This window comes from Halorubrum sp. GN11_10-6_MGM (assembly GCF_005435165.1).
GTDB lineage: Archaea > Halobacteriota > Halobacteria > Halobacteriales > Haloferacaceae > Halorubrum.
This window is the reverse complement of record NZ_SGUC01000008.1, coordinates 1-57671: the sequence shown is the minus strand read 5'-3', so window position 1 is coordinate 57671 and position 57671 is coordinate 1. Positions and strand designations below refer to the sequence as shown.

53 protein-coding genes and 2 pseudogenes (1 of these 55 running past the window's edge) are annotated in these 57671 nt (G+C 53.7%); 23 read left to right on the top strand and 32 right to left on the bottom strand.

Annotation, left to right across the window (positions count from 1 at the left end; genetic code table 11):
* Window positions 1–364 carry the 3' portion of a TetR/AcrR family transcriptional regulator gene (locus tag EXE46_RS06160; protein ID WP_137687580.1) on the top strand. 329 nt of this gene lie to the left of the window's left edge, so only the last 364 of its 693 coding nucleotides appear in the window; the start codon falls outside the window, past its left edge; its stop codon occupies window positions 362–364.
* A gap of 169 nt (window positions 365–533) precedes the next feature.
* Here the strand turns inward: EXE46_RS06160 and EXE46_RS06155 are convergent, their stop codons facing one another.
* From EXE46_RS06155 to EXE46_RS06145, 3 genes are read right to left on the bottom strand one after another with little or no spacing between them, the layout of a single operon-like run.
* Window positions 534–1331, bottom strand: a complete 798-nt coding sequence (locus EXE46_RS06155; protein ID WP_137687579.1) for a polyprenyl synthetase — start codon at window positions 1329–1331, stop codon at window positions 534–536.
* Window positions 1332–1336: 5 nt separating this feature from the next.
* On the bottom strand, window positions 1337–2836 hold the full coding sequence (locus EXE46_RS06150) for an MATE family efflux transporter (RefSeq protein ID WP_089309360.1): 1500 nt from the start codon (window positions 2834–2836) through the stop codon (window positions 1337–1339).
* The gene (locus EXE46_RS06145) at window positions 2836–3435 is read right to left on the bottom strand and encodes a TetR/AcrR family transcriptional regulator (protein ID WP_089309361.1); all 600 of its coding nucleotides are present in this window, start codon (window positions 3433–3435) and stop codon (window positions 2836–2838) included. Before EXE46_RS06145 ends, EXE46_RS06150 begins: the two co-directional genes overlap by 1 nt.
* Window positions 3436–3607: 172 nt before the next feature.
* Here EXE46_RS06145 and EXE46_RS06140 point away from each other — a divergent pair, with 172 nt between their 5' ends.
* On the top strand, window positions 3608–4225 hold the full coding sequence (locus EXE46_RS06140; protein ID WP_008368216.1) for a TetR/AcrR family transcriptional regulator: 618 nt from the start codon (window positions 3608–3610) through the stop codon (window positions 4223–4225).
* A gap of 28 nt (window positions 4226–4253) precedes the next feature.
* Here the strand turns inward: EXE46_RS06140 and EXE46_RS06135 are convergent, their stop codons facing one another.
* The 4 genes from EXE46_RS06135 to EXE46_RS06120 form a co-directional block, all read right to left on the bottom strand.
* The gene (locus EXE46_RS06135; protein WP_089309362.1) at window positions 4254–5495 is read right to left on the bottom strand and encodes an RNA-guided endonuclease TnpB family protein; all 1242 of its coding nucleotides are present in this window, start codon (window positions 5493–5495) and stop codon (window positions 4254–4256) included.
* Between the two features lie 6 nt (window positions 5496–5501).
* Window positions 5502–5906, bottom strand: coding sequence for an IS200/IS605 family transposase (tnpA, locus tag EXE46_RS06130; RefSeq protein WP_008368212.1), 405 nt, complete (start codon window positions 5904–5906; stop codon window positions 5502–5504).
* A 1240-nt stretch (window positions 5907–7146) separates the two neighbouring features.
* Window positions 7147–8199 carry a phytoene/squalene synthase family protein gene (locus EXE46_RS06125; protein WP_089309364.1) on the bottom strand — a complete coding sequence of 351 codons (1053 nt, stop codon included), beginning with the start codon at window positions 8197–8199 and terminating at the stop codon, window positions 7147–7149.
* Between the two features lie 9 nt (window positions 8200–8208).
* The gene (locus tag EXE46_RS06120; RefSeq protein ID WP_159369607.1) at window positions 8209–8457 is read right to left on the bottom strand and encodes a hypothetical protein; all 249 of its coding nucleotides are present in this window, start codon (window positions 8455–8457) and stop codon (window positions 8209–8211) included.
* 155 nt (window positions 8458–8612) lie between these two features.
* Here EXE46_RS06120 and EXE46_RS06115 point away from each other — a divergent pair, with 155 nt between their 5' ends.
* A complete protein-coding gene (locus EXE46_RS06115) occupies window positions 8613–9749 on the top strand; it encodes a mechanosensitive ion channel family protein (RefSeq protein ID WP_089309365.1) in 1137 nt (378 codons plus the stop codon).
* 107 nt (window positions 9750–9856) lie between these two features.
* Here EXE46_RS06115 and EXE46_RS06110 read toward each other — a convergent pair whose 3' ends face one another.
* Entirely contained in the window at window positions 9857–10465 is a 609-nt protein-coding gene (locus tag EXE46_RS06110; RefSeq protein ID WP_089309366.1) for a TetR/AcrR family transcriptional regulator, read from the bottom strand.
* A 2-nt stretch (window positions 10466–10467) separates the two neighbouring features.
* Window positions 10468–10917 carry a zinc ribbon domain-containing protein gene (locus EXE46_RS06105; protein ID WP_089309367.1) on the bottom strand — a complete coding sequence of 150 codons (450 nt, stop codon included), beginning with the start codon at window positions 10915–10917 and terminating at the stop codon, window positions 10468–10470.
* A 254-nt stretch (window positions 10918–11171) separates the two neighbouring features.
* On the opposite strand from EXE46_RS06105, the gene EXE46_RS06100 reads away from it, so the two are divergent.
* The 5 genes from EXE46_RS06100 to EXE46_RS06070 all read left to right on the top strand — a co-directional run bounded on the left by EXE46_RS06100 (window position 11172) and on the right by EXE46_RS06070 (window position 15062).
* Window positions 11172–11498, top strand: a complete 327-nt coding sequence (locus tag EXE46_RS06100; protein ID WP_080505558.1) for a HalOD1 output domain-containing protein — start codon at window positions 11172–11174, stop codon at window positions 11496–11498.
* Between the two features lie 191 nt (window positions 11499–11689).
* Window positions 11690–12571 carry a M48 family metallopeptidase gene (locus EXE46_RS06095; RefSeq protein WP_089309368.1) on the top strand — a complete coding sequence of 294 codons (882 nt, stop codon included), beginning with the start codon at window positions 11690–11692 and terminating at the stop codon, window positions 12569–12571.
* Between the two features lie 717 nt (window positions 12572–13288).
* Window positions 13289–13747, top strand: a complete 459-nt coding sequence (locus EXE46_RS06080; protein WP_089309370.1) for a tyrosine-type recombinase/integrase — start codon at window positions 13289–13291, stop codon at window positions 13745–13747.
* A gap of 6 nt (window positions 13748–13753) precedes the next feature.
* Window positions 13754–14263 (top strand): hypothetical protein, encoded by a 510-nt coding sequence (locus EXE46_RS17040; RefSeq protein WP_199234114.1) that lies wholly within the window; start codon window positions 13754–13756, stop codon window positions 14261–14263.
* A gap of 421 nt (window positions 14264–14684) precedes the next feature.
* Window positions 14685–15062: a hypothetical protein gene (locus tag EXE46_RS06070; RefSeq protein ID WP_241981501.1), complete on the top strand. Its 378-nt coding sequence runs from the start codon at window positions 14685–14687 to the stop codon at window positions 15060–15062.
* 46 nt (window positions 15063–15108) lie between these two features.
* Here the strand turns inward: EXE46_RS06070 and EXE46_RS06065 are convergent, their stop codons facing one another.
* The 5 genes and pseudogenes from EXE46_RS06065 to EXE46_RS06045 all read right to left on the bottom strand — a co-directional run bounded on the left by EXE46_RS06065 (window position 15109) and on the right by EXE46_RS06045 (window position 25786).
* Window positions 15109–15930, bottom strand: a complete 822-nt coding sequence (locus EXE46_RS06065) for a recombinase family protein (RefSeq protein WP_199234113.1) — start codon at window positions 15928–15930, stop codon at window positions 15109–15111.
* Window positions 15931–16315: 385 nt separating this feature from the next.
* A complete protein-coding gene (locus EXE46_RS06060) occupies window positions 16316–20764 on the bottom strand; it encodes a hypothetical protein (protein ID WP_137687578.1) in 4449 nt (1482 codons plus the stop codon).
* 71 nt (window positions 20765–20835) lie between these two features.
* A pseudogene (locus tag EXE46_RS17710) lies at window positions 20836–21087 on the bottom strand (hypothetical protein); the annotation flags it as partial.
* Between the two features lie 31 nt (window positions 21088–21118).
* A complete protein-coding gene (fer, locus tag EXE46_RS06050) occupies window positions 21119–21508 on the bottom strand; it encodes a ferredoxin Fer (protein WP_137687577.1) in 390 nt (129 codons plus the stop codon).
* Window positions 21509–21568: 60 nt separating this feature from the next.
* Window positions 21569–25786 carry an Eco57I restriction-modification methylase domain-containing protein gene (locus EXE46_RS06045; protein WP_137687576.1) on the bottom strand — a complete coding sequence of 1406 codons (4218 nt, stop codon included), beginning with the start codon at window positions 25784–25786 and terminating at the stop codon, window positions 21569–21571.
* Between the two features lie 57 nt (window positions 25787–25843).
* Between EXE46_RS06045 and EXE46_RS16780 the strand changes: the two genes are divergently transcribed.
* Window positions 25844–26032, top strand: coding sequence for a hypothetical protein (locus EXE46_RS16780; RefSeq protein ID WP_158413927.1), 189 nt, complete (start codon window positions 25844–25846; stop codon window positions 26030–26032).
* Window positions 26033–26290: 258 nt separating this feature from the next.
* Here EXE46_RS16780 and EXE46_RS06030 read toward each other — a convergent pair whose 3' ends face one another.
* A complete protein-coding gene (locus tag EXE46_RS06030) occupies window positions 26291–26584 on the bottom strand; it encodes a hypothetical protein (RefSeq protein WP_137687575.1) in 294 nt (97 codons plus the stop codon).
* A 154-nt stretch (window positions 26585–26738) separates the two neighbouring features.
* Entirely contained in the window at window positions 26739–27737 is a 999-nt protein-coding gene (locus EXE46_RS06025; protein WP_137687574.1) for a hypothetical protein, read from the bottom strand.
* Window positions 27738–28275: 538 nt separating this feature from the next.
* Between EXE46_RS06025 and EXE46_RS17705 the strand changes: the two are divergent.
* Window positions 28276–28410, top strand: a pseudogene (locus EXE46_RS17705) (DUF5817 domain-containing protein); the annotation flags it as partial.
* A gap of 180 nt (window positions 28411–28590) precedes the next feature.
* Here EXE46_RS17705 and EXE46_RS17365 read toward each other — a convergent pair.
* Entirely contained in the window at window positions 28591–29121 is a 531-nt protein-coding gene (locus EXE46_RS17365; protein WP_241981500.1) for a hypothetical protein, read from the bottom strand.
* Window positions 29122–29136: 15 nt separating this feature from the next.
* On the opposite strand from EXE46_RS17365, the gene EXE46_RS06015 reads away from it, so the two are divergent.
* The 3 genes from EXE46_RS06015 to EXE46_RS06000 all read left to right on the top strand — a co-directional run bounded on the left by EXE46_RS06015 (window position 29137) and on the right by EXE46_RS06000 (window position 33395).
* Complete coding sequence (locus EXE46_RS06015; protein WP_241981499.1) at window positions 29137–31485, top strand: ArsR family transcriptional regulator; 2349 nt, start codon at window positions 29137–29139, stop codon at window positions 31483–31485.
* 145 nt (window positions 31486–31630) lie between these two features.
* Window positions 31631–32623 carry a hypothetical protein gene (locus EXE46_RS06010; RefSeq protein WP_137687573.1) on the top strand — a complete coding sequence of 331 codons (993 nt, stop codon included), beginning with the start codon at window positions 31631–31633 and terminating at the stop codon, window positions 32621–32623.
* Window positions 32624–32963: 340 nt separating this feature from the next.
* Window positions 32964–33395, top strand: a complete 432-nt coding sequence (locus EXE46_RS06000) for a TRAM domain-containing protein (RefSeq protein WP_137687572.1) — start codon at window positions 32964–32966, stop codon at window positions 33393–33395.
* A gap of 66 nt (window positions 33396–33461) precedes the next feature.
* Here EXE46_RS06000 and EXE46_RS05995 read toward each other — a convergent pair whose 3' ends face one another.
* The 4 genes from EXE46_RS05995 to EXE46_RS05980 all read right to left on the bottom strand — a co-directional run bounded on the left by EXE46_RS05995 (window position 33462) and on the right by EXE46_RS05980 (window position 36822).
* Window positions 33462–33809, bottom strand: a complete 348-nt coding sequence (locus EXE46_RS05995) for a DUF6788 family protein (protein WP_137687571.1) — start codon at window positions 33807–33809, stop codon at window positions 33462–33464.
* Window positions 33810–34337: 528 nt separating this feature from the next.
* Window positions 34338–35358 (bottom strand): IS630 family transposase gene (locus EXE46_RS05990; protein ID WP_089309092.1). Its coding sequence is split into 2 segments (ribosomal slippage): window positions 34338–34856 and window positions 34858–35358, totalling 1020 coding nucleotides; the frame shifts between segments, so codons are not numbered across the junction.
* Window positions 35359–35567: 209 nt separating this feature from the next.
* The gene (locus EXE46_RS05985; protein ID WP_137687570.1) at window positions 35568–36224 is read right to left on the bottom strand and encodes a hypothetical protein; all 657 of its coding nucleotides are present in this window, start codon (window positions 36222–36224) and stop codon (window positions 35568–35570) included.
* Window positions 36217–36822 carry a hypothetical protein gene (locus EXE46_RS05980; RefSeq protein WP_137687569.1) on the bottom strand — a complete coding sequence of 202 codons (606 nt, stop codon included), beginning with the start codon at window positions 36820–36822 and terminating at the stop codon, window positions 36217–36219. Before EXE46_RS05980 ends, EXE46_RS05985 begins: the two co-directional genes overlap by 8 nt.
* 284 nt (window positions 36823–37106) lie before the next feature.
* Between EXE46_RS05980 and EXE46_RS05975 the strand changes: the two genes are divergently transcribed.
* Window positions 37107–37337 (top strand): winged helix-turn-helix domain-containing protein, encoded by a 231-nt coding sequence (locus tag EXE46_RS05975; protein WP_159369402.1) that lies wholly within the window; start codon window positions 37107–37109, stop codon window positions 37335–37337.
* Between the two features lie 58 nt (window positions 37338–37395).
* The gene (locus tag EXE46_RS05970) at window positions 37396–38139 is read left to right on the top strand and encodes a hypothetical protein (RefSeq protein ID WP_137687568.1); all 744 of its coding nucleotides are present in this window, start codon (window positions 37396–37398) and stop codon (window positions 38137–38139) included.
* Between the two features lie 12 nt (window positions 38140–38151).
* Here the strand turns inward: EXE46_RS05970 and EXE46_RS05965 are convergent, their stop codons facing one another.
* The 3 genes from EXE46_RS05965 to EXE46_RS05955 all read right to left on the bottom strand — a co-directional run bounded on the left by EXE46_RS05965 (window position 38152) and on the right by EXE46_RS05955 (window position 41972).
* Window positions 38152–38598, bottom strand: coding sequence for a hypothetical protein (locus EXE46_RS05965; protein WP_137687567.1), 447 nt, complete (start codon window positions 38596–38598; stop codon window positions 38152–38154).
* Window positions 38599–38801: 203 nt separating this feature from the next.
* Window positions 38802–41570, bottom strand: coding sequence for a hypothetical protein (locus EXE46_RS05960; RefSeq protein ID WP_137687566.1), 2769 nt, complete (start codon window positions 41568–41570; stop codon window positions 38802–38804).
* A 210-nt stretch (window positions 41571–41780) separates the two neighbouring features.
* Complete coding sequence (locus EXE46_RS05955; protein WP_137687565.1) at window positions 41781–41972, bottom strand: hypothetical protein; 192 nt, start codon at window positions 41970–41972, stop codon at window positions 41781–41783.
* 316 nt (window positions 41973–42288) lie between these two features.
* Between EXE46_RS05955 and EXE46_RS05950 the strand changes: the two genes are divergently transcribed.
* Both EXE46_RS05950 and EXE46_RS05945 read left to right on the top strand, forming a co-directional pair.
* A complete protein-coding gene (locus EXE46_RS05950) occupies window positions 42289–43218 on the top strand; it encodes a hypothetical protein (protein WP_137687564.1) in 930 nt (309 codons plus the stop codon).
* A gap of 5 nt (window positions 43219–43223) precedes the next feature.
* Complete coding sequence (locus EXE46_RS05945; RefSeq protein WP_137687563.1) at window positions 43224–45326, top strand: homing endonuclease associated repeat-containing protein; 2103 nt, start codon at window positions 43224–43226, stop codon at window positions 45324–45326.
* A 535-nt stretch (window positions 45327–45861) separates the two neighbouring features.
* On the opposite strand, the gene EXE46_RS05940 is transcribed toward EXE46_RS05945, so the two are convergent.
* The 4 genes from EXE46_RS05940 to EXE46_RS05925 form a co-directional block, all read right to left on the bottom strand.
* On the bottom strand, window positions 45862–46080 hold the full coding sequence (locus EXE46_RS05940; protein ID WP_137687562.1) for a hypothetical protein: 219 nt from the start codon (window positions 46078–46080) through the stop codon (window positions 45862–45864).
* A gap of 70 nt (window positions 46081–46150) precedes the next feature.
* Window positions 46151–46972, bottom strand: a complete 822-nt coding sequence (locus tag EXE46_RS05935; protein WP_137687561.1) for an IS5 family transposase — start codon at window positions 46970–46972, stop codon at window positions 46151–46153.
* Between the two features lie 136 nt (window positions 46973–47108).
* Window positions 47109–47420 carry a DUF1499 domain-containing protein gene (locus EXE46_RS05930; RefSeq protein WP_137687560.1) on the bottom strand — a complete coding sequence of 104 codons (312 nt, stop codon included), beginning with the start codon at window positions 47418–47420 and terminating at the stop codon, window positions 47109–47111.
* A gap of 348 nt (window positions 47421–47768) precedes the next feature.
* Entirely contained in the window at window positions 47769–48935 is a 1167-nt protein-coding gene (locus tag EXE46_RS05925) for an ISH3 family transposase (protein ID WP_137687559.1), read from the bottom strand.
* A 272-nt stretch (window positions 48936–49207) separates the two neighbouring features.
* Between EXE46_RS05925 and EXE46_RS05920 the strand changes: the two genes are divergently transcribed.
* Complete coding sequence (locus EXE46_RS05920) at window positions 49208–49765, top strand: hypothetical protein (protein ID WP_137687558.1); 558 nt, start codon at window positions 49208–49210, stop codon at window positions 49763–49765.
* Window positions 49766–50135: 370 nt separating this feature from the next.
* Here the strand turns inward: EXE46_RS05920 and EXE46_RS05915 are convergent, their stop codons facing one another.
* Window positions 50136–50492: a hypothetical protein gene (locus EXE46_RS05915; protein ID WP_137687557.1), complete on the bottom strand. Its 357-nt coding sequence runs from the start codon at window positions 50490–50492 to the stop codon at window positions 50136–50138.
* Window positions 50493–50858: 366 nt separating this feature from the next.
* Between EXE46_RS05915 and EXE46_RS05910 the strand changes: the two genes are divergently transcribed.
* From EXE46_RS05910 to EXE46_RS05900, 3 genes are all read left to right on the top strand, one after another.
* Window positions 50859–51215 (top strand): helix-turn-helix domain-containing protein, encoded by a 357-nt coding sequence (locus tag EXE46_RS05910; protein ID WP_241981498.1) that lies wholly within the window; start codon window positions 50859–50861, stop codon window positions 51213–51215.
* A gap of 159 nt (window positions 51216–51374) precedes the next feature.
* Window positions 51375–52181, top strand: a complete 807-nt coding sequence (locus EXE46_RS05905) for a ParA family protein (protein WP_137687555.1) — start codon at window positions 51375–51377, stop codon at window positions 52179–52181.
* Entirely contained in the window at window positions 52174–52608 is a 435-nt protein-coding gene (locus EXE46_RS05900) for a hypothetical protein (RefSeq protein ID WP_137687554.1), read from the top strand. The genes EXE46_RS05905 and EXE46_RS05900 overlap by 8 nt, the downstream gene beginning before the upstream one ends.
* Window positions 52609–53071: 463 nt before the next feature.
* On the opposite strand, the gene fni is transcribed toward EXE46_RS05900, so the two are convergent.
* Window positions 53072–54154 (bottom strand): type 2 isopentenyl-diphosphate Delta-isomerase, encoded by a 1083-nt coding sequence (gene fni / locus EXE46_RS05895; protein WP_004597834.1) that lies wholly within the window; start codon window positions 54152–54154, stop codon window positions 53072–53074.
* A 172-nt stretch (window positions 54155–54326) separates the two neighbouring features.
* Between fni and EXE46_RS05890 the strand changes: the two genes are divergently transcribed.
* Window positions 54327–54971: a helix-turn-helix domain-containing protein gene (locus EXE46_RS05890; RefSeq protein WP_080509875.1), complete on the top strand. Its 645-nt coding sequence runs from the start codon at window positions 54327–54329 to the stop codon at window positions 54969–54971.
* A 71-nt stretch (window positions 54972–55042) separates the two neighbouring features.
* Window positions 55043–56011, top strand: coding sequence for a hypothetical protein (locus EXE46_RS05885; RefSeq protein ID WP_137687553.1), 969 nt, complete (start codon window positions 55043–55045; stop codon window positions 56009–56011).
* A gap of 463 nt (window positions 56012–56474) precedes the next feature.
* Here the strand turns inward: EXE46_RS05885 and EXE46_RS05880 are convergent, their stop codons facing one another.
* Entirely contained in the window at window positions 56475–57119 is a 645-nt protein-coding gene (locus EXE46_RS05880; RefSeq protein ID WP_137687552.1) for a molybdenum cofactor guanylyltransferase, read from the bottom strand.
* Window positions 57116–57604 (bottom strand): molybdopterin-dependent oxidoreductase, encoded by a 489-nt coding sequence (locus tag EXE46_RS05875; RefSeq protein ID WP_241981506.1) that lies wholly within the window; start codon window positions 57602–57604, stop codon window positions 57116–57118. The genes EXE46_RS05880 and EXE46_RS05875 overlap by 4 nt, the downstream gene beginning before the upstream one ends.
* Window positions 57605–57671: the final 67 nt, after the last annotated feature.

Here is a 57671-nt window from a genome sequence, read left to right as displayed (position 1 = left end):
GGAGGGTGAGATACGGCGGATCGATGAGCAGTTGAATGGAACAAACTATGATGATGCTACCAGTACAGGGGACGACAATAACACGGGCACGATTAGTGAAGGCGATAGCGACAACAAACCCGACACAGGTGCCGAAGCAGATTTCCGCGTGTTACCGCAGCCGGAAGCATGGGTTGCGCGCGATGATGTCCGGATAGACGATCCGGATATCGTACGAGGACTCCTACGGTCGCTGCTGTTCGTCACGCAAGCACAGAACACACCTATCGTCCTGAACGAAACCTATGATGAGGTTGAGGAGGCACTGATCGACACGGTTATCACTGGATTGTTCGCAGATGAATCGATGTCTTCTACTGTCTGATTCGGAAATTCGGGTGAGTGAACGGTGAGGATTCGCCTACCGCTCTCAGCGGTTATAAAGGAAGCTCACGCTGAATGCCACGCATTTCAGGGCGTGGTAGATTACAGTGCGGATCTGTCAGATGTCTGTATAGTTAATCGAGTGCGTCGTAATTAGTAGCTCAGCTCTGTTAGTCGTGTCTCGTTACAGTCACATCGGCCAACGCTCGCAGACGCGTTACATCGACGGTCTCTGACAGGGTGTCGAGAGCCAGAGCAGCCTCATCTCGCCGCTGTCCTGCATACTGACGGAATTGTGACTCATCGAACGTTGGCAGGACAACCATCGCCTCGGTTGGATCCGTATCGAGCACGTAGTTGATCTGTCGGGCGGTACTGAGCCCGCGACCGAGTCGTTCGCAGTGTCGGCGAACCGGTTCGTCGACACCAGCCAGTGTCGCTCCAAGGGCCGCCGCACCTTCACCGAGACTCCCCGCAGTGTCATCGAGAAATTTCGCTTGGTCGTGGTCTGTGAATCCGGCCGCGGTGTAGGTGCGCGTAAATGCCTCCGTGACGGTTTCGAGAGCTGTCGTCAGTATCTCGAAACACTCACTCGACGAAGAGTCGGGTCTTGAACGGAGTGACGAAAATGCCGCTGTATACAGATAATCCCCGGCCAGCAGTGCCGCTGTCGGATCCAGCGTAAGCGAATACGCGTGTTTATCAGTGAGAGTGAGGAGTAGCCGATTTCGGAGACGAACGTATCCCCGGAGTAATTCGACTGCGGCGGCGTAAGGAAGGACATCCTCACGGTCCTGGTGATCTGACAGTGAATCGTATACGGTCACCACCAACTGTCCGTACCATCTGTCGGGGCTATCGTCCAGTACATCGTGAACGAGCGGAAGATTGGCCTCGTCCCCGGTGCTGAGCACCTGTTCAAAGTAGCGCTCGATCTGTGAGGGGTGAACAGGCTCTGTGTCAGTCATCGGTTTCAGTCATCACCTGCTGCTGTCTCGACACTGGTCTCGTCGAGGTCGACTTTGGATTCGGTCAAGTCACTCTCGCGCCACGTGCCGCGCCGGTACCATGAATAGGCGATGATCGCTCCAACGACGTTCGAAATCGCGAACGACAGCCAGATTCCGCGCTCACCGAGCGGTCCAGAGGCGATCCATGCAATCGGGAACCGGATAATCCCGAGCATCAGCACGGAGATCGCCGCCGCGGTGAGCGTCTTGCCGGCACCGCGGAAGCTGCCCGTATAGGCTCGCATAATCCCGATGAACCCGAAGGTCAACGCGACGTAGCGAAGGAACTGCGCGGCGATGTCGACGACCTCGGGGTCGGTCGTGAACACGTCGGCGATGGGTGCCGCGACGAAGAAGACAACGACCCCCGCGACCGTGAGGACGGTGAAGAGCACTTTCGACGCCAGCCCTGCCGCTTTTTCGACACGGTCCGGCTTGTCCGCACCCATATTTTGGCCTGTCATTGTCTCGACTCCCCGAGCAACCGCGATGGCGGGGAGGAAAATAACCGAGAAGACCCGCGTGCCGATACCGTAAGCAGCGACGACCGCGTCCGGGAACAACGCGACAATGAACAGCAGCAGGTTCATCGACAGCGCTCGGCCCATCCCCTCAATAGAAGCAGGTAACCCGATCCGGACGAGGCGTCGCAGATAGGAGAGGTTCGGAACCATATCACGGATGTGGATCTGGACGCCGCGTGTCCCTCGGAACATGACTGCAAGGCCGACGACCAGCGCGAGCCCGCGGGAAAAGACAGTTGCAAGTGCCGCACCAGTAATACCGGAACCCGTGTAGCCAGTTACGGCGAATAGCGTGGATTCGAGACTACCAAGTCCGAACATCCCGAAAACGGGGTTGTTCTCGAACCCAAAGATTAGGAATGGGTCGATGACGATATTCAGGACGACCGACCCGAACATCACCAGCATCGGGGTGATGGTATCACCGTACCCTCGCATTAGCGCGATGAACACCGCGAAACCGAACATAAACAGCAGCCCCAGTGAAATGACCTCCATGTAACTCGTCGCTAGCGGCAGGACGTCCTGTGACGCGCCCATTACTGCGAGGAAGTCTTCGATGGCGAAGTATCCGATGGCGCCGAGGATCACCGATGCGATGACTGCGAAGGTCACGGTTTGAGACGCCGCGTACTCGGCTTCCCGCTCCTCATCAGCGCCCGTGAACTGGGCGACGAGGACGCTTCCTGCAACTGAAATCCCCATTCCCAGTGAGATAAGCAGGAACACCATCGGGAACGCAAAACTGATCGCCGCTAGTGCATCGGTGCTGTACTGGCCCAGCCAAAACGTGTCCGCCAAATTGTACGCGGTCTGGAAGAGGTTCGTGACGACGATCGGCATCGAGAGAAAAAACAGTGGTTTCGCGATTCCACCCGATGTGAGGTCGAACTCTTCTGGGCCCTTGAAGAGCGAACCAATACGGCTGAACAACCCCATTACCGTCCAACCTCCGGTTGCTCGTCGGCGAGGAGATGTCGCTCGATGTATCTGGTCATCGTATCGTAGAGTTGGTCAGAGGACTGGTTGATTGTGACATGGCGAGTCTGTGCGCCGGTGATTGTCGTTGCGAGGAATTCTGCGTCGCGGGCTGGCTCGATGTCGTCGGCGAACTCACCGTCGTCCATGCCAGCCGCGAGTATTTCTCGCAACTGTTCGATCAGGAACTCATCGAAGTCGGTGAGACGTTCCTGTAGAGTCGAATTGTACGGGGCCTGTGCCTTCAGTTCGAGCATTGCGGTTCGGAACTCTCTCAGAGGCGGCTCAGCGTCGGTAGTCAGTAGAACCTGAAGGAGCTCTTCAAGCTGTTCGTTGGGCGTATCTCCCTCGGGAGAGTCCACTCGGTCGGTAAATCGCTCGTACAGGTCGTCGAGGAAGGCAACGAACAACTGGTCTTTTGAATCGTAGTGGTAGTGGATGGACGACTTGCTGGCGTCTGCTTCGGCAGCGATATCCTGGAGTGTAAGATTTGCGTAGCCATGCTCGCAGAGGGCACGGTACGTGGCGTCCAGGATCTCAGTGGCTGGGTCGTTTGCCATGTAGTCGATATTTTACTTACTAACCGGTTAGTCAAAAGACTTCGGGAGTACAAAACTCAACCGGGGGCTATCGATACTTTCGTCAAACCCAACCGCTACGGGAGGATATCGCGCCAACGGTTCTGACGAGTGTGTCAAAACTGTTATTTGGAGCAGGACGAATATTCTACTAATGGCCGACCCGCCGGACCGGACTTCGTCAGATTCTGACGAGGAGATTATGCGTGCGACCTATCGCGCGCTTCGCGACCACGGATACGCAGATCTCACGATCAAACGTATTGCCGATGAGTACGGGAAATCGACCGCTGCCGTTCATTACCACTACGACACGAAAGATGACCTCCTGGTCGCGTTTCTGGACTATGTGCTTAACCAATTCGGTGAGACGATACATGAGGTTCAGACAACCGCTCCCGAACAGCGATTGGAACTTCTACTCGACAAGTTGCTCGTTGCTCCCGAAGACCACCACGACTTGTTGATCGCAATGCTGGAGATGCGGAGTCAAGCGCCGTACAAGGAAGCGTTCGCCGACCGATTCCAGCAGAACGACGAGTACGTCCAGTATCTGCTTAGGACCGTGATTGATCACGGCATTAGTGAAGACATATTCACTGACGTTGACTCCGAACACGTAGCACGGGCACTCATGACCATCGTCGACGGGGGGCGCACTCGAGCAGTCGTTCTGGACGAGACTGAAACGCTCGCAACGGCCAGACGAACCGCGGACGAATACGTGAACGCAGTCCTCAGAGCTGACACAGGCGGAAGCGAAGATACATAGAACAGAGAGGCAGGTGAACTACCCTACCCTACTCGCTCACGGTTGACGCCGTTCGCTCCTTGAGGGTAGGGCTTCCTGCTTCCACGACGCGCTTTGCAGATACAGGCGTGTCCACAGGGAGCGCAGTCTCCACAGGCGTTGATTCGGAGTATCCCACTCCTACGTCTTCGAGGCCGCGAAAAAGGATGTTCCACGCCGCGTTCGCATCTCTGTCCGCCTCAAACCCGCAGGCGGGACAGGAGTGTTCACGGACCCACAACGGCTTGTCGGTCGAAACGCCGCACGACGCGCACGCCTTGGTCGTCCCTCTCGGGTTGACCGCGACGAAGTGCGTCCCTTCTCGCTCACACTTGTATTCGAGCAACGAGAGGAACGTTCGCCACGCGGCAGACGCAGTATTACGGCTGTTCGACGGAGTTTCCATCATCTTCTTCACATTCAGGTCTTCGACCGCCACGAGGTCGTATTCCCGAGCGTAGTACGCCGAGAGCTTGTGCAAGAAGTCACGGCGCTTCCGTCGGAGGTCGGCGTGACACTCCGCGACTCGACGCCGTTGCTTCTCGTAGTTGTTCGACCCGTGCTGTTTGCGCGAGAGCTTCCGTTGCTCGCGCTCCAAGCGGTCGCGTTCGTCTGAGAGGTCGAGCGACCCGACAGCCGTGCCGTCGGTGTCGTGGGCGTACTTGAGAATCCCCACGTCAATACCGACGCACTTCTCGGGGTTCTCAGACGGTTCGGGCGGTTCGCGGTCCATTTCGACGCCGAACGTGGCGAACCACTCGCCTGTCGGTTCTTTCTTGATTGTGACCTGTTTGAGGTTCGCGTCGTCGGGGATGGCGCGGTGAAGCCGAATCGGTATGTCCGCGAGTTTCGAGAGTGACAGCACAGTCTGACCGCCCTTCTTGTCGAGCTTGAAGCCAGACTGACTGTACGTGAAACTGCGGAACTCCCGTGGCGGCTTCCACTTGAGTTGACCGACGGCGTAGCCGTTCTCCTTGAGTTTGGAGAGGCCTTTGAGGTTGTCGAACAGGCGTTCCACGACGGTCTGGAGAACCTTCGAGTACACGTCCGAGAGGCCGTCCCACCACTTCTTGAGGTCGGGAAGTTCCGACCGTAGGGTGGTCATGGACGGCAGATCGCCGTGTTCGTCTTGGTACTCGTTGAGACGGTAGAGCGTGTGGTTGTACAGTTGCCTACAAATGTCTCGGTGGCGGTCCAACTCCTCACGGTGGGCGTCGGACGGCTTGAGACGGTACTTGTAGGCGTAGTACATGACAATCTACTCCCGCTGGTCTTCGACGTACTGTTTCAGCACATCCAGCGATACCTGCCCCGTCGAGATGAGGCAGTACGAGTCGTTCCAGAACGAGTCGCCCCACAGTTCGGTTTTCAGTTCATCTTCGTACTCGTTACGGATACGGCGGGCGGTCGCGCCCTTGACCGTGTTGATGAACTTCACGAGGTCTGTGGTGGGTTTCGCTCGGAAGAGGATGTGAACGTGGTCGTCCTCGCCGTCGAGGTTCGTCAGTTCGACACCGTAGTTGTCCGTGAACCCGCGGATGACCTCGTGAATGAATTGGGTTCGCTCCTCGGTTAGCACTCCGCGCCGATACTTCGTGGTGAGTATCAGGTGGTAGTGCAGGGAATACGTCGAGTGTGCTCCCGAGTCGAGGTCGTACTCCATTGGGTTCGATCAATACTATACTACCCTACTGCAAAAACGTTGTGACTGCGTGGGTCTGTAGGCCTGCTACCGAATCGTGTATGAGAACTGTGCGGCGCTGTATCCCCTCCCTGCTCGCACCTCCCATTCGGTCGGCACTCGCTGAGGAAGGGGGCTTAGCGCCTACTTTCAGCTAAATACAGGACCCGAAGGGTATATTCTGGTCTTTGAATTCAAGCAGAGGTTAGGATAGCACGAGCATATGGTTCACCGCCACTATACATTACCTAGCATACAGTATCGTATTGAGTCTGCGGTAAACGGGGATTGGGACGGGAACGTCATCGTATACCAAACATACCTCTGACCTCTCTGTCGATGATTCGTTGATTTGTGTTTCCGAAATCCGGCTTTGTTGAAATCCTCATTAGGAGATACATTTTGACTGGCTATCGTCAATACAGAAAATACACATCTCGTGGTCAGTCTTGATCTTCCTGTAACTTGTTACAAGAGGTGTATCAAATACAGAGAATGGACCACGTATCGGATCTGTTAAAATTCTCTACTAGTGAACTCCCAACTCATATGCGGTCAATACAACCCGCTCGATGGCACGGAATCCTTGTGATCTCTTGTGCCCTATCTCCTGTTTCACGCTCTCTAAGGATAGCAGCGTTTCCCTCGAGTCAATTGCGCCTATCAGATTTAACCACAGACTCGCCGGCAGATTTATAACGATCAATACTTTAGTTTAGCTCGAGTGGTATGTATGACCACACCAATCAACGCGGAAGCGGAATCGTACTCCCCCCCGGACCACAACAATAAGACAGGTGAGAATCTGGTCTGGCCACTCCTTGAGTGTCTGGGTGGAGGCATCTCAGCTGGGGTTGTCTTACTGCTCTTGCTTCCGATGTTGGCAGATGTGATGAGCCCGCTTGGAGCGTTGGCCTCGACAGGGCTGGTCATCACAGTATTGTTCCTATGGATGTTATTGTGGACACTCACCGCAGTAACCCGCAAACGGGTTATCGGTGAACAGTCCCACTAATTGTGGTCGCTCAGCTGTGGGTACGCCATGTAATATTTTTTGACCGGTTGATTCGCACTCTTCAGTGACCGGGTGTTTCAGGTGAGAAATTGTCTGAAGAATAGGATTTCAACAGAGCCCTATCAACATATTCTTACAATGGTGTACGGACGGTGCTGTCCACTCAGATCCACGAACGCTTCCACTGATACAAGAATATGAACGTCGTTAGTTGAGGGCTTGGTGGTACGGTTTGTGCGCGATAGTTTTGCGGAGTTCAGCAATCGCGTTACGATCAGCGGTACTAGCCGCCTCCATCACGGCAATCACTTCTCGCCGTGATATCTTCACACCAGACTCGGTGAGTGCGTCCTCAGGGCGGGTGTGGAGTTCCCTGATTGTTCCCACGCCTAGCAAATACGGAATGGACCACGCGGCCATCGTATTACCGTGCGTGAGTGGCATCGCCTCGATGTACGTTTGGGCGTCATCGAGGAACGTCCCCGCGTAGGAGGCCGTCCGTTCGACAACGTTCGCAGCTGGTTCTCGATTGTCGGTGCGGAGGATAGACTCTTGATCGATCCCTTCGTCAGCGAGCCACTCGGCCGGGAGATAGACGTTGTTTTCCTCTGTGTAATCGTCGTACACGTCCTTCGAAACGTTCACCATCTGTAAGAGGAGTCCAAACTCGTCCGCTGTGTCGTACAGCCTTTGAGCGCGTTTCTGAGAGACGTTCCCCCGGGTGAGCAGATTCGTAATAAGCCTGCCGACGGTACCAGCAGCGTAGTAACAGTATTGTTCGAGTTCGGAGCGATCGTTGATACGGAGTCCACCAGTGTCTGCGTAGCGCTCAACGAACATCGTCATTCCGTCAACCATCTCCCGGACCAGCGGAATGACGGCCGTCTGTACGGATTCCGGCTGGTTAGTGAATGTCGCCCAAATTGTCGGTGACTGAGCGACGACGGACCAGTCGGCGCTGCGGTCGGCTGACGGTGGCAACCAACCGTCGACCGCTGCCCGGAACTCGTTCATCGTCTCGTTACTGGCGGGATCGAGCGCAGCATCGAACGTTCGTAGGAGCTTTACTTGCGATTCAGGTGAGACATGACCGGCGTCTTCGATGGTATCGGCAACGCGACATAGCAGATACCCCAGGCAGATGTGCGACGACATCGGCTCTTCCAGTACCTCAACGGTCAACGCGAAGGTACGCGAGACGTCCTGTACCGCTTCGTGACACCAGGCGATATCTGGCTCAGGAGATGGATCGGTCATCATTTTGGGAGCTTATACCGTAGTGAGGAAATAGACCCAGAACAGAAACCCAAATCCGCCGAGCCCGGCCATCACGATAGGCAGTACTGTTTTCTCTTGGGTATCGTATAACTTGTACCCGCAATACACGGCGAGGAGGCCAAACAAGGGGATAAACACGAGCGAGAGTATCGCCGTGATCATGCCAACGACGACATAGAGACGCCCCTCTTCGTTCCACACCTGTATCGTATTTTTCAACGAATTCTGTGACTCACTCATGGTTGCTGAATACCTGGCCTGTACACACTTACTAACTAATTAGTCAGGTATACTTAACTCCCTCGGATACTCTTCGCGAATGCCGTGCGAATCCACGATACTACCCAGACTATAACCCGTGGATTATCAAAGGAGATGTGCGAACACTCGTGTCTATGCTCTCGTTCTTCCTTGTCCCGCTTCAATCTAGCACGGAACTCACCGAAACGGTGGCAGTAGTCGCTGCAGCAGTCTTCATCGGCGCTGTGATCTGGTACCTCGGGAAGCGCCTGAAGACCCGACTTCGAACGGAGAACGCCGAGGTCGTCCGGGCGGGACTCCTCTTGATGGTGGCAAGCGTCGCCGCCGTCGTCTTGGTGCTCCGATGGAACGCGGCTGGGACCGCACTCTCGGTTGTTGGTGTGCTCGAATTCGGTATCGAGGCTGGTGTCCGCCTCCTGCTCACGATACTCCAGTTCATTGCCGCGTACACCGTTACCCGTATCCTGAAGCGGTTTCTCCTCGGCAGTGGCAGTTCGAAACACCGCGTAACGTCTGACCACCAGCGCCGGGTCGGCTACTACGTCAGTCAAGTCGTGATCTACGTCGTCGCCGTGTTTGGAACGTTCTCGCTGTGGGGTGTCCAGCTAAGCGATCTTCTGTTGGGAGCCGGCGTCCTGGGTATCGTCCTGGGGTTTGCAGCCCAGGAGACGCTCGGATCGATCCTCGCTGGGTTTATTCTCATGCTTTCGCGGCCCTTCGCCATCGGAGACTGGGTCCGAATCGGCGATCACGAAGGATTCATCACCGAGATCACCATCAACAACGTCCGCCTCCGTAATCTCGACGGTGAACACGTCGTGCTCCCGAACGAAGCCGTGAACAATCGAACCATCATCAATCGCAGCATCGAAGGGAAACTTCGGCTCCGGGTCGAAGTCGGGATCGATTACGACGTTAATCCCGACCATGCCGAAGCTGTCGCTCTGGAGGCGCTCACGGAACTCGAGGAGATCATGAGTCAGCCCGCCCCGCAGGTACTCCCGGTTCGGTTCGACGATTCGGCCGTGATACTCGAACTGCGATTCTGGATCGACAAACCGACCCCACAACGGAAATGGCGAGCTACCCAAGTAGTCATCCACAATGTCAAGGCCGCGTTCCGACGCGAGGGAATCAAGATTCCGTTCCCGCAACGTGAACTTATGGGGAGGAAAGAGACTGGTGGCTTTCGAGTCGTTGACGACGAGTTGAGCGGCCAACCTGAGGCGGATTCACACTCGCCGACCTCATCGACAGATCGATCCGAGTGAGCGGGAGCAGTGTCCCTTCTTCGATCACCGATTTCCTTCAGTGGAGTTCGTGCCTCGGCGATCGCGTCCGCACGACTGAGATTTGTCACCCTATCTCCCCACTTGAATCACGACCGGCACCTCAGTTCGGAGTCGATGTACGAGGCCAGCGAGACGCGTGCTGCCGCCGCGGCGCTTTTGCGGTCTGTCGTCACGCGACCGTACATCGCGCCGTTGACCGTCGCTAGGATATGCTCCGCGACCCGCGACGGGTCGACATCACGGAAAGTGTCGTCGTCGATGCCGCGTTCGACGATGCTCCGGACGGTAACTGCCAGTCGGTCATCGATCTGCGTGAATTGCTCGCGAAATACCTCGTTCGTCACGGCTTGGGAACGGAGACCGACTAGCACCGCTTGGAGCTGTCGTTGCTCCTCGTCGGGCTGAAGCGGGAGGAGCTTCTCAATAACGTGCTCGAGATCCTCTGGCGGTTCGTCGCCTGTCTCTGTCTCGATCGTCTCTTCGAATCTATCGACGGCGAACTCGAGAAACGCGACCAGAAGGTCGTCTTTCGTGTCGTAGTGGTAGTAGATAGCAGCCTTCGATTTATCGAGTTCGTCGGCGATTCGGGAGATCGACAGGTCGGCGTAACCGTGCTTGAGTAGTGCTCGATAGGTGGCTTCCATAATCTCTTCTTCGGCGGTGCTCCAGTGCTGTTTGGGTGAATCAGAAGCCATAGTCAGTCCGATTGGTTCTCGTCGATTCGTTCCAGTTTGGAGACGTCGACAACGTTGAATTCGGTTGTACACCAGTGGCAGAATCCGAGATCGGGATCGACCGGCTTTCCGCAGGCAGGACAGGCTGGAGATTCATCAGCCCCTGTTGACCCGACAGTGTTTGCTTGGAATCTATCGGGTTGTCTTCTAACTTTCGCGATGAGATACGCGTCAAGGACACTAGCGGCACTGATCAGGACTATCGGGAGAATCGAGAATGGATCGGTTAGCGTACCCGAACTAAGCGCGGATATCGTTGACGCGGGGAGAAACAGAACTGAAGCAGCAACGGTGAGTCCTAGCCATCCAAGCGCTCTCAGCCAGCGCCGCAGGTACAAGTGGCCAAGTCCAGTGACCACTGTTCCCAGAAGCGCAGCGAGTAGTGGATTGTTGCTGAGCGAGACTCGTCCCATACTACTGACTAAACGTTCGGTAGGTATTAAAACCTTCGTCTAACTGGAAAAGGCCATTGACAGAGGCACGATGAGATACACTCTATATGTCCGAGTAAACTAGTTTTAAGCCGTATATCCGGCAGATAGAGAATTGTGGCTGAGAATATTGTCAGGTTTGAGGCGACCTACTCTCACTTGAGATGAGGGGAAAGATTGATACTTACCGAACGTTCAGTATGTGTTGTGGCGCACCCGAAGCGCCCGAATACACAATGACCGATGAATCTCGGCCCGCTGACGAATTGACAGCATCGTGGCACGGCCGCTACCTGGCTCGCTGGGGCAATGAAACACCCCTCTACGAAGCCGTCACCGACGCCGTGTCGACCGTTACCGGCGATGCCCGTTCGGCAGTCGCCTCCCGCTACGATCGGACGCATGCGTTCGCGCTCAGTCAACTGTTCGGCGGAGCTGACGGAGCGTCGACGCCATCGACTGGAGTGGTCAAGTTCGTTCTCTCCGAGTGTGTTGTCTCGGTCCACAGCGACGGGCAACTCTCGGTCAGCCTCGCTGACCGTGAACGTAATGCGATTGACTAATCACACACATGCATGTATAGACTCACCGCGAACAGCAGACCCGATACAGAATTGACGGCCGGACTCGATCGAACAATCGTCAACCAAAGACTGAATCGGGTTGATAGACCAGCCAACGCCGAATCTGAGTATACTCCCGAGACCACCTCTACAACATAACACACATGAGACATATTGGACTTAAAATACGGATGGCCGTCGTGGGTGCAATTCTCGCGGGGTTCTACCTCGTGGCCGTCGCCGCAGCGATGGTCGCGTTCGGCGAGGGCATCCTCCCGATTGCCATCGTCGGCAGCATCCTCTTGATCGGAATCCAGTATAAAGTCGGCAAGTGGGCCGCGTTACGGAGTGTCGGGGCCGAAGACCTGCCTGAGACCCAATACGCAGAGATTCATCAGTTCGTTGAGCGCGTCTGTCGAGAGAGGGAGATGAAGAAACCGTCGTTGAAAATCGCCAGTATGGGCGTTCCGAATGCGTTCGCGGTCGGTCGCCGCGGAAACGGAACCGTGGTCATCTCTCAGGAACTCATTCAACTGCTTGACCGGAGCGAGCTCGAAGGCGTTATCGCCCACGAACTTGCCCACATCGACAATCGCGACGTCATCACGATGCAACTCGGTCAAGGCATCGCATCCATCGTCGCTATCGTTGCGCAGTACATCGTGTTGTTCACTGGCGAGAACGACCTCGCGGATTTCTTCCTCGCGGTCGTCGTCGGGAACATCGTCCAGTTCGTCGTGATGATCTTCGTGCTCGCGATTTCCCGGTACCGCGAATACGTCGCCGACGCCGACGCCAGGGATGTCATCGGGCAGGGCGAACCACTCGCTCGCGCGCTTGAGAAGATTCATCAGGGTAACCAGCAGGCCCAACAATCAGCTGGACGTGCCCAGCGTGGCCGTGGGTCGGCTAATCGGCGCGGCCGTGGGCGGGGGAGGCAGCGCTCCCGCGACGCAAACGTTGATCAGCAGGTGAGCGCACTCTGTATCTCCAGCTCTGACCGTGGCTTCCTCCAACAAATCGTCTCCACCCACCCCCCGATGGAAAAGCGTATCCAGCGGCTCCGCTCGTAGATGCCCGGGGTCCGCGAACTCCTCGCAGTCGTTCTCGGCGCCTTACTCGGCGTTGTGTTGATTGTCGCCCCACAAACAGCACTCCGACTGTCCGTATTCGTTGGCCCGACCCGTCGACGTCGTGGTGACTACGGCACAGACAAGCACGACTCGCTTTCCGACCAGTGGACGTGGCTCATTCGTGGACTCGGTGTCGTATGTCTCGCTATTGCGCTCTTTATCGCGTATCAAACGTATTCCTGACTGGTCCGCTAACACATCACTATCTCTATAGCTCCAGAGAAACTCATCGATAAGAGATACTGAGGTAGTGAATATGACGGCAACCCCGGAGTCTCGTCGGGTGGTCTTCCGACGGATCGCAAGACGTTCGCATACTGATTGGCCGGCGTACGATTCGACACCGTTGTACGATCGGACGTCGCTTGCTGGTCTAGAATCGGACGTTCGTGTCGTCTCTACAACGTGGTTCAGACACGATGATCATACCTCCGTCGAGCAATTCGTCTGCTCGCTCCCGTTGGCCTATGCCATCTTTGACGCCGAGGATCGCTACACCGGGCCCACACGATACGAGATGTCTACGCTCTTTCGGGTGTTCGTACTGAAAGAACTCCACGGATAGGAGTACGAAACAGCTCTCGTCGACTACTTAGAGAACCGTCCTGTACTCTGTGAGCAACTGGGGTTCGAGACGCAGCCGGGGAGATCGTCGCCGTGACCGTCCCGTATCACAAGGACTGCCACCGCGCCTTCGAGGAGACCATCTGTAGCCACTGCCGGACCCTCGCCAAGGCGCGCGCACGAAACGCGGATGATGCCGACGCCGAGCCCGAAGACTTCTACGACGACTACTGGTCGCCGAAGTCGCACGCCGGCGGGCGGCAGATACCAGTGCTCCAAGAGCGGGGGCGAGACATCATCGAGCGCTTCCTCGAGGTCCAAGGCCAGTTCGACATGACCGACAAGACGGTCCGCCGGCGTCTCACCCGGCTGGCTGAAGTGACCGAAGGCATCGACCCCGACCGCATGATGCCGCAGTCGCTCCGCGCGTCGGCAGCGAACTATTGGATCATGCTCAACGGCTTCGACAATCACGGGTTGAAGATGCTGATAGGGTGGAAGTACCTCAGCACCGCGCAGTACTACGTGAGCTCCGAGTTCGCGCAGTTGTAGCACAAGATGTCCGCCGCGCTCGGCGAGCCGACAGACGGCCCGTACGATGTCGACCCTCAGCCCGAGAGCTACGCGACGGTTCGGGAGAACGCAGACCTAATCACCCTCGACCGTATCACGCCTCAGGGCGACGTCGCTCGACACAAGTACGACCACCTGCCGGACCCGCTCGAAGCTGAAGCGCGCGACCGGCAGCAGACCTTCGGCGCGTTCGCCGACGATCACGAAGTGCCAGCTGCGTCCGACCCAGTCAGAGCGTGGACTCGGGCGCGACTCCTGCTCGAACACAGCGCGGCGAAGGCATCCGACAAGCTCGACTACCCACCATCTCGACGAAAGGCCGCAGGGATCGCCGTCGCGCTCGGCGCGTGGGCCGTCTTCGCCGGCGTCGTGTGGGGTACGACCGGCGCGTTCCATATCGACCCGGTGGCGGGTGAGGTACACGCCACGCCGGGAGCCTTCATCGGCCTCGCTATCGGGCTTGTCTACATCGGTCATGAGATCCCGGACCTCTGACGCGCTCGACGTCGGTAACCGGCGCGTGGGTTTATATGGAACTCGCAAGCGTCTCTGCGATTGGAGCATGAACATGCTCATCGACGCGTTCATCGGTATGTTTGGACCGCACACAGCCTTCGCCGCGCTCGTGGTATTCATCATGTGGGTGATACAGTACACGCGCGGCTGAGCCACCGGCGGCAAGCGCACCGTTCTGTCGCCCTGCCACAACATTTCCGTAAACCACCCTCATCGGCCGATAATCGGCCGGTTCGGTGTCTTGGGGGGAAGAATCCAGGACACCCCTTCTGGTCCTGAATAATAATCTGTCGGGAAACGTGTCTGACACGGGTCGTTGAGCAGAATATATTAGGTAGCCGAAAGGTCTCCATCAGTAGAATAGCTCGGGTCAAAGGAGTACCATGCCCCCGGTCGAAAGTTGACCGCTCCGACCCTGACGATGCCCCCGATTTCAAATGGGACCGACAACATCGACTACATAATGTATGAGTCAGATCTTCAGGACGGGGTATCGAGCAGCATTATTGACGGCGAGGTGTCGTCGTTGAACCTCAGCATCACCGACAACGAGTTTGCTGTCATCGTTGATATTGGCGAGACTGACGCAGCTTACACGGCTGATGAAGCCCGTGAGCTAGCGACGAGTCTCAAATCCATCTCGGACCAGCGATGGGACGTAGAAAACGATGACATCGTAGAGTACCTCCGCGACTTAGCCGACGTGGTTGACAACGAGAAGTCAGTAGATGAGGTAGAAGAGAAGTGGGAAAGTAGAGAGGTAGATATCTCGGTATGATAGAAACATAAACCGTTGAGCCGATTGAGAGGGTGAGGTAGAGGCGCTAGCAGTTGTCGATGTCCGTGGCCTCCTCTAACCGCTCGACGCGTTCGCGTAGCTCTTCGAAGTCGGGATCCTCGGCCCGTACATCCTCCAGCGGGCGGACGTCGGTGAGTGCGTCGTCGACGCGCTCATCCTCGGCCTCGCCGCTGAGGTAGAGGTCGCGACGATCTTGGTGGAGGCTCCGGAGTGTCGACTCAGCGATGCCGGTGTCGTCGGCGACGGTCGCGAACGAATCACCGCGGTCGACGCGGACGAGAGCCTCACGGACGTGTAGGAACTCGGCGGGATCCACGCGGAGGTACCCATCTTCGACGACGAACCCCGCAGGTGGTCTTCCAGTCCACTTTCCGGCAGACTGTGCAGCGCGGACGCCCGACCGGATTCGCTGGAGTTTTTGTTGGTGTTCGATCTGGGCGAGGTCGCCCATCAACCGAGCGACCATGCTGTATATTGTCTGCTGGAGCTCGCCGTCGTCGACGTGAATTTTCAGGCCGACGTCGAGAGCCTCAACGCCGGTGTCATGTTCCAAGCAGTGTTGGATGAACTCGTGAATCTCAGTCGGACCGAGGCGAGAGAGCCGGCTGATTTCGTGAACGACCACGAGATCGAACTGTCCCGTCTCGACATCATCGAGGAGTCGGTTGTACACCTCGCGAGTGTCGGTGTCGGCAGCGCCGGAGACGATCTCTGGATACTCCTCGATGTCTTCCACACCGAGACGTTCCAAATGCTCGTGCGCCTCGTCGAGCTGCCGAGATACGTCCTGATCCGAGGTCGAGACGCGGGCATAGATCGCCGCGGTCGCGGGTCCGTTTTCGCTCATGTTTTCGAGGACACGCTATCAATTTAAACAAGTGGGGGTTACTGCGGTTTCGTGTATAGCAGTACCTTTTCATTCGTATTTTGGGAAGTATTCTACTGGAGAGTGACGCAAATTGAGCCACTCAGGATCGAGATTTTATACCAATTATTCAGGGAACTCTACGACGCAAGAAGCGCTATTGTCCACTGAGGCCGAGAAATCAGCATTGTGATTGAATATCATAATATGAATTCTACAGAATTCAAAGTCGAGAATTCCTCCGTCACACGCTGTTGGAATATATACAGCGTTTGGAACAAGGCCAAAGTATGCAACAAGTCAATCAGGAGATTGACCAAGCGTTACTTGAGGCAGACTATCCAGTCCCCGATGATTAGTGAGGTGCTTATCGATGGTCGTCTAAGAAGCTCTGGGCTTCTACATCATAGGTTTGAGCGGCTTCGAATGCCTTATCATATGTCTCATCGCCATTGTCAAATTCCTCAAGAGCAGGGCGAAGGATCTCTTTTGATTCTTCGGTGAACCCGTGCGACATTGGTCTCTCGTACTCCGTATTCAGGCTGTAAAAGATATCTACTGTAGTTTCTATATGATCATTAGATTGGGTGGATAGGTATTTTTCTAAGGATTCCCAGGCACGCCGGTTTTGAGAGATATGATTGAATGAATCCCTGAGCAGGTCTTCCACTTCATCGAGTTCAACACTATTCTCGACGTGTTCAAGCCAGCGAACGAACCACGAAACCTCTTCTGAGAATGTCTCATCTTCCCCAACCTGATCAAGACGTCTCTCCCACAGCAATCTAGTCTTCTCCCACTTCTCGAAGGGGTCGTCGTCTGTACTGTCACCCCATTTCCATAGACTCCAAGCGACTTGTCTCGCCAGATCTGGATCACTTCGGTCATACAGGTAAGCCAGCAAACTATCTGACCAGTCTTCAAGATCGTATTCGAATAGGTAGTTGGCAAGTAGGTGGCCGGCCATTTTTTCGTCCGCATTTACGGTTTCAGTGTTTTCTCCTTCGACCATTAGGTCGATAGCGTGGAAGTAGTAACTCCGAAGTTCAGGGAAGATATCTTTGTAGGCATTATTGAATGCGACATAAGAATCCCAAGCGGCAGTGAACTTTTCCTTATCTTGTCTACTCTGGCTACGAGGGAATATGTCCGATAGGTGTTCAGCTACCCAGTCCTGATCAGCAACCCAGAGCGTGACAAATCTGCGGCCGAATACCGAGTGTACACCGAGGGAAAGATCATCTAACTTTTCTTCTAATTTGGACCTGAGTTCTGAATCAAGTTCTTCATTCTCATCATCTGATTTCTGTCTTGTATAAATTATTAGCGAGTCTAAGGCTACAGGACGTACTGTGTTCAGTGCATTATGGGAAGGATCATTGTGGCCAGCATGGCCTTCTGGTGGCCTATCTCGCTCAATATTGGGATCAGGGTCCTCTAACAGGGTAAAAATTAGACTTCTAATACGATCTTCTTCAAGTAGGAAATATTCGTATGAGTCGCTGTTACCGAAGCCATCTCTCAATAGCCATCCTACACGCTTTCTGGTGTGAGAAGGCCAGTCGTCGGTATTAGAAACTATCTGGTCTGATAAATCCCACAGAGCATTTCTGAAGGATTCATTGTCTAATATTTCTGGTTCTTCCTCTATTCTGTTTCTCAAGTGTCCTAGTAGTTGTGTCGAATAGGATTCAGGAGCTTCAGCCAGTCTCGGTAGTTCAGAGGCATACTTTACTGGGTCGTCTAAAACAATTCCCGCTACTTTTTCTGCCGCGCCTCTTCGGCCTGTCTCCTCAACTGAATCACTTTCGTACCATTCCTCCTCCTCGAAAGGTTCCTCTATACAGAAGTTGATCAGATCCTCCGGCGATCTGTCGCGTAGGTCTTCCTTTGATTCAGGGCTTTCGTATGAAACAGCTCCTCCCCTTATTGCGGGCGTATCTGGATCTTCTGGGTCGTCTTCAAACCGGTCAACTAGGTCTGAGAGTTCTGCTCTTGTGTCGTTAGAAAGGTGTTCTCTTATTGGCCAGAGTTTGTCGCGAACCCATCGAGAAGCATATTGCTCCGCAATTTCGTCTACAGTCATATCTTCCTGTTCCTCTTGTTTCCCTTCAGCTATCTGAGCGAATGTATCTGAGATTGGAACAGAGGTGATTAGATTGACCACCTGATTTTGTTGATCTTGGTGAAGATGCTCAAATCCGTGTTTCAATAACAGGTTGAATTCTTTCTTTAATTGAATGTCTGAGTAATTTTCTTCCCAGAGTAGTTCTTGTGCCACCAGATCCCTGTGGTCGCCTCCATACTCTCTCAGTAGGTAGAATCCGAACCCTCTGAAAACCGGATATTCATCAAGATACGCTTCGATTTTTTGCTTCTGCGCGTCGTCATTCGAGACTTCAAACCAATTATCGAGTGCCTCTCTCAAAAACCCAATGTATAGCTCGAAGGGTTGATATCTGTCATTCTGGCCAATACCGTAATTGGAGACCGATTTCAGGTAAAATAAGCCGAGCTCTTCAACTTTTTTGCCTCTGTTTTCAGCTCTGTGCTCAGCAGCATATCTCATGTGATCCTCGAAAAGTTCGAGCGATTCTTGAGGTCGGTTCTGAACAAGTCTTTCAAGAGTGCCATCTTCAAATAGGGAGGTAAGATAGTACGAACTCATCATTTCGTCGTTTGGCCCTCCTGGTTCGCCTTCTAAACGGACAGTGAGGAGCGAGTCAGTCAGTTCAAGGCCTTCATCGAAATACTCCCCGTTTATTAGATCTTCTGTGAATTCGGACGTACGAGAATAGTACAGGTCTATTGTAGGTTCCTGATTGTCAAGTCCGCCTTGGACAATGTCCGTGAGTTCAACTCCATATTCTAGTGGGAGTTCATTAATGATGGATACCACTGTTGCCTTGCCGCGCCGATCTAAATCGACAACATCCTCACTCACAATATCGCTAACAACCTCGGGATGTAGGCCCGCGATTTCGTGGAGATACCCCAGTAAATGGCTAGGTGGATTTTGGAATCGATCTGTTTCGGCTAATGACTCTGCCCAGGAGGGATCTGTTGCCTCGTCGAAGAAGTACTTATAGAGATCTTCCCTACTCTCCAGTTTTTGTAATACCGTATTGGTTACTGGCTGGTTCTGAGCAGCATCCCATTTCTTCACTACGTCTAATATTTTCGAGGCCCAATAGAAGCCAAAGCCCTCAATATCATCTAATATTTCCTCTAAAAATACGTCTGTGCCGTCGGGTAGTTCGCCTTCCTGATCGGTGTAGACAGCGAACATCCATTTGACCACATCATTATTGATGTTCTCATCAAGATCATTGAGTGTCCCTTGGAACAGGTTTTCCTCGTCCACCGTTCTCGAAACTTTGTCCCGGGCGTAGAGGTAAAGTTGAAACTGTTGGTGTCTAAACCTGAATTTTCTCTCTCCTGCCAACTTGGACCCACGTTGAATGACTCCCATTGATCTCAGTTGTTGGTCAGTCCACTGGCGATCACTAATTGAGAAAACAGAGTTTCCGCTTTCGGTGGCACGAACTGCATGTTCAACTGCCCGGTCAACTATGCGGGTTCCTCTTAATTGGTCATCGCTGGAATGGTCTTCCTCAAGCAGTGTCAGGTATTCTTCCCAGACAGTCACCTGTTCTGAGACATCCTCCAATTCAGATCCACTATTTGCCAGCCTTCCAACTACATCTAGATATTCAATCTCTTTACAAAGATAGACTAAATCCTGAGATGGGGAAGTGACCGCGAGCTCCTCTAAATACTCTCTAACCTTGGACTCTTCTAAGGTATTGACCGTTATAATGTCATCAAAGTGTTCAGAATTGCTTAATGTGACAAATTCGTTATGATGATCTAGATCATAGGTTCTACAGGCAAATATTGTGCTTACGCAGTTCATCTGAGCCACTTCCAAGATTAGGTTTTTGTAAATCTCTCCAGATACCCGGTTCGTGTCGTCTAACTGGTCGATAATAACTATGAAAGGGCGATTTGCGGCGATTTGCCGGATACATCTCTCCAGAGACACCTCCAGGCCGAGTTCTTCGGCAAGGTCGGATTCTGATCTTATAATAGAATAGGAACTTACATCTATAAACAGGAAATCGTACTCTGAAATTTCACTCACTCGTTTTAGAATCCCACTCTTTCCGACACCTCCCTCGCCCTTTAGTATGATATCGTCAAAATCATTAGGATCTTGAATGGCTTCTAAAATTCTGTTTGTTTCAGATCGTGGAATATGGCCTACTCCTTCGATTTCATTTTCGATCCTTCCCAGTTTTTCGCTCGATTCACTCTCGAATCTGTTCAAGACCTCTGAAAACGACGGGTACTGATCACTAAGTGTGGAGTAGTTTGCGACGGCAACTACAAAGGCGAACCCTAGGCTCAGTGCCAGCCCCAGCAATATATCTGGAGCCGTGAGGTCAAGGAATCCCACTTGGGCCATAATAGTAATCCCGACGGTGTGTAACAGTAGAACAGAAAACCCGCCAATAAGCAGATATATTGCTATTACTTTGATTCGCCCTGTTCGAGTGTGGAATTTCGATACAGTGGTTCTTCTTGCAGACTTGAAGGTATAGTAAACGATTCCAGCTGGGAAGAGTATAATTGAGACGATTGAGATGATTGAGATGCCGGATTCGGAAATCCCTGCGCTAATGAGTGATAGTTGGAGGCCGACGACGGTAGTTACTAAGCCGAATACAGCCGATCCGACAGATTTGGTGAAGTTGGTCTCTCCCCCGAAAGTTGAATATTCAAAGAATAGATCTTTTACAGAGGAGAGACCCATTATCCTTCAGAGTGAGGTCAATAAATAAAATAGTAACGGGAGATGGCTCTTAGCTGCCGGTTGACTTTACATCTGATTTTTGAATCGAGACGAGTTGCGCGTTCTCGGAGGTCATGGTGAACCGGATCATCAACCCGTTTGGCCGCAAGTCGGTCGACAATAGAGTCGATCTTCTCGATATGGGGCAAGCCGCTTGGAAGTTTTCGGAGTTGACCCTCCGTGGTGTACACATGTAGCAGTTGACTTCCGTTGGGGCGGTCCTCTATCTTGGAGATTTCCCCCTTGCCGCCGGCGAACGTGATGTGGTCACCGACGTTGAACACGACTAAAGAATATGGATACAGATTTTCAGGTCTAAATAACGCGGTTCTGGAGGTAGTCGAGGTGTTTCGCGTTGTAGACGATCTTGACCTCGTCGGTCGCCGGGCTCCCAATACATGTGAGCCGGACGTTCTTCTCCTCGACCTCCTCGTCGGAGAGGATCTGCTGCATGTCCATGTCGATGTCGCCCTGCTTGACGATGGACGCACAATTTGCGCACGCGCCAGCACGACACGAGAAGGGCCAGTCATAGCCCTGCGCCTCAGCGGATTCGAGGATGTACTCGCCCTGATTCACTTCGAGGGTACCGTAGTCCTCTGCGTCAAGGTCAGCCTCGGCGGCCTCCTCAAAGAGGTCATCATCGTCCATCGACCAGCCGTGGTCGTCGAGCACTTCGTAGTTAAGGTATTCTACTGTGGGCATCCTTTGAGCATTAATAGGGAGTCCTGTTAGTCGTTACTATGCTAAATAGATAGCAACTAGCTATCCAGACACACCTCCCCTCATAACAAGTTTTATTTCATTTTCGTTTAGATCGTATAACCTGAAAACCAGGTGGTCGACGTATGAATCAAGTGAATCGGAACCTTGGACTAGGCGGTCGTGCCGTTGTTTGTTCGAAAGGAATAGGTCCAAAGAGTCCTCTACATCTTCAAGCGCAGGAATTTCCATTTGTTCAAACCGAGCAATTAGCGAATTTGTCTTAGTCGCATTACTTCGGAACCCAGCAAACCCACCGGCCTCTTCGATAGCATAGGGGATAAACTCAGATACAAGCGCTTCCTGTTTCTTTGTAAGACCGATATATTCTGCAACCGTGATCGGTTCTGTTTCTGCGTACCCCCACTGATCCGTCTCATAGTCCTCTTCATCATCGGGCTTGTATCGCGCCGTGAGTTGAACGATAGTTTTTCCCTGTTTGTTCTGTACAGCTGCACTACCTACTCTTAAGCCCTCAGCAGATTCCGTCGTGTTTGAAAGAACAGTTGTTCCCCTATCGGGTGCTGGTTGATATCCCGGAATATCTGTGACGGGGGTTGTTTTTTCATAATCGTTGATATAATCGGTCAAATCTACGTTTATCTGATTTGCCTCCTGTCTTCGTTCAGCTATGGTATCAACCGCCTTCACAATCAGATCGTGAGATATCTCTTCGGGAGATTCAGATTCAAATACACTCTCTGCGGCGGCAGCAGCATCGAAATTTGCTGATTCGATCTGATCACTTACTGTGTTCCAATATTCATCTACCAATTCAGATCTTTCGTCTTCTGTAGAAGTAAATGAGATATTCTTGAGAGGCAGATGGTCAATGTATTCTCGGAATTCAATGTACCCTCCGCGTATACCAATAGCTGCGAACAATAGCTTATATTCCCAATCGAGCAATGTTGAATTCAAGAGCCCTGTTTCAAATAGTGGGTGTGTTCCTTGATCTTCAATCGTTCCCTGCTCTTTAGTAAGCGTATATACGGTGTTTAGGGGGTAATAGTAGTCACCATCAACACCACCGTCGTAAGCTGCTGTGAGTCTTTCAGCGATACGTTTCAGGAGAATCTTCGGCTGATCTAGGAGCTCCTTGCTTTTTGCGTTGTACAATTCATCGGGATCGTAGTTGAGATATCTCCCATCCCAGTTGACAGTAAACCGTTCAATATGCTCACCGTCGACAACTGGATGGTAGTTATCTCGTTCATTTTCAGGAGGAGAATTAGTAAATAGTTTCTCACGTGCTGAGGCGCTACCCATTCTGATTGCTTGTTCCAAGCGGTACTTATCACCAACCTCGGTGGAGTTTTCGTGAAGTTTGGAGTGGATCTGCCAATTCCGATCGTTCAAAAATGGGCAGAATACCTTTCGTGGGGCAAGTTTAAATCGTTCTAATGGAATCCGAACAGCCAATTCTGTTGAAAGGAGCGACTCTAGTCCTTGGGAGATATATTCTGGATTATCCGGTGGAATATTGATCACCGAAACCTCCTGATCCAGAGCAGGAATTTGATTCGTCACAACAGGTATACAAGGATATGTCGTTGGGCCATCGAATACCTCCGCTTGTGAGATATTAATTAACGATTCTAAGCTTACTTCTTCTAATAGCATGTCACGTAGAACCCTTCCATTCCCGTAGATTGCCCATTTAATGGGTATAATCATAGACGTAAGCCCCCCCAGGCGTGATAATTCGATGCTCTTTTCGAAGAATACGATATAGGCATCGTATCGGCCGGTAGCAGTCCGATATTCCTCTGTATCTGTGAGATATTGACGTAATTTCGGATCAAGGTTTGTGACGCTGATATATGGAGGATTTCCAATTACTGCGTCAAACCCGGCATCTTCTCTCCGATCCCCGTCTATATCGTAAAAGGCGACTGGGAACTCCAATTCCCAGTGGAAGAAGCGCTCTTCAGAGGCCATCGTTTGTGCGTCCACAAACCAGTCCTGCCCCTCAATGTCCGTCCACGAATCGCTCCGCAGCGCCTCCGCCATCCGCTTATCGGCATCGCTTGGAACGTCCAACCCAAACTGTGCCGCAGTATGGACGTTTGCCATCGCTAGCAGATGTTGGTAGAGAGGATCGTCGCGAACCTCATCATAAACATCTTCCATCTCTTTAGCGTCTTCCAGTGTCTCATTGTCAATGGAGAGGAGATCTTGGAACCGGTTCATCACGTGTTCTAGGGCACGCTGGCGCGTGTGAGCAAACGACTGCTGTAAGGTCAGCTGTCCGTCACCTTCCCCTGAATTGTCTCCATTAGCGAGAACGTCCTCGATATCGCTTCCGACCAGCGAATTCCCTGTCTTCAGGTGATGATCGAGGAACGCGAGAGGCTGCTCGGCCGCAAGTGTCCGCAGCCACAGAGAGACTTTTGCGAGTTCAGTTGCGAGCGGGTTCAGGTCAACTCCATAAATACATCGCTGAGCGACCTTTCGACGCGCCCAGTTAATGTCGTGATCTTCCTCGACGGTCTCGATCCCTTGTTGGGCCGCTTGCCGTTCTTGAGCGTCGATGATCTCGCGTGCGAGGTAGTCAACCGCGCTCGTAAGGAAGTGCCCGCTTCCCATCGCTGGATCGAGAATTTTCAATTCGAATATCCGCTCCGCAAATTCCTCCGCGAACGTTCCTGCCTCTTCATCGCCCTTCCGGTAGGTGGTCTGTCCGACTAGGTCCTCCCGGATATCGTCGACAAGAGGACCGAGCGTTTCGTCGACGATATATTCGACTACGTACTCAGGAGTGTAGTACGACCCTGTCGCCTTGCGCTCTCCGCTCCCCGTCGTGAGGTACACTTCACCCGTCTCAATGAATACCCCGTCGCCTTCGTTTGCCTCGACGTACTCGCCATCATCGAGTGTAAGCGGTTCGTCGGCGACATGTAGCTGGTACTCCAAGAGTCCCTCATAAATACTGCCGAGGTGACGCACGTCGAGTGAAGAGTAGTCAACGAAGATTTTTCCGCCGCCGTTCGCTTGCTGACTCCGCGTGAGTAGTTCGACGACACGGGCTAGATACGCATCACCAACCGTGTGTTCCGCGAGAAATTGTGCCTCAGCGCTGTCGTCCTCGTCCGGGTCCGTCCGAAACAGTCCACCGTTGTACGCCGGAATATGGAGGTCTTTCTTTGGTATTCCGCGCGATTTGCTCCCTTGGTCGATCAGCTCGAACAGCTCATTGAGCCGCGAGCTCAGGTCATCCTGCCAGTCACGGTACTTTGGGTCGCCACTGTCGAGTTCCTCGGCGATTTCCTGTTTGAGCGCATTTAGGCTGTAGGATTCCTCGTAAATCTCGTTGTCCGTGTCCAACAGGTCACGGCCTTCAGCTTCTGCGTAGAGAATGAAAATAAGCCGGTAGAGATAGATGAGAGAGGAGTCGTGAATAAGTTCAAGGTCTGCTTCGTCGAGGTCGTTATCGGGATACTGTAGATACCCTTCTGAGAGAATCTTAATCGCTTCATAGATGTTATCTTGTAGATCCTCTCCGAGGTCTTGGGCGAAAACGTTCGACTCATCGTAAACGTCATCGAGGAAACAGTCTCCCCCAGTGTCCTCAAGGAACGCACTGTGGCGGAAAAAGAGGTAGAAATACTTGAAATCCTCAAGATCTCCCTTTTCGAGGATAGTGGGAAGATCGACCTCGTAGTAGGAATCGAGCTGGTGGCTCGTTGGCCCGTAGTAGAGCCGCCACTTCTTTCCGTCTGTCAGCACCGCCCATCGGGCGGGTGTCTCCTGGAGGTAGACATGGATTTGGTAGCTCGGATTCTCGAAATCGCGCTCATGTTCCCCGCTGCCCCGTGTGTCAAGCGGCCGTCCCCAGCGCTTAGCGTCAGCAACAGCGACTGCGTTCTCGTAGAAGTCACCGTCTCCCTCGCGGCGCTCGAAAGCGTCACGTGTAGCGTCTTCAGTCTCGAAGAAACCGTAGTCTGGTCGGCGCTGCGTCCGACTTGTGCTCTCCTCAACTTCGAAGGGAATCCCCAGCTTCCGGAACATCGGTCGGATGAACTTCTCCTCCAACTGGGACTCGTTCCGCTTCGGGGCCGTACCCTTCTCCCGTTCATAGAGATCGATGATGTCGTCGTACGCTGCTTCTAGTTCTTCATCGTCGACCTCGTCCCACTCCTCCGTCTCAGGGAGGTGCTCGTCCAAGTAGTAGTTAGAGAACAGGTCACGATTCGTGCGGTAGGTGAGTGAACTTTGCATTGGTCAGGCAGGGGTCACGATGAGGTATTCGTCCGAATTCTTGCTGTCGATGAGGGCATGCGCGACGGCCGTCGCATCGGCGACTTCGACGTCAACCGCGTCACCGATCTCGAGACCGAGTTTGTCGAGTTCGGAACCGGAGACGTTGATCGCCCCGATTTCCCGGCATTTCGCCCGACTTGTTTGCGGGTCATCACGTATGATACGGTCGAATACGGACAGCCGTATAGACTTTTCTTCGACTAACTACTCCACCAATCACTCTGACCAACTATTTGGGAGCTGAGAGGAATTGTCAATGTAACATGACCGGAATCGTGATCCTCCCCGCTGGTCGCGACGACGCGTTTGAGGACTACAAACAGTTCATCCGAGATGGGCACCCAATTAAGGATATTGAGTCCTATCTCAATGTGTGTTAACCATTTTCGCCGACTCTAAGTTTAGCAGAGATTTGCTCGTGATTATTGCGCTAATCGGGATCGAGCCACCGGAGGAAACACCTCAATCCGTCTCACCAGAGTCGAACACGTCGACGAAGTCCAGAAGAATCTCTTGTGACGACTTCCCATCGGCGCGAGATGGAATCGGACCTTCCCAACATCCTATCTCGAGTGATTGCGTATTCGATATCGGCTGAGTGTCTGTTGTTACGTTGATGATTGCCGTCTGATAAATAGCCAGTACCCGGTGCTCGTGGACGCTGACATGGTCGATTCCGGCCCGATTCAAAACGGCTTGAATATCGGTAGGCTCACCCAGAGATACAGAGAGTATCCGAGACTCCGATTCATCCATATCTGTGATTCACGTATCGGATTAATAAACGATGCGTGCTGGCGAGACTCAACGTTCAGTTCGCGGCGGGCCCTAGCTTAAGAACACCCACCCCACGTCGCAGTCGATGGCGACCGTGGCTGGTCTCTTCGCCCCGTCACGTCGCCAGAGCTACTCACCGATCGGCACTCGAGCGCGTGTGATACGATTGTCCCGACTTGAATTCGGTCAACTCTTCGATCCGGGATTCAAGCTCTTCGACTTCGTCGCGGAGTTGTTCTGCGTCGCCGGCGTCGCTCGCCGCAAGCTGGTCTTTGAGGCCCTGGAGCCGCGTCTCCTTGCGATCTTCGTCCACCTCGGCTTTCCGAACGTACTCGGTTTCTTCAGTCTCGTAGACATCGCTTTCAGCGACATCAGTCACCTCGAGGGCATCGTCAACCTTCCCGCGATCAACGCTCACTACCCGGCTACGGTCGATTCCGGCCGATTCGAGCGTGTCCAGCACTTCGTCGTCGTCCTTGAGCGAGCGGTTTGTCCGAGCAGTCCGCTGGACCGAGCCGTACGAGCCCGAGACAGGCCGGTCGTGATGAAGCCGGTCTAAGAGCGTGTCAGCAATCTCCTTGCGGAGATCGTCGGAATCTCGTTGAACGTCCGAGAGCAAGGTATACAGGTCGATGAGCGTCCCAGTCTCGACCCCTTCGAGCGCCTCAACCTCGTGGCGTTCCAGCGCGTCGACGAGCAAGAGCGCATCCGCGTAGACATCGAGATCTGGCTCTGTCCGCTCGTCGAGAGTAGGATCAGGCTCAGAGGAAGGGTCCTCATCAAGTAACAGTGAGGTGGTTGGCTCTTCGGTCTCGATAATCACACCTCGGTCGTCGTTCACCTCGAATCGTGGATGGAGACTCAACACCGTCGGGTATGGATCCGCATCGGGTGGGAGTCGGTCGAGGTCAAATCCGTCGTTAGAGTCGGATAACCGCCGATATAGCGTTTCGAACTGATCTTTTTGAAGAGGTCGCGACTCACCGCTGTCTGTGAACCTGATGATGACACGGTGTTCCTGGACACCAGTAATCTGAAACCCCTTGTTCGAGAGTGGTGTTCGGAACGTGGCTCCTTCCGGAAGGTCATCTAACTGCTCAAGGAGGTTGTGCCAGTTGACCCGAAACGACATATTCGTACTGAGATAGTCGGATGCTAAATGCTTGAGGCTGTTTACAGAACTCACATCTGTATCCGAGTGCGTGGATGCTGATTGGATGAATTCGTAGGAGGGCTCCCACATGGAACCCATTATAATTGCCAGTTAGCCGTTTTGAGGTGTATAAACCGCCTGAATACGGACACCGAGACGAAGTAACAATAATTGGATATATGTCTGACGCTCGGCGTGAGTATTAAGACGGAGGCCGGCGCAACATCGCAGTATGCACTGCTAGGCGATGTTTAGAAAGGGGGGAAGTTCCCCTGTTGGCAGCAGGGGCCGCTTGGGAAGGGACAGGATGGCACCTGTCCGAGGATATCTCCTATTCCTCATTTCTTCCGAAGTGGTTTTAATGGTTGCGGTGGTGAGAGTCATCTCCGGCTTTCGCCGATAACCCGCTCTGCTGTCTCTGAGACGGCCGATTATTCGATTTCGGCCGTAGCGTCGAGCACGTGCGCGGAGAGCGCACTATGCAGGACCACCCGGCTCATGGAGGTGTGCCAGCGGCGTGAGTCGCTTCGCTGTCGTTGGCTGTTCCAACTGTAGCCAGCACTGGGTCATCGAGGACGCTGTCAGTAGTGGAACTGCTACCGCTCGTGAGTGTCCTCGGTGTGGGAGTCAGCATTCAGATAGCCAGTTGCGACGTCGAGCGAGAGCAGACACGTGGGAGGACGCTGTTGAGCAACGGTCGGCGCTTCTCGCGAGCACTCGCAATGCGAGCGCTGAGTTCGACGAGGTTGGCCGCTACGGCGATCTTGAAGACGAATGGGACCGCAACCTCGTCGGCCAACCGCTCGGCGTACAAGTCCTTACAGGGGCCTTCTCAGACGACCAGCACCTCGACACAGAACAAGGAGAGGCACCCAACAAAACCGATCAGAACTCTCGTCAGCTTGGAGATCTCCGCTATGATGAAGATGCGGGTCTCTGGATGGTCCAGCAGTACCCGGCCGTGTCGTCTGGGACAGTCCGCCTCGATAAAGAGAGCCGACCGGGTGAACTCTGGCAGCGTCTCGTTGCTGTCCTCGAAGCCGATATTGCGCTCGCCGTGCGCGAACTCGTCGGCGGCGTCGCTGATGGGGTCGCCTGGCAGAGGCTTGAATCGATTATCGACGATCAGCTCGGAACAGTCGAGCGAGAGGCCCTTCCAGACGCGAAGAGCCTGAACGGGTCGATCGTTGCGTCGACGCTGTTGAGTTTGTGTAAAGACGTTGAGTCCGAACAACACCAACAGGCGCTCGAACTGCTCGAGAGCTTTGGAAGCGCAGAGTTCGGCCCGCTTGGCATCGGGTTCCCTGGTGAGCTTGCGGATGTTCGCCGGGTTGTGAAGCCGTTGCTCGCAGCCGCAGACCATACCCCGACACTCACCGTGCGGATCGATGAGTCATTCCGGGAGATCGGCCACGCCGACCAACGCCGGCAGATGGTCCAGCTGCTCAGTTGGCTTGGCCACGGTGTGGACGTCCGGGTCGTGTTTGAGTCGTCCATCTGGATGCGGCGCTTTGCTTGGAGTTATGATCCGGAAATCGACGTCGACGAACTGGATGGGAACGTCCCGGACGTGGCAGCGTTCGATGTGAGTTCACAATGCGATACAGGCCAGCGCGCTCACGGAACTGTCGACGACCACGTCGCCGCCGCGTGTGAGGCGCTTGAGACGGACGGTGAAGTAGTCGCAACCCTCGCCCGTATTGGTGCGGAAGCCGGCCAGACTGCTGGCTACGAGGCGCTCTATGAGGCTGCTCCGTACGATGACCCCGACCAGTCCCGGAACAACGTCGCGTACCACCTGCGGCAGCTTCGCAAACACGAACTCGTGACCGATCGCATCGCGACTAGCGACGGGAGCAAAGTCGCAATTCGCCCGGCTGGGGTACAATTCCTCGAAGAAATCGGCCGATCTGGAACGCGACAGAAACCTCTTCAAAATTTTGTGAGTCGGACCGGAAAATCCGCCGACAATCTGGAGTCTAGACCCGCGCACACACGTGAGGGGGGGACCGGCTGGAGCCGCGACCGCCTCCCAGCACTCCACACCATCCAGCCGCTTCCCCGCTCTACGTACCAGGCCGCCGTCGCGGCGACCCCCGAGAATGGCGTCGCAACTGTCGATGCGGCGGTCTCCGAGTGGGACGATCGAGCGGCTCCGCGCCGCTACATGGACTGGGACGAGAATCGCCTCGCTGTGGCCGCCGAGGTCGACAATCCGATGCAGTGGGCGGTCTGTACTGCTCGCTCGTTGGCTGATACATTTGTCTGGGACAATCTGCTAACTGACGACCGGCTCGACGAGAATGGCGACTTCCGCCGACTCCTCCAAGAGGCACCTGGAGTTCTCCAAAATAGTGCGTGCCTCGGGTGGATCGCTGAGGAAGACGAGCTGGTTGATGATATCGGTGAGTTTGGGGACCGAATACAAGCTGTTCTCGAGGAGATTTGCGAAATGACGCGGGACATGACTCACGGCGAGTACCGCGAGTATAACTCTCGGACAGCCTTCCGGACGAAGATTCTCACCGAGTCTCTCGGTGTGATCGGCGTGATGACCCGATTACTGGACTTCGCCGGTGTCGACATCCTTCGAATCGGTCAGATGCCCCGGTTGAAGAGTGATTTCGATGACGAGAAGCTCTCGAGTATCGCGAAGTTCGTCGGGATCAACTCGGCGATCGGGTCGAAGTACGGGATGGCGTCGGTGTTCCGGCAACTGTTCGAGGACCGTGAGGAGGTGCTTCGGTGGTCGATGGACGTCGATGTCGACGCCGCAGAACCGTTCGGCGAACTCATCGGCTCGTGGTGTCTATTTGCCGATTACGGCGAGCGCCAGGAAGTGTTCGCTGAGAAGCTTCGGTCCAATGTCTCGCCGAAGGACATCCGGGATGACGCCCCCGAGATCGGCGTCCGCGTCCCTGTTCAGACGTCGACGAGCCGAGCCCAGTACCGGGATCTGCTCGAAGAAGCGCTTGAGGAGAAGAATCTCCTCACGACTCCAGAGGCAGTATCGGTGCTTCACGGACTGTGTCGGTCACCGCTCGCAACCGCGAACGGCGTTGCCCGAGCGCTAGAGCCGGAAGCCGAGACGCGACATATCCGGTCTGTCGAGCTCCGGCGTATCATTACAGCCCTGTCACCAGAGCAGGTACTGCGGGATGCGTCGTCAACGCCGCGAAAGGCCCTCGTGGCACTCGCCGGCGCTGAAGAATTCCTGACGCAGTCAGCACTCGCCGAGAGAGCCGGCGTGTCGGCTCGCTCGCTTCGTGACCACCTCCCCGACCTCGTTGACGCCGGAATCGTCGCGATGACGGATGCTGGCTACCGACTCCAGCTGTCGTTTGCGGAAACGGACCGGGACGATGGAGAACTGCCTGAGCGGTACCGGGATATCTACCCACAGTGGGTGAGCGATCCGACCGTCAGCAACGACGTCCACGCTGCGGCTGGAGCGTTACGGACAGCTCGGGAGCATCACGGGCCAGATGGACCAGTCTCATCAGAGGAAGTCGGCTTCGCTGGCGACGTCTTGCTGGAACTCACAGAGCCGTGGCCATTACTCGATGAGGTGCTGCCAGCGCTGTGGGCAGTGACTGCGAGAGCGTGCTATCGAGAGGACGCCACTGTCGCTGGTGGCGCTCTGGTTGAACGCGAGACTGAGATAATGGGGAGACGACCGCGTCAGTTGAGTCTTCAAGAAGCGACTACTGGGGAGCCTATCAGCTGAAATTTGGAGAAATTTTAGCGCCTGTCACCGATGACTTGTGGAGGTTTGGCACCTCGTTCTCGCCCTCAACAGCACTCCGAACCAAAGAGCGGGTGACTTGTCGACCAACTAAAAGAATAAGGGCACCCCGCTGATAGTGAGAATCATGGAACGACGCCGGTACTTGACAGGTGCGGGGACTATACTAACTCTTGGTGTGTCCGGCTGTACGGGTGGCGGGTCTGAGGAGAGTGACAAATCTGAGGATGGTAGCGCAGGATCGGACGACGCCAACGATTCAGACGCAACTACAAACCCCGACGCGACGGAAGCACTCGAAGCTGCCAGAGAGGATCTAAACGAAGCTCTCGACCTCATTCTTGAGGAGATTGATACTGCGTGGGCCTACTCCAGTACAGATGCGTCTATCTCGACTGCAGGGGTAGAGGCGGCACTCGGAAGTGCCAACACCTCGATTGAGGAAGCTAACGAAACTGCGACGACAGATACTCAACGAGAACAGGTCGCTGAACTCGAACTTGTCGCTGAATTCATCGACCAGTTCCTTAATGCGATCATCAGTCTCGGTGAAGGCATCAACCAGATTTCAACGGCGATTTCCTACGAGAATAATTCCCGGTACGAAGATGCCGCAGACTCTCTCTCCGATGCTAGAGCCACATTTGAGGAGGCAAACTCACAAGTTGATGAGATGGACGCAACCTTTGCGGAACTCGGTGATGGCACGGGCACAGGAATCGATTATGCCGAAGCTGAAAACGCCATCGACGAAATGAATGAACTCATCGCGGGGTATCTGTTAGTCATGGAAGCGGGCATTCCCCTTGACCGCGGATTGGCTGATTACAACACCGCATATGAAGCATTTCAAGACGAGGATTACGGAACAGCAGCTAATATCTTTGCCGACGCGCTTGAACACCTCGAAGAAGCAGAGTCGATGTACCGTGAAGGCGAGGAGGAGGTGACACAATCCCTTCGAGACACATTCATTACACAGACGTGTTATGCCGGCAAGTACGTCGAGATAACCGAATTAATGCTTGAGGCAAGTGAGGAAGCCGATGCTGGGAACTTCGACGAAGCAAGAAGCCTAGCAGAAGAAGCCAACGCGGTTTCGATCGAAACCTGTGGATAGGCGGACTTAGTCAACGAATTACAGACGGGTTTCTCACCATGATGGCGATGACGTTCAGCTTATCCGGTCAAGCGCGTCCCGTCGGTCACTCATCGCGGTCGCATCGTACTTCATCGTCGTCTTGGGCCTCCTGTGCCGAAGTTGTGCCTAAGCCGCCGCAAGCCCTCACAATTCCGATCACGACAGACTGTCTTTGTATTGACCGATTCGACCTGCTCGTTTTTCGAGGAGCTTCTGTTCGAGATCCACATGTTCTCTTCAGAAATACTAGATTACCATCTCAGAGTAGCGTAAAACGCGAGATTTAGGTACGTTGGATAGCTTAGACTCGTGATACTTGATGATCGAGATTTCTGATTCGCTTCGCTCTGTATTCAGTGCTCAACTCGAAGAACGTGATGGGTCATATGTCGTCGATATTCCGGCGAGTGAAATCGAACATGACACGCTCGCTGCCAACGAAACGTACCGCGTCGCGATCTTGGCGTCAGAACCCTCGACAGACCAGAAGACTCACCAAGAGCAACAGCAATCGACTACACAAGATACGGCTCCGACGTCGGACGGTCCTCCGGTAAATGAAGGTGAGGTCCGCGACGTGACGATCGAAACGACTGGTGATCAGGGCGACGGCATCGCGAAGGTTGAACGCGGCTACGTCGTGATCGTCCCCGGCGGACAACCAGGTGATGAGCCGACAGTCGAAATTGAGCAGGTCCAAGAGAACGTCGCGTTTGCCAGTATCGTCGCACACGACTCACGGGCGCTCTAACGTCGATTTATCACCGACCGCCTGTAGGGCCGGCGTCGTCGAAATTTTGGCCGTCTCGATCTACCGCTACTCACTTCCTGGTTTCCCGATGTACTCCGATTTCATCGTCCCATTCTCACGATAGTAGCGGTAGAGATACGGTCCGTGCATATCCTGACGATCTCCGCTGGCGCATTTACAGCTCGCATCGCCACAGGTGACTTTCTCTTTGACGACCGTTCCGTTCTCCGAATTGTTAGGCTCGTCGACGGGCTCGGCAGCCTCGGGCAGTTCATCGGCGTCGATCGACTGGTCGCGATACTTGATCAGCGCCTCGACGTAGCTGTGTGCCTCTTGGAGCGTCTCCGTATCCTGTTTCGGGAGCCCCTCCGCGAGATACTTCGGGAGCGAGGCGGGCGGTGACGGCTGCTCCATACCTTATGTAACAATTGGAGCCACATTAGCGTCCGGATGCTACATAAGGTATTGAGCTTCTCTACCAACTGTGAGCCCTTCACCAATTACTCGAGGTCGTAGGCCGCAATCTCGTGAGAGCCACACTGTGGACATTCGTCGACGTCTTTCTCCACGCTGTACCCACAGTGACGGCACTCGTGGTGCGTTGTCGATGGGGGTCTGAGTCTGACAATCTGCTGGATGAACTGTTTACTGAGCATTGATGGGATCGACGATTTCGCTACAGCCGGGGCATTCGGCCCACACGCCCGGTTCACCGCTAGCTGTTTCATACTCGATGATCGCGTGCTGGCCGGTAACTGCCTCGCCACAGAATGAGCAGGTGCCACGGACCGTCTCTGGATTATCGGGGGTCATTCTCACGAGATCGGCGGCTTCTTTCAGGGGGAGAGGGAGCGTGTGACACTGTTTTAGAGTTGGTTCGGTCGGTGAGACCGACTCAGCTTTGCTCCCTCACCTCGAGATTACAGACTCTGCGACTTATACTCACCGACAGAGATACTGATACACTCCGGGCGGATTGATCTCTTTCATCGCTGAGCGGATCTCACTCCGAAGTTCGTCAATTTCTCCAAAGTATTGATTACCAAGGGTTGATCTGAGTTGTCGCCAACACTCCTCGGTTGGATTTAGCTTAGCCATCCCAGTCGGGAGATATAGAAGCTCTAGCTTCGATTTCTCGGCAAACTCCTTGACTTTCTTCGCTGTGAAATAGGAACCTTTGTCGAGAACCACGAGCAGTTTCTCTCCGAATCTTGCCTGAAGTGACTGGAGAAATCGAACCGTCGTTTCCTTGTTGAACGAACCAGCGCATTCCAAAAACATGGTCTCGCCGTTCTCGGTGAGACCGCCCAAGAAATTGATTCCATCACGAGAGGCCGACACGTTCACTGTCGGCCTCTCGTCAATCGGAAACCACGCATATCTGAGATCAGCTCCAACCGATTTCCTGAACTGATCAATCGTTATGACCAGCCTGTCTTCATCCCGTCTCCCGACTTTTTTTGAGCTCGTCGTCGTACCGTTCAAGATCTTCCTCGTCAGCCGAGGCTGGTTCTGGCCGAGGTTTCTTCCAGGAAACCTCGGCCTCTTTCATTAGTCGCTGAACGTGACGCCGGGAATGTGCAACATCAAACTCAGTTATGAGGTGTTGTTGAGCTAGTATACTCGACCAAGCAGGCTCATCGTATCCAGCTTCTTCGGGTGATTGGTTGAGTGTTTCAGCGAATTGTTGGAACTGTTCGTCAGAGAGCTCAGGCGGTCTTCCTGGACGTTCGTCGTCGTAGAGCGCGTCTTCAAAGTCGCGCTCTTCGAAGCGATCCAACCAGTTGTACACTGTCTGACGAGGCCATCCGTATTTTTCCTCGATCTTATCTGGAGATAGCCCAGCGAGATATTCGCGTGCAGTAGTGAGCCGTTTGATTGCTTTCGGATCACGCTCGTCCGCGAGCTGCTCGCGGACGCGCTCAACTGAAAGATCGGGAATCTTGTTCCCGTCCTTGGACATACTCAAACGATGAGCTTCTGTGTCTCAAAACTTTCGACGTTGAGTATATACTTCGGGCGAGCGGGGCGAAAGTACTACTCTAAAAAATAGCGTGACTGCGGGCCGCGAGTAGCCATCGCGCAGTTGTGATCTGTGACGAAGGTAGGTCCCTCGCTATCCAATCGACATGCTGCTCTACATCTCGCGGCATTTCGTTCACGATAAATCCTTCATCGATGTGGTGGCTGGAGATTCTTCATCTTGAAATCCGACTGAGCGACAAACTGCCCGGCCAGTTCAGCCAACTTCCGGGTTCGCTGGATGTCGGCTAGGTTGTGCTTACAGAGTGGAAGCCAGTCGCCGGCCTGGAACGCGTCAACGGCTTCAGCGCTATCGTCGAACGGGTCGCACGTCTCCTCACCAACAAGGACATCATACACCCCAACGAGATCAGTCTGATCCTGTGTATTGAACCGGTCAACCACCTGTATCATGTCGGCGTACGCGATGTCACCAAAGGGCCATCGTAGTCCATGTTGGAGAAATCGCGTCCGACAGAAGGGAAGATCGAACCCACCGTTCCACGTCTCGCCGTTGAACGCGGTCACGTAGTGGGTGTCACCATCGAGTTGGTCCGTGACAAACGACGCGACCAGCTCAAGGAGTTTGCCCTCGTCAGCAACGACTTCGAGCTGGACCGTCCCAGTTGACTCCTCATCAAGTGCCGTCACCAGTGTGTTGCGATCTACCTCGCTATGGCCGCCAGTATTGAGAATAAGCGATTCACCGAGACCGTGGGCGAACCCAGCAACGGTGATGACCGCGTCCGCATCAAATCCAGAAGTCTCGATGTCAAACGCAACTGGAGCGAGTCGTGAGTCACTCATCTGTGAGGTCGATAATATCTTCAGATTTGAATTCATCTATCGAAACGCCCAATCGCTTCAGAAGGAGATGCCACGATATTTGACGGCATCGTTGCTCACCCATCGTCACATGGTCTTCCAGAGACCACCTATCGAGAACGTCGTCAATCTTCTCAACAGGTACAATCAGTTTTCCCACTTCCTTTTCGATCCCATCTATAACGGCATACACGACAAAAAAGTAAATCGCTGTTCGTGAATCGTAAACTGAGTTTTCAGCTTGGAGTCGGTTATGATGAGGCCACCAGATCCGGAACTGACCGTATCGACCCAACTCTTTGTTGCTACTCTGATACCGGTTGACGCAGGACTTGACCTCTATATAGTAGGGTACCTCACCGCGAATGTAGGCGTCAACGTGAGGTTGTACTGACCACCGATTAATCAATCCCAATTCACTAAATATGGCGTTAGCGAGGCGTTCCGCGTTGTATCCCCGGCCAGAAGCAGTTTCTCGTCCCCGTCCTTCACATGTGTTGGCGTCTATTCCTTCGCGAACATCTTCCAACTTCATCTCAGGATTGACGATGTCGGGATTACCAGAGGAGTTTGCTGTCATAGAATCCTCATCGTTACCACGCCAGAGGCAAGCCTCGTGGGAAGTTGTTCATCAGATAGCTTCGCGGCTTCTGAACCCATTTGTTGAATGAGTCCATTCCGAGCCACTCGAAGCAGCGAACGATATTGTGACACCATGGCTCACAAGTTGGATACGTAGAGCAAATATAAAAATCTCACTAATAAGTGAGGTTAAAATCATCAAATAGTTATCGCATCTGATATATCGGTCGGAAGGATGATGGGGAATAGAGGAGAATCTGAGTGAGAGAGCCAGCGCCGTGGATGCAGATGCCGATTGACGATCGGATTCTCGAGGCGCTAGACACATCTGGGCTGGTCCTGTCACCATCTGTAATCGCATTCAACATCGACAAGTCGAGAAGTGAAGTGAACCGCCGACTCTCAGAACTTGTCGATCATGGCTTCGTCGAACGCGTCAAGCGAGGATACTACGAGATCACTAACGCGGGCAAACAGTATTTGGCTGGAGATATCGATCCTAACGACATCTGAGCGGACTACCCATCAATGCTGGTTCCTATTAACAAGCCCTGATGAGTTATATTTGATAATGAGCGACGCAGGGACAGACATTATAATAAAAGGCGAGATACACAGTTCCAACGCCGATCTCGAGGAGGAACGCGAGATCCTCGTTGAAGGGGTGGATCACCTCATTCTTGAAGGCCAAGCCGAGGAAGCCGAATACAGCCTCACACAGCAGTGGTATGGCTGGATAATGCTCATTTTTCAATATTTATTCGCTCGTCAAATCTACGCTGATCACACCATCCTCGAAGACCTTGCTGATGCGCAAGGCGCCGATACCGAGTACACCAGAAAAACCGATCTCGACGTCCTTCACAACTCACACGTACTCGTACAGATGTTCGCAGTCAGCCTCTTTTTTGTCCTTCTCACCTACTCGCTCTACATCGGGATGGATGGCAGAGTCTTGGCGGGCGCCGGTTGGCTGTTCGTCAGTTCGCTCCTGCCGCTCCTCGTCCTCCGCATTCATGAGTCTCGAAGGTCAGAGGGCGGTCGAGATGAGGTAATCGCCGAACAGATCACCGAAGCAGCTCGGGAAGGAGGTCGAGTCGTTGCCGTAGTTGGTAACGAACACGCCAAGAATATCCCTGACTACCTCCCCGATGACTTACCCGAACCCGATGTGAGGCCTCCCCAGTACCCGTTCTTATCGATTTCGTCGTTAAAGGAACTCCTCTATCCCGGATTCGTGTTTTTCAGTGTTCTCTATGTCTTTTACACAATTCTCCTGAATTACGTCCAAATCCTACACATTCCGTTCACCTGACCCTCAACCGAGTCATCCGAGAGAGATCACCACCCGCACCACGAATCCTGATGCCACCAACAACACGCCAGACGCGGCATCCGCGTAATTCATCGCCGTCATTGAAACCCGTTCCTGATACGGTGTATCACCCTTCCGATCATCAGGTACCAACGCCGCCTCCCTGAACGCCTTCTCATGAACTCTGAAAGCTGTCCAAGCAAGGATTATCGCACCGACCCTGACCATCGCTATCCCGTACGTTCCACCGGAAGCCGACAGCAACCACAACGTTCCGAACACGAGTGCGAGGAATGCGACGTTTCTCGCAAGACTCCTCCCAGTAGCCCTGAAGGCCCGTTGGTTCAGGGATTCGGATTGCCCGTTCCAAGTAGTGTAGAGAAACACAAGCTCGGTACGGGTAGCTATCCTGATAGCGTTCCCAGTCGATATCCATACGCCGGGTGGTCTGTCAGTCATCATAAATTCTCGTCTATTCAAACAGCTGAGACCTCGCCAGTCAGATCCGCTGTAAGAACCAGTCGAACTGGGGAGCTGATTAATTCCAACAACGTGTCTGAGAGTCTCCCCGGCCAGTTCAAGAGAGAAACACAAACAGATAGATCGATACGCTCAGCGCCGCGGGTACCACTACATCGAAGACAAGACAATCCGGGAGATCGTTATCCTGTAGCACCCTCGTCACTTACATCTTGGAGCGCTGTCTGGTCGACTGATGGGCCGGCACGAAGCGGAGCAGTACTCAGGGCGGGAGTGACACCCGGATCATCGACATACTCGGTGCGTTCACGGATACCCCACAGCGCTGGGAGGATATCATCGAGATATGGCCGTGATGTTGAGAGCTCGCGAAGGTCGGGTGGATCACTAACGCCAGTATACGGCCACCCCACTGTCTCGACGGGGTCACCCGGACCGTGGTGCTCCCTACTGACTCGGAGCACCTTCGCAGCGACGTGGACCGATGGCGACATCTCCGGATCCGCGACAAGTGCCGGCCATACGTCGGTGTAGCGCTCGGCGTCGGCGCCATTGGCGGCGTCGAACGAGAGGGTGAGCCGGTAGACCCGCCCGGTCTCCTCGACGAGACCGACCTCAACGAGATCGGCGAGATGATCTCGTCGCGACCGAGTTGAGACATCGGCCCGCTCGTCGAGATCGGCCCCACTTATCGGGCGGTCAGCCTCGAGGAGCGTCGAGACAAGTTTTCGGGGCGTGGTCCGTCGGCCGTCGATCCCCCGGAGGAGTCGGCCGGGATCTAACTGGGCGAGAGCGTAGCGGATCTCGGCAGCATCAACCCGGCGGCCATCATTGTCGCCGGCGAGATACTGGAGGGCGTCAGCGACATCGAATGGGGTCCGAGCGAGGCCGTGGAGGACGGACGTCGCCTCGGGAGTGAGTCGGAGGTCCTTGGTCGCGAGCATCCGACGGGCCGTCTCCGTAACTTGACGGCGCGTCGGCTCAGTCCGTACCTCACTACGGATAGCGATCTCCGGGGCATCCTCGTGTGGGTCAAGGCCGCCGAAATGCTCGCGAAGAGCGTCGGCCACGGCCTCAGTCTTCCCAGCGAAGTCCCCAACCAGCGTCCACGAACCGATGAGTCGAGCCCATGGATCAGCGGCGTCGACAGTCGGGTCGAACGCCTGCTGTCGCTTGTCAGTCCGATCCTCGAACAGCTGTCGGTAGGCAACGTGGTGGCCGTAGTTGCTCCCGATGGCTGAGCCAATAGCGAGCGAGTTGAACAAGGCGTCGCGACGATCGTCGTCAAACCGCCGCGAAAACTCGGGAAGCTTCACGACTCGAGTGAGCTCCACGTCGACGAGGTCAAGGAGATGCGTCAGCGATCCAGCCAGTCCGAGGGCATCCCGAGTGATCGGGCCACGGAGCTCATCATCCTCAGCTTCAGCATATTTCCCAGTGAGTTCGGCCAGTTCGGCCGCCGCCTCGAGGAACGCACCACGGAGGTCGTCATAGGAGTCGACCTCATCAGGGAGCCAGCCGATATTCCGCATCTCCCGGAGAACCGTCCTGCCGTCCTCAAGCATGTCGAGTACACCGTGGTCCTCAAGTCGGTGTTTGGTGAGGATTTGGTCGAAGGTCCGATGATCGGCGAGAGCTAACGCCAGCGTGGTCCACACCTGCAGGGGGTTATCACCCTCGGCAGTAACGGCGAGGTGGCCGTCTTCATGATGCCACCGGCCTTCTGCCCGATCGTCTTGTGGGGCAACTGGGTAATTGACCACTGATACCCCAGACTCAGTTGCTGTTCCAAGGGCTGCGGCAGCTGTACGTCGGTCACAGTAGCGGGTTTCGTGGTGAGAAGGGAGACGGTGGCGGTCAGCGGTGCTAGATGGTGTGGTCTCAGTCTGGTCCGGACCCTCCCCGTGTGTACGCGGGGTTACACGGCTATCAGTGGAGAGTTTTCGAGATTTGCTAACGCACTCGTCAAGTCGCCGCTGTACAGCGATTTCTTGCTCATGGAACTGACGTCCAGCCGTAGTCAACTCGACACGCCGTTCTTGGGATGAGCCATATGTTTCGACGAGTTCGACGTCGACGAGGTCGCCAATGACTTGCCGTACACGTGAATGATTCACGCTGAACGCGCTGTACAGGCGGCTGTAGGCGAGCGTCTCCGTGTCCTCCTCGGCGAGCAGCGACAGCACCCGGGCGTGACGGCTGCCAACGTCGACGACGTCCAGCGCGGTCTTGAGGGCGTTCTCATCAAGCTCTGAATCCGACCGATCACTAACGCCGGGGAGATCGTCGCGATGGTGATGTGCGAGCCACGCTCGATCGACGCCTGAACAGACGAGTCGAACGTCTGCTGCTTGGCCGAGAGCGGCGACGAGATGACACCACGATCGGCGCGTCTCGGCGTCGACATCGCGAAACCCGCCAGGTAGCCGGATCGAGACGGTTGGCGTGTGCGTGCTCTCTACGAGCGGTGCAAGCGCCGCGTGGGTGTCCTCGAGGTCGGACCGACAACCCATCGGCCGGGCGCTCCCGAGCTGCGGCAGCGTCACAAGCGCCCTCCAGAACCGCTGATCAGACTGGCTCGCTGCCAACGACCGCAGGACATGGGCAAGTGCCCCATCGAGCGCATCGTCGACGAAGTCCTCGAGCAGTGTATGTGCCTCGACAGGACTCTTGTCTGTAACGAGTTCGCGCACGGCGATGACAATTGCCTCGGCGAGTCCAGCGCCACTCCATGGATCCGTGAGTTGCGTCCAGAGGCCGGTCGCGGTTGATTCGGGATCGTGAACGACAATCCCGTCGAGACTTGGCGTCTGCGAGTAGGTGGTCCCGGCGTCGACCCCAGGGGTTGTACCCGAAGATCTGGTGTCTATCGGAGTGCTGTCGGCGGGTTTACTCACAGCAGCCTCCAGCTCCAACTTTGGAGCCACCGTCCCGATCTTCGTCGTGATCAACAGCAGGTGAGCTCGCCGCGTGCGCGCTACCAACACTCACGGCATTATCTCGATTGGAGTCAGCCCGTGGAGTCAGGTCAAAAAACAGTAAGACCCTAATACCCGGGACGACAAGGAATAGGCGGACATATCCCGGCCAAGGAAGTCCACCCGGAGTGAGGCAGATCCAATTTCTCTGCCTCAATCCACTTGCCGCAACCAGCGTCAGCTCTAGGTGTCACCCCCCTCTTCTTCGTCCTCAATCTCCGCCCACTTGAGCTCCACTTCGACCCATATCTCTTTGCCTTCCTCTGGTTGGATCTTGTGCTTCTCCCGAATGTTGGCTGGAATCGTCACCCGACCTCGTGAATCCATTTCAAGGGGCTGTTGACGACCAATTTCAATTTTCTCAACCGTGCTCATACTAGGCACATGGGCGACCATGGGTAAAATGTCTAACCCTGCCTCATATATCGGATTAGAATAGGTGAGATCTCTGTATCATAATGACAGATAACGGTAGTAAAATAATACAACCGAAAGGAATTATTTTACACATGACATTCTCTTTTGTTCAATGCAACATGCCTATACTTGCTCAAGCCAAATCATATGAAATCTATCACGTAGGGTGAAAAAGCATTCGTGATAATAACATAGAAGATATGATATATCGGGGATAGGATTCCGATACTCCGTGGCGGAATATCGGAATAGAAAAAATATCAACTATATATAAATGAAAGAAACTCTCTATCGGCAGATCTGTGAAAATCTTATTCCGATAGTTTACCCCAAGGGTTTTACACTCCAATACTTGACTTTTCACAACAAGAACAAAATGTCCCGACGAAAAACGATTCCTCTCCACAAGAACCGGCAAGAAATGTTCGTCGATGTGCTCACAGCCGATGAAGATCTCGTTGATCCACACAAAGCGATGACAGCACACCTCCTTCTCGGTACTGGTATAAGAAATGATACTTGTGGTCACGTTCATAAATTTTGGTTCACTTACCGAGGAGATGAACTGTACCTTGATGTTCCTGACTTCGACAACTGCCGCAAAGAGATTGACAAAGCTCGAAAGGGGCCTGACAGCAACAAAAATGTCTGCAGCTCTTGCGAGAGGTCAGGTGATGGTGGTTACACACCCAAAACACCCACATCTGCTGGTCGTCAGCTACTTATCCCAAATTCTTACAAGAATCATGCAACCGGAGAGGTGGAATACTTCGGATTGAAGGATCGTTGCGAACGCTATTTCGCATTCGATGAACCCACTGCGCCAGCTGGGAGCAAATACGGATTCGACATGATTCAAGCAGATGGCAAAGACGGTTTTTCTACTGGATTTGCTAATAAAGCGGTCCGCGCAGTCGGCGCTAAATCTGATATAAACCCCACATTGCGGAGGAAACGACTTATACAAGAAGGTGTGCCAAACGATCAAATTCGGAAATTTGGGACAAACAAGGAAGGTGATAAGATCCCCGATATAGTAGCACACGACATGAGAGCAAGCTATTGTACGCAACTGGCACGGAACGACACAAGAACGGCATACGCAATGACTAAGACCGGCCACAAACTTGAGGAGACCTTCTACCGGTACGTGAATTTCGCACGAAATGAGCTCGATAAAAATGTAGATAAGTCCATGTTTTAACTCAGATGCCGGGCCGCAAAATACCCAAGAAACAATTGATCTCCGATCTCCAGAGAGTCGCTGACCAACTCAAAAAAACACCCACAGTGGCAGAATATCAAAAGCATGGTAATCATAGCCGACATACCCTCGTGAGCCGTTTTGAGTCCTACAACGACGCAATTAGGACTGCTGGACTCGAACCAAACCAACAGGTAGCAGATCCGAGTGATTCTGGATTAAATATCTCAAAAAATCAGCTAATTGATGATCTTCGAAGAGTTGCTGATGTTGTCGAGGGGACACCGACACAACATCAGTACAAGAAACATGGGGACCACGCAGCAAATACGCTTGTCCGTGAGTTCGGAAGTTACAACAACGCAATTAGAGTTGCTGGATATGATCTCAACAGGCATACTGCTGCCTCAAAAAGTGAGCTACTCTCCGATCTACAGCGTGTCCAATCAAAGCTCGGTAAGACACCAACCAGTCATCAGTATGATCAACACGGAGAGCACAGCCTCGGTCGTCTCACCAATATATTTGGGACATACAATAACGCTCTCAAATCCGCTGATATCGATGTTAATTCGCGGATAGATATTCCAGCAGAGGAACTGTTAACTAATCTTGCGGAGGTTACTGATAATCTCGGTGAAACACCAACACGAGATCAATACAACGAACACGGGGATTACCATGCAGATACGCTTGGGAAGCGTTTCGGAAGTTTCGGCACTGCATTGAAAGAGATCGGATATGAGCCGAATCGAAAGCAGCCTGTCTCGGACACTGAACTGATACTTGATATCCAGAAAGTTGCAAAAGTGCTCGGAGGGCCACCTACGTATGACCAATACGGAACTCACGGCGAGTTCTCTACCAGTACATTAGTCTATCATTTTGGAAGTTACAACGAGGGCATCAGAGCAGCTGGGTACGTGCCTGTTCGTGAGGTCAATATTGAAAATAAACATTTACTGACAGATATTAAGGAGGTTCAAAAAAAGGTTGGGGAGACGCCAACTGTGATGCAGTATAATGAGTATGGGACCTACCACGCGGACACACTCTACAAACGGTTCGGAAGCTACAGCAGCGCGCTCAAGGCAGCTGGATATGAACCAAATCAATACCGAGACATTCCTAGTTCAGATCTTCTATCTGACATCCGCAAACATTCAGACGAACGAGAACGTGCACCAACCTCTCCGAGATACGATGAGAAAGGAAAATACGCTGCAAAAACGATTATACAGCGATACGGGACTTGGTCTGATGCAGTCAAAGCCGCCGGGTGTGAGCCTCCATCCTACCATTATTACTCTGATAAGCAGTTACTCCGTGAACTCCAGCGCCTTGCGAATGGAAATAAAGCACCAACACCCAGAGAAGTCGAGGTCTCTGGAAAGTACTCTTATACGTGTTATATGGACAGGTTTGGCCGGTGGTGGCAAGCATGCGTCCGGGCAAATCTAAGACCACACGTGAGGGTGCCACTCAAAGAACGAGAGTACAGCGCATTTGTTGAAACTGCCGTTCAGTATGATGATCCAATCACTAAGATCATCGGCCTTCTCTCTGCTTTCACCGGCCTGACAACGCCATTACTGGGAGAATTCAGTACAGAATGGCTCGATCGGTTGTATAGTGATCGACATGATACACTAATTGTCGTGCCGTCCGAACACATAGCAACTACCGAAGACTGGGTTCTCCAAATCCCGAAGAGATGGCATCCTCCTAGCTCCGACGAAGCGCACGAACTCCCACTTGAAGGACTTTTAAAATGGCATGACAAATCGAAAATAACTGATATCGATACAATTGGCAAAGGGGGTGTGACAGGATATATTCAGAAAATAGCTAAAAAATCAGGGATAGACCGCCAGCGAAATTGCTTTGATTCCAACCTCAGACCAAGTTTAGCAGCGCATCTCATTCGCCAAGGAGCAGAAGTGTGGGAGGCTGCTATGCAAGTTGGATTTGAATACACTAACTGGGGTCGGTTAGGAGAAACTGGGATTGAAGACTACCTTTTGTGGGTATACCAGATGGACGGGACAGTCCATCATGACTATGAGCCAAAAGGAGTGCATCTCGACCCGCCTATGACTCATGAATAAGTTCTCAGCACTGAAGCTGATGAGAGATTCGAGATCGACTAGCTTGGACTCGCCTAAATCTTCTCGGTGTGGCGGGCGGTTTTTCAACAGTGAAACAAACTGACTGGTGATTCTCCGAGCACGCTGACCGACCATTATCGCAATTCGGGGTGTAATTGAGCGACGGTCGTGAAACTATATCCCCACTATGTGCTCTCGACCGCGTAAAGCTTGTGTGCTGACGTTGATTGCGTGCTTTATCGGCACTCAACTGCTGTAGAACTCTGGCGGCGGACCATCAGTGAGATCAACGATCCGCTGGTCACGAAATATCCCTTTCGGAACCCCCAGTCGCTTCAGTAAGTGGTTCCACGACATGTCTCGCAAATACACTCTTCCGGCTCTGTTGAAATCCTATTGTTCAGACATATTTTCGTCTGAAACAGCCGGTCGATGAGAACTGCTTGTTCGTCAGTAGCTCGTCCCCGTGGCGATAGTACTGTAGAGAGTAAGAGTATCACCAACGTTTTCGAATAGCGTAAACGAGGACCGTCAGTTAGTTGCGACTCCAAATGTAGACGACGAGTGCGAGTATCCCACCGAAAAACGTCGTGATTGTGAGCACGCCGACACCAATAGCCCACAACGCGGCGTTGTTGTTGCCGCGTTTCTTGGCATCGGTGTACACCCAGTAGCTTACTACAAAGGGCAAAATAAGCCATACTATAGCCAGAAGCCCAACAGCAGGAGGAATCGCAAATTGGAGCGAGATCATAATATACTATACAATCTTTATAATAAAAAGAGCATCGACTGTTGCTACGTCTATCCCCTGTATTGACCACTCAGAGTGACCGGTCTACATTATGAACGAGACAGGCGATAGTGAGTTCACGGAACTGCTTCCACCACTGCCGTGAGCGAACGAACGCACCGTACTTCCGCTTGAGCGTTGAGTTCACAGTCTCGGATTGACTCCGTTGGCCGTAGAGATCAGCGTCTAAGCGAGCGTTCCATGCCTTGTGGAGCGATGTGAACTCACGATGCTTGATTAGTGGCCGAACCTCGTATTGACGGGCAAGCCGTCTGATTTTCTGATCGTCGTAGCCCTTGTCACCGAGCAGAATGTCGATGGTCTCGGGGTTGCGCTTGATCAACGACGGCGCAATCTGGCTATCGTGTTTTCGTGTCGTCGTCACGTGTAAATCGAGAATCGCGTTTACTTTCGCATCGACCAATAGCGTCACTTTGAGCTGCTGAATCGTGAGTTCAGCACGTTTCGTGTAGTGTTTCGAAGCGTGACTACGGTCGAACCCTGACGCATCAACACCAACAACTCCGCTTGTCGGAAGTAACGTCGCTGAGAGAGTCAAAATGATACGCCACACAGCCATATCAAGCCGGTTGAAGGCCTTACAGAGCGTTGAAGCAGTAGGAAGCTCGGTTAGCCCGAGAACACGACGGATGCGTGGCATCTCAATCAGTTCGTCAAGTAGGCCACGGTAGGTCGTGTTCTTCCGCACTTTGAGACACAGTAGAACAACGTGCTGCGGGAGTGTATAGCGGTGTTTGGAGAACTTTGAGGAGTATCGAGAAACGGCTCGGCGGGCCAGATGGATCGCCTTCTCAGTAAACCGGAGAATCTGCGACTTCGGGAGGGCCTTCATCTGGTCGAATTATACGATGAACATGTAACTCTCTGAGGATTTCAACAGAGCCAGGGAAACCGGCCTTGTTGAAATCCTCAGAATCTGATATTTTCTTATCCTCGGTCACTCAGTACAGCATGGTTTTTGATGTTCGTTAGCGGGAATTGTATCTGTGTATTTCCTGTGCCAATTTTTCTAAGAAAACGCCCTCATTTGCGAGGTCTTTCCCCCAGTTCGTGAGCGAAAATCTTGGCTCTGATGACACAGTTACGACCGTGTTATCGTCCTCGTTGGACACCCGTATCTCAATTTTATCGCCGAAAGACTTCCAAGAAAGCGGTGTGTGAGCAGTCAGAGTCAATTTCTCACTTTCAACATCAACTGTCTCCCATCCAACGTACCCGACCACTTCTCTACAAGCGTCAAACACTACGTCGGTATCTTGAGCAAATTCTTTTGTTCGCATACTCGATTCTTGAGACAAATTGAAAAGAATGTTTGGTACAACGGCCAGGCCACCTTCTACTCGGAATACAGTCGTTAGCGACTTATCTTTCAGAGAATAAAATATTTGAATAATAGGATTTCAACAGAGCCACTCTTCCCATTGTCTCGTGAGTCTCCAGAATCAGTACCTCACAAAGCATCCTCGGATAGCTGTTTCTGCGGTCTGAGTTCTGTGTCGAAGCGGTTGTACTGACGGTCTCGACGAGAGAATCACAGACGGATCGATGGAGAGCTGTCGCTGTCGGCGGCGGTTAGCCGCCGACGCGACAGCGTCGCCACTCACTCCGCTGGCTTGCTCGGTCGGTGGTTAGCGGTGAAATCGGTCGTCAGGTGGCCGATTCGCGGGGACGGCCCGACGCACCGCGAGGGCCGTCCACGCAGCACGTCGAATCATATTGACGAACTCCTTGTACGGCCACCACCAGAGGCGACGCCCGCCTCGGCGGGGCGTCGCCACATATTCGTAGTGGAGGTACCGCCAGACGTTCTGTAAGAGCAGACTCACCACGACGTACAGCAGCCGTACCGTTGGATCTCGTGTTGTTGTTGTCGCTATCGCTTGCTCAAACAAGCGATAGCTCGACTCGATACCGAACCGCTTGCTGTAGTGGTATCGAGCGTCGCGTGGTGAGCCGATGAACGGCGCGTCAGCGGCGTAGCCGTGACGCGCCACGCCGTTCTCGTCGTACTTCCCGTTTAGGTACGTACAGTCGATGTAGACGGGAAACTCGACGGTCCAGCTATGACCGTCGAGTTTCCCTGTCAGGTCGTGCTGAATGACGCGGCTCCATCCTTTCGAGAGTTCTTTCTGAATCGTCTCACCCCACCGGATGATCGGGATCACGTACGCGTAATCGTGCGCTTGAAGCAGCGTGAGGCACTTGCTGTCGTAGAATCCACGATCAAGGTAGACGGCCTTGACCTCGGCGTCAAGGCCGTCGAGCACACCGAGGAACTCAGCGAGGACGCTGCTGGCGGTATCGCCGTCTTCGAGACGGCGTACCGCCAGCGTGTAACGCTTGTTCTTCACACGCGCGTAGAGTGTGGCGTAGGCGTGGAACGCGGTGGTTCCACGCTTTGCGACCGAATGATAGAGGCCGTCTGTGTCGTCTTCGTCACCGTAGTAGGGCCGCAGGTGGAGGTCTGCGCAGACCCCCACCTGCTCGGGGAGCAGTTCATCAAGGTTCTTCCGCAGGAGCGTGTTAGCGACTCGTTCGAGCCGATCCGGCTCGAACTTCGTCCGGAGGTGGTAGAGGGTCGTGTTCGCAGCGGGTGTGTTCTGGCTCGAAGCACAGAGCGTAGAGACAGAGGTCCCGTCGGCGCAAGCGCCGACGAGGACCTCGTAGATGTCCTCAGAAGTGATTTGAGCATTATTCGCTAAGGAGAGCGGAACTTCCTCGTCAAGGCGGTTGACGAGAAAGTTAAGAAGCTGGTCCTCATGGATCTCACCGTCTGCTTGCTGGGTCGTAGACACACCTTCAGCAAGCAGACGTTCTAACTAAGCGGCTTTGTGAAGTACTGAGAATCCATTATCCAGAATTTCATCAATCTGACTTACTGGTGCAACCAACTTACTTACCTCCTATTCCCTCCAATTTATCATACCATACACAATAAAAAAAGTAGACGTGGAGAACCTCAGGAATAGTGTATGACCTTGCATCATCAACGAGGTCATTATGATGATGTTGCCAGAATTAAATCGACCGTATGAGCCCATCCGTGCAGTCGGGGTGGATGGAATGAATGACTGACAACAATCGCATCGACTGGCCGACACCCGGACCGAACGAGCCGATCCCGGCGTGGGATGAGTACGAGCAGATGCGCGAGGCCGTCAACGACTACCTCGATCACGAGCCAGACGACCCGACGTGGGACGACATCTGGCGGGCACTCGGGGCGATCATGGGGGAGTACCAGCGGGATGCATTCGTCGAGGCGTTCGGCGTTGACGAGCCTGCCGAGACGGCCTGTATCCGCCGCCTCATTACCGGTGAGGACGAGTGCCCCCACTCCCCACTCGAAGCCGACAGCGACCCGTCTGGGCCGCCTCACAAACCACCTGCCAGCGATCATGCGACACTCTGGCTCGACGACGGCGAGCCTGCGGTCTACTCAATGCACGTGTACCCCGGCAACGTCGAACGGCTCGAGAGTGAGGAGCCGCCACACAACCTCTGGTTCGACGTCTTCGAGTTTGCTTCCGAGTGGGGTCTTGAGGTCTCGATCCTCCCCAAATCGTGGTGCAACCTCGGGTCAACTGTCCATATTGTCTTCTACCCGCCAGAGCGGTTCCGGTAATTTCCTAGAATACGCTGAGTCGTTTGATGTACTCCCGTGGAACAACAATCGATAGCCCCGGGTTGGGAGAGTCATCCCTCGGAGACAGCCTTAACCAACACAGAGAAGTATTAACCAACAGAGCGAATGCGAATCTCTGGTGAGATGGCCGTCGACGGTGGCTACCGTCAGATGAGTTGTCTTCGAGCATAGTGCCTTCCCGTCGGTAGAACCACAGCTGCTGCTCGACGGTACTGAAACCACGTCGAAGCAATAGTGTTATCGTCGACGTCGACGACAGTCGCCTCTTCGGGCGGCGCGATCTCGAGCTCACTGGCCTCTCGCTAGAGAAGAGATCGTGCCGGGTGCGGTGAACATCACCGCCAGAGAGTCACTCGTTGTAGTGGATGTGGAGGTCGGCGAACTTCTGCCAGTTCTCTAGGAGATAGTCCCGCATCCGCTCGAAGGAGTAGCCATCTTCGAGAAATATCTTCCTCTCTTCATTGGTGCCGCGCGGAAGATACTCCTTGTCGAGATGGGGTTGGCCGTGACGTGTATCCATCCTTGCGATCTCGACGTTTTCGTCGAGTGGTGACTCGGCTTTTTGAACGAGAGTCCATCCGTAGTTCACGGCATCTTCTGCGGGGTCAAACTCGTCATATTCGTGCGGGTCTGGTTCAACAAACCCGACGAGTAAGTAGGTGTCACCCCGATAGTCTCCAAGGTCGGAACTGTCAAATCGCTCCATTGTCGATCTCCTGTACACCTGTCGTCGTAGCGTTTGTGTGTGTATTCATAGATTTACACCTGAGAATCCGCTGCTCGCGCGCGTCCGTCGCACCAGCATAGCTCCCGCTCTGAGACTGGTGATTTCACGGTGTACAGAGCCGCTACTCAGATAGTAGATGGATAGGACGCCGGCCGGCGTAGCAGAGATGCTCTCATCTTGTACAAGGGGGCGAAGCCACTTAAACTTTTTGACAATAGATGAAGAAGGTAGAATTTCGCCTGAAACAGCCGAATTCTACACTATCGAAACACTCTTGAGCGTTGCGGTTCTAACAACGGTCAGTGAGTAATGAATATGCCTGAGTTTGAAGATCCCCCAACGTCCGTGCCCGATCCGAACGAGTTCGAGAGCGAAGAGGCGGACATCGATGAGCGTCTGGAACTCCGCGCAGCGTTCTCGGCAACGCTTACACAGCACGGTTACCCGGACACGCTAGTCCTCGCCCGGGACCGTGCGGAGGAGGTCTTCCACGACCGCCGCCTCGATCTGCTCGACCACCTGAAGGACAACGACCCGCGTTCAGTTCGCGCTCTCGCTGAAGAGCTCGGCTACGACAAGGGTGTCATCAGCCGTGATCTACAGAAGCTCGCCAGCATCGATGTCATCGAGTATGCGGAAGAAGGGCGTTCGAAAGCCCCGCGCCTCAAGCACGAACACGTCGTTGTCGAACCAGTTGTTTAATTCGGTTTTGGAAGGGTATTTTCTACTGGTTGAGGGGATAACAGCTGGTGCCTCCCCGTCGATCGTCTGTCTGACGTAGATTTATGTGATACAGGTTTCACCAAGTACATGTATGATGTGTAGAACCCGTATTATGCGAGATATACAGGTGATGCGGTAATGCGAGTCGACGTCGGGATGCAGAAGGGCGGCGTTGGCAAGACAACAACGAGTATCAACCTCGCTGGCGCGCTTGCTGACAGAGGCCATGATATACTCGCTGTTGATGCGGATCCACAGGGTGGGTTGACGCTCAAACTTGGATACCGAGAGCAGTATCGCGAGGGAGAGTATGCACTCTACGACGTGCTCTCCGAGATGGGCCAGCTCTCACTTGACGATCTTGACGAGCTGATCGTCCACGGTGATGAGTTCGATATAGTGCCATCCCATATACGAAACTTCAGATTGGAGAAGCACTTGTACTCGGAAGCACGTGGGGTAGAAGCGCTGAAGATCGCTCTCGACCGGCTCACAGCAGAGTACGACTACGTCGTGATTGACTCGCCACCGAACCTCGGCCCACTTGCTGATGGTGCTCTGCTGGCCGCAGAGAACGTGCTCTTCCCGACTCACGCGAACACCATCGCGAGAGATTCACTCGAGATTCTGTTCGACGAGATCGACACGCTCGAGGACAAGTTCGACGACGTGCAGATTTCGACAGTAGCTGCTGTGCTGAACGAGGTGGGACAGGACGGCGTCAGTAGTGAGATGCGGACATGGTTCATCGAGGCGTTTGGCGAAGACTATGTCTTCGAGATCCCGGACTGGGCAGCTGTCGAGCACGCAATCGAATACCGGACGTCGGTCTTCGCCTATGACCCGGATGATGCGGGGTACCCGTGGGACGCAGACAAGATAGACCAGCTACGGACCAAGTACAGTACTATCGCCGAACAGGTTGAATCCCTCAACGATGACTGATCCAAAAGAAGAACTCGGCGAACGATTCAATGACCGTCGAGCGGATTCGCGTGATAGCGATTCAGATGAGAGCAGCGACGACGAGGCAGGTACTAATATGAGTCACTCGGATACGACAGATAACACGGATAGTACAGGTACTACAGATAACTCGTATAATACGGGTAATTCGAGTACTACAGATAATACAAGTAAGCCGGGGCCGAATCCGGATCCAGACTCAACTCGGAACCGCCGGCAACTCGCGATGTATCTGCCAGAAACGAAGGCAGATCAGCTCAACAACCTCTACGATCGTCTTGATGGGCAATCCAAGATAGCGGGTGATGGTGGGATCGAAAAGCACGCTGATTTCATGGAGGCTCTTGTGGAGTTTGCAGTTGATCATGAAGGCGAGCTGGCGGACAGACTCGGAATTGAGAAGTAAAATTGCGCTCTACTAGCGACAGGGAATATTCAGAGTCTATTGAACAAATCCGAGGTCTTCGGGGTCAGACTCCGAGTGCTGTTTGACGAATTGGTGTGTTCGCTCATAGGAGACAGATTGTTGGTCGTAGTAGTAAACCTTGACCTGGGGTAGTAGATTCCGGTATCCGGCTACAACATTCGTTTGAGAAGCCGATTCTCAGTTACCAAATACGGAGTTCTTCATAACCTGTTGTAGCCGCGGCGAATATTGGTTACACCGTAGTAGATTTTGATAAAATCGTCCAAATCTGATAGAAACGGCGTGTAGGATACAGAGGATGTAGTCAACACGGAAGCCGCATTATTTCTCTACTTGAGTCCTGAACCAACCGATAGAACGTACCTGCGTATTGACTGTAGTAAGTTCTATCAGTTTGACGAGGTATTCTGATAACTATTTGTTGAGACTGGGGAGTTGGGTACTACTCGCTACTGGTTCGTTGTTCCACGTACTCGCGCGTCTCCCCGTGTAACACGTATTCTACCTGCTGAAGCTCGTTGATCGATCCCGAGCCGGTGACAAACATTGCTGTCCGCAGCTCGGCGATCAGGTCCTTGACTCGTTCGATGACAGCGTCTGTCCCATCTGTAGCTGGTTTCAGGAACGGTTTCGCTAACCCGCCGGCGTGGGCACCCAGGGCAATCGCTTTGGCCACGTCCAATCCCGTTCGTACGCCACCACTCGCAATTACGCAGTCGTGTTCGGCAGCACACTCGATCGTGCTTACAGCGGTTGGGATTCCCCATTCTCGAAACAGGGTGCCGATTCGTTTCTGTCGCGGCGCGTTTGCGGCTGCTGCGCGGTAGGCTTCGATCCCGGACCACGTCGTCCCACCTTTTCCAGCGACGTCGAGCGCGTCAACGCCTGCCGCAGTTAGCTCTCGGGCGGTCTCCCTGGAAATCCCGTTGCCTGTTTCCTTGACGATAATCGGCACCGAGAGTGACTCAGACACTCGTTCAATCGCAGCTACACAGTTCCGTCCATCGACATCGCCTTCTGGTTGGGTGGCTTCCTGGAGGAAGTTCAGGTGAACCGCGAGCGCGTCGGCGTCGATCATTTTGACTGCCTGCTCGACCATTTCAATGTCGTACTCTCGAAGCTGTGCAGCGCCGAGGTTCCCGTAGATGAACGCATCGGGTGCGGCATCGCGGACGACGGTGTACGATTCGAGGACGCGGTCGTCGTCGAGTTCGAGACCTGCCCGCTGACTACCGAGACCCATGGCGATACCGGTCTCGCTGGCGGCCCGGGCCAGCGCCCGATTAATCTCCGTCGTGTTCTGGTGCCCCCCCGTCATACTCTCGATGAAGATTGGGGCAGATAGGTCGTGACCCAAGAAGTCGATGGAGGGGTCGATCGCATCGTAATCGAGTTCCGGAAGCGCGTTATGGATGAGTCGGACATCGTTGAAGCCCGTCCCTGCCGTTTCGACATCCCGATCCTGAACGATTTGTAGGTGGTCGTCTTTTCGGTCTTCAGTCTTCGAGGAGTCCTGTGCCGTCATTAGTTGAGTTTCTGTAAGAGATGTTAAAACAGAAACGTTCTATCGGTTGGTCCCGGATTCACATACCTATCCAAGGAGATACTTAGTTGGGTGACCATAATGCCTGAATCGGATTCAAACACTTCTTTGAGCCTTCCCTACCCAAATGATAACGCAAAGATACAAGACGACTATGTCTTCACTATTACCACTGAAACCTACCCCCGAAACAGCTTCGGACCGTGAATTAGAGCCGAGGCTCGTTGGATTCGAAGATGAATCTGCGGAACAGATTCTGTCAGCGGTCACTTCAACAACGGCGCGCCGGATTCTTAATCAGCTATATCATGAACCGACGACCGCGTCGGACATCGCCACTGAACTTGACTCTTCAGTACAGAACGTCAGTTATCATCTCAACCGACTCCAAGACGCAGATCTCGTGGAAGTCATCGAAACGTGGTATTCCGAGCAAGGGCGTGAAATGGACGTATACGCTCCGAGCAATAGTGCACTTGTCCTCTTCGCCGGAGCGGAACGGACAGCCCCGTCACTCACGACCGCGTTGCGTCGTGTCTTCGGCGCAGTAGGTCTTGTTGGAGTTATCAGTGGAATCGTCCACACACGCTGGTCAGTGCTGACGCCCTCATCGTCGCTCCGAGGAGCTGAACCTCCTGTACAGCAACCAGACCCAACTATGTGGGAGACACTCGTTACGTTTGGGACCGGTCCTGGTGGATTCGTTCTGGGGATCGGTGTCTTCCTGATCCTGTTTCTTTTCATGGCATGGTACTGGCAGACGTATCGTCCTGCGCGGAGTCGTACCCAATCGATGTAAGTGGTCTTTGGGACTCAAACACCCATTTGAATCTGAGATAGGACAATATTTGGCCCCTCCAATGATAGCCCATGAAACGAAGAACGTTTCTGGCAAGCACTGGAATTGGTCTCGCAACCGCAACGGCGGGCTGTACCTCTCAAGCAACTTGGAGTAGAGCGCGTGAGACGGGCTCAGATACGACTACTACCACCTCAGAGGGTGGACAGACTGAGACGAAACAAACGCCCGAGCAGACACTGATTGAAGCCGGTGATACCGCTGAGCGGACTATTGGGACCGGATCGCTCGAAGAGCGTGGTCTCAGAAAAACTCACCACGTCACGTTCGGGAACCCGACGGAGGAGCCCCACCAAGGAACGATTACGGTTTCAAAGGCCGACGAGACCGTGTTTGAGGAATCGGTAGAGTTCGAAGCAAACGCGAGTATCGCTGCGTCACTCACTGACCTCAATACGTATACTGCTCGTATGACGCTCCCCGAGTTGGATGCGACTGAACAGGTTACTATCGATCCGAGCCAGTTCTCCTGTAATGTGACTAGGACGACAGTCAGCATTCAAGACGACGACACACTCGATTCGATGAGTATTTCGACGCGTATGGCGTGTCCCGGTGTTGTCACCGAAACCGCTCCCGCTGATGGGCTAGCGTCGCACACGCTTGGTGACGATCCCATTCCCGCAGATACAGGAAAGCATAGCCACACGCTCATGCTTCGGAACCCGTCAGATGAAACGTGGACGACCCAAATCCTCGTGGAGAACGAATCAATAGTACAGTTCGATGGAGTCTACACGGTGGAACCTGAAAGTACAGTATTGATTATCCTTAGCGAAAGTGGGACATACTCCCTATGGATGAGTGTGCTCGAAACAGAGGCGATAGAAACAGAACAAGTAACGCCCGGAAACTTCGACTGTAACGAGTCCTCGACGCGAGCAGAAATTAACGCTGTGGGAGAACTCACGGCGAACACTGTTTCGACGCTCATGGCTTGTAACACCGAGACGAATTCGACAAACGAATCCTCTCAGTAAAGGTCCAACTGTAGCTGCTATTTTCCTCACAGAGAGTTCCATTCACAAGCACATTCTATCAGTAGATTCAGAATTTATTTTGGAGAAAATAACGCAGTTCTCGTGCTGATTGTACCCTCTGTACTGACCGATCACTAACCGTCGCAGAGCCCGTCTCAATCGGTACCACATTCGCGCCCTTCATCTTACACAGCGCAGGTAATCTACTCACTTCTTGTCAGAATTCCGAGGTAGTACATGGTTCCTCTGGAGTGGGAAGTGCGTGAAGAGAGCCACACCTATTCGGGCTCTCCGCCCGGATGCCGCCAGCATCCGGGCGGCCTCCCATGATAGCGCGTCCTTGGCAGGTAGGCCAATCAGAGCCACGCGTTCTACGACGCTGTTGAATCATCGACCTTTGACCACCCCAGTCCCTCTTTACGCACGCTGGGGGCTTAGCAGGCTTTCATCCCATCAAAGCAGATTATTCCCTTTGTCTCTCAGTGACGTGTTCGAGTTCCGCGACCGTGTTTATATTCGTTGTCGAGAGCCGGATCAACTGCGGTAGTTCATTCAGCTCAGCGTAGTCGACATGGTCAAACTCGGCGAGAAACGCATTGAAACTACTCCCATCAGATACACTATTTCGGTGGCTAATGACCGCAGAGCGTCGGTAAAACGCGTGTAGTGGTTCGCGTCGTCCGCGCCGTGAAACTGGGACGACTGCTTCAGGCGCTCTCTCAGCGTGATTCGCAACTCGTGTCCACAATTCCCTGACTGCTCTCGGATCCAAGAGCGGCATATCGCACCCGACTGCGAATATCCACGGTGTCGGTGCCGCCTCACATGCTGACAATAGTCCGGAAAGCGGTCCCGCGAGACTGTTGTCGTCGAACACGAACCGCACATCCCATGACGGTGGGAGTGTCCTGCGAAGTTGCTCCCGTTGGGCCTCAGTTTGAACTGCGACAATTGGTGGCTGTGCTGTCGAAGCACGAAGCGTACCGAGTACTCGCTCGAGAAACGTCTCGCCGTCAAGCGTGGCAAGAGCCTTGTCTCCGGCGTCGAATCGACGACTGTTCCCACCTGCGAGAACCACGCCAGTCACGCCAGGTAATTCGCCACTCATGCGGAGTACTCTTCTTCTCTGGATATTTCTTCGACAGATTCCGGGTCAGCACTCGGAGAGAGGTGTCGTGCTTCCAGTAGGGCGACCGCCTTTACCGTTCGAGCGCCGTCGACACCAGGTGTAATAAACCGTGTTTCGTATGGTTCACACTCCAAAATTGGCGTGCCGTCACGAAAGAAGGCAAGCAAGCCGTCAAGCGCCGCGCGGATGTCAACACACATCCGATAGCCGCCATCACTTTCGACCACCAAATGAGTTGTCTCGTCTGAAACGTCGGCGGCAGAGAGCAGTTCGAGTATCGGAATTCCTGCCCAGGTTGCTGTGTTGCGTGTACCCGACGCACACTTGATTGTGACCGTTTTGGTCTCGATCGGAAGCATCGACAGTGCTTCACCAGATAACGACAGACTGCGATTCCCCGAGACGAGCGTGTCATAGAAAGCGTCACGTACGAAGCGGCAGGGTGCGGAAAGTGTGTCCAACACCAGCGCAACCCTGCAAAATGTGGCTTCGGTAGACGACTTCTTGAATGCGGCGGCTACCGAAACAGTA

Excerpts from the sequence above, each read along its gene's own strand:
- EXE46_RS06095 (WP_089309368.1), top strand. The coding sequence starts at position 11,690 with ATGGCCGTCGTGGGTGCAATTCTCGCGGGGTTCTACCTCGTGGCCGTC.
- EXE46_RS16780 (WP_158413927.1), top strand. The coding sequence starts at position 25,844 with ATGCGCGACGGCCGTCGCATCGGCGACTTCGACGTCAACCGCGTCACC.
- EXE46_RS05965 (WP_137687567.1), bottom strand. The coding sequence starts at position 38,598 with ATGACTGACAGACCACCCGGCGTATGGATATCGACTGGGAACGCTATC.
- EXE46_RS05950 (WP_137687564.1), top strand. The coding sequence starts at position 42,289 with ATGAAAGAAACTCTCTATCGGCAGATCTGTGAAAATCTTATTCCGATA.
- EXE46_RS05905 (WP_137687555.1), top strand. The coding sequence starts at position 51,375 with ATGCGAGTCGACGTCGGGATGCAGAAGGGCGGCGTTGGCAAGACAACA.
- EXE46_RS06065 (WP_199234113.1), bottom strand. The coding sequence starts at position 15,930 with ATGAGCGAAAACGGACCCGCGACCGCGGCGATCTATGCCCGCGTCTCG.
- EXE46_RS06150 (WP_089309360.1), bottom strand. The coding sequence starts at position 2,836 with ATGGGGTTGTTCAGCCGTATTGGTTCGCTCTTCAAGGGCCCAGAAGAG.
- EXE46_RS05985 (WP_137687570.1), bottom strand. The coding sequence starts at position 36,224 with ATGAGTGACTCACGACTCGCTCCAGTTGCGTTTGACATCGAGACTTCT.
- EXE46_RS05900 (WP_137687554.1), top strand. The coding sequence starts at position 52,174 with ATGACTGATCCAAAAGAAGAACTCGGCGAACGATTCAATGACCGTCGA.
- EXE46_RS06030 (WP_137687575.1), bottom strand. The coding sequence starts at position 26,584 with ATGGATGAATCGGAGTCTCGGATACTCTCTGTATCTCTGGGTGAGCCT.
- EXE46_RS06135 (WP_089309362.1), bottom strand. The coding sequence starts at position 5,495 with ATGTACTACGCCTACAAGTACCGTCTCAAGCCGTCCGACGCCCACCGT.
- EXE46_RS06125 (WP_089309364.1), bottom strand. The coding sequence starts at position 8,199 with ATGATGACCGATCCATCTCCTGAGCCAGATATCGCCTGGTGTCACGAA.
- EXE46_RS05880 (WP_137687552.1), bottom strand. The coding sequence starts at position 57,119 with ATGAGTGGCGAATTACCTGGCGTGACTGGCGTGGTTCTCGCAGGTGGG.
- EXE46_RS05995 (WP_137687571.1), bottom strand. The coding sequence starts at position 33,809 with ATGGAGCAGCCGTCACCGCCCGCCTCGCTCCCGAAGTATCTCGCGGAG.
- EXE46_RS06120 (WP_159369607.1), bottom strand. The coding sequence starts at position 8,457 with ATGAGTGAGTCACAGAATTCGTTGAAAAATACGATACAGGTGTGGAAC.
- EXE46_RS17365 (WP_241981500.1), bottom strand. The coding sequence starts at position 29,121 with ATGGTCTGCGGCTGCGAGCAACGGCTTCACAACCCGGCGAACATCCGC.
- EXE46_RS05890 (WP_080509875.1), top strand. The coding sequence starts at position 54,327 with ATGTCTTCACTATTACCACTGAAACCTACCCCCGAAACAGCTTCGGAC.
- EXE46_RS17040 (WP_199234114.1), top strand. The coding sequence starts at position 13,754 with ATGTCCGCCGCGCTCGGCGAGCCGACAGACGGCCCGTACGATGTCGAC.
- tnpA (WP_008368212.1), bottom strand. The coding sequence starts at position 5,906 with ATGGAGTACGACCTCGACTCGGGAGCACACTCGACGTATTCCCTGCAC.
- EXE46_RS06145 (WP_089309361.1), bottom strand. The coding sequence starts at position 3,435 with ATGGCAAACGACCCAGCCACTGAGATCCTGGACGCCACGTACCGTGCC.
- fer (WP_137687577.1), bottom strand. The coding sequence starts at position 21,508 with ATGCCCACAGTAGAATACCTTAACTACGAAGTGCTCGACGACCACGGC.
- EXE46_RS06010 (WP_137687573.1), top strand. The coding sequence starts at position 31,631 with ATGGAACGACGCCGGTACTTGACAGGTGCGGGGACTATACTAACTCTT.
- EXE46_RS05930 (WP_137687560.1), bottom strand. The coding sequence starts at position 47,420 with ATGCGAACAAAAGAATTTGCTCAAGATACCGACGTAGTGTTTGACGCT.
- EXE46_RS05940 (WP_137687562.1), bottom strand. The coding sequence starts at position 46,080 with ATGATCTCGCTCCAATTTGCGATTCCTCCTGCTGTTGGGCTTCTGGCT.
- EXE46_RS05920 (WP_137687558.1), top strand. The coding sequence starts at position 49,208 with ATGACTGACAACAATCGCATCGACTGGCCGACACCCGGACCGAACGAG.
- EXE46_RS06140 (WP_008368216.1), top strand. The coding sequence starts at position 3,608 with ATGGCCGACCCGCCGGACCGGACTTCGTCAGATTCTGACGAGGAGATT.
- EXE46_RS05885 (WP_137687553.1), top strand. The coding sequence starts at position 55,043 with ATGAAACGAAGAACGTTTCTGGCAAGCACTGGAATTGGTCTCGCAACC.
- EXE46_RS06110 (WP_089309366.1), bottom strand. The coding sequence starts at position 10,465 with ATGGCTTCTGATTCACCCAAACAGCACTGGAGCACCGCCGAAGAAGAG.
- EXE46_RS06100 (WP_080505558.1), top strand. The coding sequence starts at position 11,172 with ATGACCGATGAATCTCGGCCCGCTGACGAATTGACAGCATCGTGGCAC.
- EXE46_RS05975 (WP_159369402.1), top strand. The coding sequence starts at position 37,107 with ATGCAGATGCCGATTGACGATCGGATTCTCGAGGCGCTAGACACATCT.
- EXE46_RS05980 (WP_137687569.1), bottom strand. The coding sequence starts at position 36,822 with ATGACAGCAAACTCCTCTGGTAATCCCGACATCGTCAATCCTGAGATG.
- EXE46_RS06115 (WP_089309365.1), top strand. The coding sequence starts at position 8,613 with ATGCTCTCGTTCTTCCTTGTCCCGCTTCAATCTAGCACGGAACTCACC.
- EXE46_RS06155 (WP_137687579.1), bottom strand. The coding sequence starts at position 1,331 with ATGACTGACACAGAGCCTGTTCACCCCTCACAGATCGAGCGCTACTTT.
- EXE46_RS06060 (WP_137687578.1), bottom strand. The coding sequence starts at position 20,764 with ATGGGTCTCTCCTCTGTAAAAGATCTATTCTTTGAATATTCAACTTTC.
- EXE46_RS05955 (WP_137687565.1), bottom strand. The coding sequence starts at position 41,972 with ATGAGCACGGTTGAGAAAATTGAAATTGGTCGTCAACAGCCCCTTGAA.
- EXE46_RS05915 (WP_137687557.1), bottom strand. The coding sequence starts at position 50,492 with ATGGAGCGATTTGACAGTTCCGACCTTGGAGACTATCGGGGTGACACC.
- EXE46_RS05935 (WP_137687561.1), bottom strand. The coding sequence starts at position 46,972 with ATGAAGGCCCTCCCGAAGTCGCAGATTCTCCGGTTTACTGAGAAGGCG.
- EXE46_RS05945 (WP_137687563.1), top strand. The coding sequence starts at position 43,224 with ATGCCGGGCCGCAAAATACCCAAGAAACAATTGATCTCCGATCTCCAG.
- EXE46_RS06000 (WP_137687572.1), top strand. The coding sequence starts at position 32,964 with ATGATCGAGATTTCTGATTCGCTTCGCTCTGTATTCAGTGCTCAACTC.
- fni (WP_004597834.1), bottom strand. The coding sequence starts at position 54,154 with ATGACGGCACAGGACTCCTCGAAGACTGAAGACCGAAAAGACGACCAC.
- EXE46_RS06025 (WP_137687574.1), bottom strand. The coding sequence starts at position 27,737 with ATGTCGTTTCGGGTCAACTGGCACAACCTCCTTGAGCAGTTAGATGAC.
- EXE46_RS06045 (WP_137687576.1), bottom strand. The coding sequence starts at position 25,786 with ATGCAAAGTTCACTCACCTACCGCACGAATCGTGACCTGTTCTCTAAC.
- EXE46_RS06105 (WP_089309367.1), bottom strand. The coding sequence starts at position 10,917 with ATGGGACGAGTCTCGCTCAGCAACAATCCACTACTCGCTGCGCTTCTG.
- EXE46_RS05970 (WP_137687568.1), top strand. The coding sequence starts at position 37,396 with ATGAGCGACGCAGGGACAGACATTATAATAAAAGGCGAGATACACAGT.